We start from the raw sequence: 57,671 nt of genomic DNA, 5'->3' as shown, positions 1-57,671 counted from the left end.
AAATACCTAAAAAAACGAAGATTTAATGCTTTGCAAAAGTGGCTTGGCATAGACATTGAACATGGTTCAGGACAAATCGATTACTATAAAAATCTTGATATACTGTTAGATCGTTGCCAGCATTTAAGTCAAAAATTACGCTTAGAAATACAGAAGTCACAATCAAGATTTCAGCAGTTATTGGGCTTACGGTTAAGAATGGCAAATTATGTGGTTGCGGCACAAGAGTTTGTACATGAGTATCCTAAAATGCTACGTACGCAGCATCCCTTAGATCAATTTTCCGATCGCTTATCCAAGAAAATTTATAGTTTGCAAACTGTACAGGCCAGTAATGATATTGCCATGCAGCAAATACAGCTTTCTCAGCAACTGTCTTTAGGTTTACTTGATCGTTTTACCGAAGCGCAACAGGTGTTAATTCCAGCTTGGCAATATCATGTCAAACAAAGTCAACAGACAGACTCGACTTCCGAGCTATTAAAGCTAGATAATAGCCGTGAAAAACTGATTAAAACTTTAAGAAAATCATTAGAGAAACCTTCGGGCAACTCTTCATAAAATTAGGTGAATTATGACCAATTCTGAGCAAAATCATTTAACTGTTGCTATGACACCAGAAATGGCAGAACAACAGTTTCAGCAACTTAATTTAAAAGAGCTAGGTTTACAACCTTCAGATTTGGCTGAGGTGATGACGGCAACCAAGGAATTGGAAGATATGAGTCATCAGAGCGTTGCTGAATACGGTAAGCACATTGCAACGCAAACGTCGACGTATACAGATGAATTGCTGAATTTGGTGCAAAACAAAGATTTAGATGCTACGGGACAAAAGTTGAATCAAGTTGTACAAGTGGCACAGCAATTAAATAGCAGCAGTATTCTGAATCAGTCTAAAAATTCAGGCTTTTTGGGCAGTATTTTAAGTAAATTCAAAGGTGCGAAGCAAAGTTTTGATCAGCACTTTAATACCACCAAGGAGCAAATTGATGCTTTGGTTAAAGAAATTGAAGCGTCTCAATCTGGCTTAAAAGACCGAGTTAAAACACTCGAACACATGTTTGACTCGGTACAAGATGAATATAAGCAATTAGGCGTTTATGTGGCTGCGGGCAAGATTAAGCAGCATGAAGTTCAGCAGCAAATTGCTCAACTCACTACACAAGAACAAGATCAGACCATTACCCAGAAAATTTATGATTTGAACCATCTATCGAATAATCTGGAGAAACGAGTCAGTGATTTGCAGGTGTTACAGCAATCTGCAATGCAGACTTTGCCTATGATTCGAATTATCCAGTCGAATAATTTAATGTTGGTAGATAAGTTTTATGCCATCAAAAACATTACATTACCCGCATGGAAAAACCAGATTAGTTTGGCCATTTCCTTGCAAGAGCAAAAAAATAGTGTGCAGTTGGCAAACACGATTGATGATGCGACCAATGACTTGCTGCGCCGTAATGCCGATTTACTCCATCAAAATTCAGTCGATACTGCGCGTGCCAATCAGCGTTCTGTGATTGATATCGACACCCTTGAGCATGTCCAAAATACCTTAATCCAAACGGTGAATGACGTACTTCAAGTACAAAAAGAAGGGATGCAGAAGCGAGAAGAGGCAGCACAGCGGTTACGTAATTTACAAAGTAATTTGAGTCAGTTGGTATTAGAGTCAAATCAACGCTAAATTTTTTTAGTCTGTTGTAGGAGGTCACTTGTCCAAATTAGAAGATGAATATGCAGTCAATACCGCCAATATTCAACAAGGTGTGCAGATTTTAAAGCGTCGGCAAACACATCTGATGGCGTGGTGTATATTCACAACCAGTTTGGCACTTGTGGCTTTGATCAGTTATTTTCTACAGCAGGAGATACTTTACAGTTGGTTTGGCATTAGCCTTGAGGTTAAACAACTGCATATTCCTGTATCGGCAGATCGTACTTTGATGCAGTTTGGGCAAGCACCAAATTACTTTTTTAATTTATTGTCTTGGTTTGGTTGGTTGTTCTTAAAAATAACCAGTGCTTTTATTGGTGCTTTTTTTGTTATTCATTTTCTTAAGAAACTTCGCTTCTTTGCGATTCGTTTTCAATCTTTTGTCTTGAAATTTGTAGGCTGGATCATCGCATTTATATGTATTTGGTCAACTCTAACTTATGTTCAATATGACTGGAATGATGAAGCAGAGGATCCTTATGCAACTGCAATAGAGTATAAAAACAGTTTGCATGAAAGTGAATTGGCTCAATATTTAGATCACACCCAATTAGCACCGCCTGTCAAAGCTTACGTACTGGCGCAAATTGCCTTATTACATTCGCCTGCCGATGAAAATGCTGCGATTCCTTATGTGTTGACTTTGGTCGATGCCGAGAAAAACGACCCTAATTTTATTCAATATGGTTTTAGTGCTTCACAATTATGGTCGATGCAGCAACAGCTTTATGGTAAGGCTATAACGCCTTTAGCAAAATCTATTTCTCCAAAAATTGAACAGGCTCAAAAGTGGGAAAATATTTTGCAAGTTATTATTATTTCATCATTTATTGTAAGTTCTATTTTAAGTTTAATGCTTTACTTATTATCACGGTACTTTTCTGCAAGAACACGTAGAATTGAGCAAAATTTAAAAAATACTGGGTAAGTCATTCATGTTATGTAAGATTTTGAACTATTATCTAATAATTCGATTGTATTTATAAATACAAACTGTTTTACCAATTTCGTGTTTTTTACTATGATGTCTTCATCAACTTAATTATCTCTCCACTGGAGTCGTTAGCAATGTTAGATCAAAATACTTCTGCGCAATTAAAAACACTTTTAGAACGTCTTGAAAGCCCAATTGAAATTATCGCGTCTTTAGATGCTTCAGAAAAATCTGAAAAAATTAAAGAGTTGGTGACTGAAATTGCGCTGTTATCAGACCAAGTGACAGCACGCTTTGATGGTGAACATTCACGTCGTCCAAGTTTTGCAATTGCCAAAGCAGGAGAGCAACCTCGTGTACACTTCGCGGGCTTGCCAATGGGACACGAGTTTACCTCACTCATTCTTGCATTGTTACAAGTATCAGGTTACGCACCAAAAGTTTCTGAAGAGGTGCTAAATCAGGTTAAAGGTTTAAATATTAAATCTAACTTTGATGTGTTTGTATCTTTAAGCTGCCACAACTGTCCAGATGTCGTGCAAGCGTTGAACCTGATTGCCATCTATAATCCAGGTTCAACTGCAACCATGATTGATGGTGCATTCTTCCAAGACGAAGTTGAACAACGCAAAATTATGGCAGTACCAATGGTTTTCCAAGATGACCAGCATATCGGTCAAGGTCGTATGACATTGGAAGAAATCATTGCCAAACTAGATACCAATTCTGCTGAGAAAGAAGCAGCCAAGTTAAATGCTAAAGATGCTTTTGATGTGCTGGTAATCGGTGGTGGCCCTGCGGGTGGTACAGCGGCAATTTACGCGGCACGTAAAGGGATTAAAACAGGTATTGTGGCTGAACGCTTTGGTGGTCAGGTGATGGATACCATGGATATTGAAAACTTTACTACTGTACAGAAAACGGTTGGTCCGAAATTCGCACAGGATATGGAAGCACACGTTCGTGAATACGGTGTAGACATTATGAATTTGCAACGTGTGAATAAAATCACTGGTGCAGATCAAACAGCAAATGGATTGGTGGCTGTTGAACTTGAAAATGGCGCAAAACTTGAATCGAAAACAGTGATTCTTTCAACTGGTGCGCGTTGGAGAGAAATGAATGTGCCAGGTGAAGCGGAATACCGTACCCGTGGTGTTGCATATTGCCCACACTGTGATGGTCCATTATTCAAAGGTAAACGTGTAGCCGTGATTGGTGGCGGTAACTCTGGTGTAGAGGCGGCAATTGACTTGGCAGGTATTGTTGAGCACGTGACTTTGGTTGAGTTTGATACTAAACTGCGTGCAGACCAAGTGTTGCAAGACAAGTTAAATAGCTTGCCAAATGCCACTGTAATCATGAATGCATTATCTACTGAAGTTATTGGTGATGGTGTTCAAGTGACAGGCTTGAAATATAAAGACCGTGCAACCGATGTTGAGCATACTGTTGAGTTATCTGGGATTTTCGTACAAATTGGTTTATTGCCAAATACGGACTTCCTAAAAGAAAGCGCAGTTGAACTTACTCCACGTGGTGAAATTGTGATTAACGAACGCAATGAAACTAATGTGAAAGGCGTATTTGCTGCGGGTGATTGTACTACTGTTCCGTACAAGCAAATTATTATTGCGACGGGTGAGGGTGCAAAAGCGTCTCTATCTGCTTTTGATTACATGATCCGTTCCGGCCAATAATAAAAAAGAGCCAACATACACTGAGTTATGTTGGCTTGCTATTAAACTTTTTACTTTTTATAGGAACTGAGGACGCTAACACCGATGTTCCTTTTTTTATTGTTTATTGTTTTCCCCCAATATTTGGTTAAAACCGTTTTATTTTAAATAATCTTCAGCGCTTTAAATTTCTCCTCCAATGTAGCTTTGCTTTCAATGTATTCAGGATGAACTTCAATACAATCGATTGGGCAGACCGCCATACAGGTTTGATATTCATAAAAACCGACACATTCTGTGCAGCGTGCTACATCAATCTCATAAACTTTTTGTCCTTCAAAAATCGCCTCATTCGGACATTCTGGTAAGCACATATCACAATTGATACAAGTATCCGTAATTCTCAAAGCCATGACTTAACCTGCCACGTAAGCCAATGACGAAGCTGAAATATCGATTTCAGAGTTTGGGAGGTTGCGAATCAGCAGGGCATATCGCATATCGATATCGGCAGGCACAGGAATATCGACAATATGACCTGAGCCTTTGGCATCAGGAATAGAATTGCCTTTTTTATCCAAAATTTCGCTCAGTACAAACTGAATATTGCCTTGCGGGGTCATGAGTTCCAATGAGTCACCGACCACAAAGCGGTTCTTCACATCAATTTTAATATAGTCCCCGTGACGTTCTAATACTTCACCACAGAACTGTTGATGGTCAAAACGTGAAGAACCTGTTTCATAATTTTGGTATTCACTGTGGACATGGCGACGTAAAAAACCCTCGGTATAACCACGGTTTGCTAAGCCTTCCAGTTGTAGCATGAGTGATGGATCAAAGGGTTTACCTGCCAGTGCATCATCAATGGCTTTACGATAAATTTGTGCGGTGCGTGCGCAGTAGAAATAAGATTTGGTACGACCTTCAATTTTGAGGGAGTGAATACCCATTTGGGTCAAACGCTCAACATGTTGTACTGCTCGTAAGTCTTTAGAGTTCATGAAATATGTGCCGTGTTCGTCTTCTTCTGCGGCAAACATATCTTCTTCATTACGTTGTAGTAAAACAGGTTCAGTACATTGATTTTGTGCTACTGCATGTTGTTCATCTACATCACTATTGCAACACTGCTTTTCTTGTACTTGATGCACAGGAATTACATCACCTGTTTCGTCTTCTTGGGCTTGGTGAAGTTTGTAATCCCAACGACAAGCATTGGTACAAGCCCCTTGATTAGCGTCACGTTTATTCATATAGCCTGAAAGGAGGCAACGTCCAGAATAGGCCATGCACAAAGCACCATGCACAAATACTTCAATTTCCATGTCTGGCACATGGTTTTTGATTTCTTCAATTTCTTCTAGGGACAATTCACGTGACAAAATCACGCGAGTCAGCCCCATATTTTTCCAGAATTTCACAGTTGCCCAGTTCACAGCATTTGCTTGTACTGAAAGATGCACAGGCATGTCTGGAAATTGCTCGCGTACCATCATAATTAAGCCAGGGTCCGACATAATTAATGCATCAGGCTGCATGGCAATGACGGGCGCTAAATCACGAATGAAGTTTTTGAGTTTACTGTTGTGCGGTTGAATATTCACCACAACATAAAATTTTTTACCTAAATTATGTGCTTCTTGAATCCCGATGGCGAGGTTGTCATGATCAAACTCATTATTACGAACACGTAAGCTATAGCGAGGTTGTCCTGCATAGACCGCATCGGCTCCATAAGCAAATGCGTAGCGCATATTTTTTAAAGAACCAGCAGGAGAGAGAAGTTCAGTAACGTGGTGAATGCTCATGACAAAATAAAGGCATACAAATAATATGACTTTATTGTATGGATATCAAAAAAGGATTCAACCCAGTAAATTAGTCGGTTTTATTCTGATAAACCTAGATTTTTCAAAATTTGACAGTGATCAATGGTGGTATTGCTGGAACAGGATTGACGTAGTTCCTGTAACTGGCTTTGAAATGAGATCAATTCGGCAATGTTTTTTTCCACTTGTAAAATATGCTGTTCGATCATTTGATCAACAACTTGGCAGCCTTGTTGTGGTTGTTTAATGAGATCAATCAATTGTTGAATTTCGGCAAGAGACATATCCAAGCCACGACACTGTTTGATAAATTGCAGCCTTTTTAAGGTTGCTTCATCATAATATTTATAATTATTTTCGGCACGGTAGCTAGGAATAATCAGATGTTTTTTTTCATAAAAGCGTACTGTATCAACAGGTAATTGTGTTTTTTTTGCGAGTTGGTGGATTAAATAATGCTGCATAGCTTGACCTTAGAGCGAGTCCATAGTTTTAAATAAGCATAATATAGATCAAGGAGTATGGAAATGGCTTGTAGCTGTAGTCATGAACCCGCACCAATCAAACCCAATAGTAAATTTAGAACAGCTTTATGGATTGCACTGATTATTAACCTGACGATGTTTTTTGTTGAACTGATTGGTGGCGCTTATGCACACTCTTCAGCACTCTGGGCAGATTCACTCGATTTTTTTGGTGATGCAGTCAATTACGCTATTTCACTGGCGGTGTTGGGTGCAAGTTTATATTGGCGTGCCACTGTTGCGTTACTGAAAGGTTTGACGATGGCGAGTTTTGGTCTAATCGTCATCACAAAAACAGCTTATAGCTATGTTCAAGGTATTCCACCCGAAGCCATTACGATGGGGATGATTGGTATTTTGGCTTTAATTGCGAACATGATTTCAGCCGTGATTCTTTATGCCTTCCGTGATGGCGATGCCAATATGCAATCGGTTTGGTTGTGTAGCCGCAATGATGCAATTGGTAATGTTGCTGTAATTTTTGCTGCAATAGGGGTGTTCGGTACAGGCAGCTTAATTCCTGATTTAATTGTGGCTTTAATTATGTCAATTCTTGGTTTAACAGGTGGTTATCGTGTGATTAAACAAGCTTTGGCAGAGCGTAATAGCAGTAAAACTGTGAGTAGTTTGGAAGAGTGTTAATAAGTAACGTCGAATTGAATAGTCGATCTAGTAACTTGTGATGATTGTGGATTTCATCACAAGTTGAATTATGTTGTAAATTTTCTATTAAGATTCATTTATATTTCATTGATTTTTACCTATAATTTCTCAAATTTACTTTTTATAAAACCATAAATTTTTAAATGGTCAGGGATAGAATGTGTGTATTGTTGAGTGAAAAATAAAAAATGGAATTTCTTTTTTATTTAAAGAAGAAAAATTGGAGATATCAATAAAATTTTAAAAAAGAGGAAATATGCCAAAAGTTTTTAAAAGTAAAACTGGTTGTATTTATTTGCTATTTCAAATTATTTTCTGTTTTATTTTTTTGATAGTTTTAATACATATTTATTAATTTTTAATCTATGTATATTTTATTCAATTGCAGCTTTTTATTCGAGTAAAAAATTTGAATTCTATCTGATATTTCTTGTGATGGTGGGGGCATTTATCTATTCATGGATGTCTTTTTTTAATAAAAACCCCAATCTTTATGTTAACAATAACAACTATATAGAGGGGTATTATTTAGTAGATATTCCAAAAAATAAAACTCGTCCACTAGGGACACTTACAGGTCGAGATAGTTGGATTGAACCTGCATCATATAGAACTTTGAGGTTGAAAGATAAAAAGAATAATTCAAAAATTATTATTGAATGCTCTATTACAGAGTTAGGTTGTCCATTTTATAAAGATGTTGGGAGAGAGGTGTATGTGAAATATGTGGTAAGTGATTTTTATTCCAGAAAATATGCATTCTATCTTGATGGTGGTGATATTTATAACGAAGATTATTTTAAAAGAAAGTATGAAAAAGAGAACTATAAAAAATTATTCTTTATTATTTTCTATATGGGGAGTTGTTTTGCTTTCGTCTTGTTTTTTGTTCGCAGTAAATTTGTGAAATAAAAAATTAGTTCTCATTTTATTTCACCGAATGACTTGTGGTGGAAGATAGATTGTAAATTCATTAATCGGTTCTATCAGAGAACTATACGGATTCAGTTGATCTTCAAACGAAACTAAATTCAGTCGATCAAGCAAGTCAAATTTTGCATGAAGCAGTTGAGCTGGTTTTAACAGTAGACGATCATGCCAAACACGATAAGTCCCTAATTGACCATCACGACGATGATAAAAACCTGCGAGGGGATGGGTGAGATAAACTAAATGACTTTCTAAATCTGGGAAGCCTGCATAATTCCACAGATCATGTTCAGATTGGGTGAGTTGTAATTCAGCATTTGCCCATGCCGATTGGGTTTGCATCTTATAGTGGTTGTAATTTCCTTGTTCATCCTGACGACAATCAAAATTGAACTCAGCTGAATGCCAAGGGAGTTGCCATAAATAGCGTGGGATGATCAGCGTCCATGAATCTAAAGTTGTTCCTAAAAACCAAACACAGCGTTCCTGAGTGTGTTGATCAATCACATAGACACGGTAATCGGTTTGTTGCATTGTAAAATTGGGAAAAGAAAAAACTGCAGAAGTGAAATCCATATTGATAAATGGCACAACCGACATCAGAGCTTGCTCTTTACCTTGATATTCAATGGTATCGAGTTTGAACCGAGGTGGGATGATGGCATTTAAGCGTGCAGGATCGAGCGCATAAGTAATGATTGCAAAATGTTGTAACTTACATTGCACATCAATCCCTTTGGGTTTTGGGCGTGGATGTAAACATTCTTTAAATTTGAGATTTGGAAAACTCATTGAATTTATTATAAAGTTTATTTTAATTGTACTTATTCTAAGGAAAGTCATTTTTGCAGTAAAGCCATCGACTAAATATAGGTCGATGTGGAAATAACATTGCAATTAAGTGCTGAGTAAATTCATTTTGTTCCAGAATTTTGCCCAAAGATCTAAATATTCTTGTACAACAGTTTGATATTCAGGTTTTTGACTGCCTTGATAGCTTTGAGTGAGAAGTGACCAAATATCATCTTCGTGATTGTCATCATTGGCTAATCTATAGCTATCATCCACAATACCGTGACAATCATAATAGCCTTCCGTGAAAAGCGAATCATATTTCTCTAAATTGATGCGTAACGCTTCGCTATATTTAATCACTTGTAATTCGGCACAGGCTAAAATGAGCAGCAGGTGTTCATATGAGTTTAAATGTAACTGAATAAACTGATTGAGTTCATACGCTTCGTTACATATTTCTTGTTCATCAAATGGATCAATTTCTAAAGCGTGCAGTAGATCCATGAAATAAACCAAATGTGATTTACTTGGAGAACTCAGTTGTAATTGGTAGGTGTTAAAACCTAACTCATCAATCAGATTTAATGATAACAAGTAACGTGCATACGCTTTGGCGTGTACACGCTGTTGTATATGAATATTGGGGTGATGCTCTAATTGACATGCTTGATAGATAAGCATACTTAATGCATCGGTAAAGACTTTTACAATTGCAGCGAAATAATTGATATGAATCAACTTGAGTTGTTTTAGTGAAAGAGCTTGATTGTGTAAGCGTTCTAGAATTTTTTGTTTAAATAAGGGATGTTCAAGACTGTACTGTTTGAGTAAGTTCACTTGCTCGACATGTTGATGCCATAGAGAAGGCTCAACCGAATGTCGAATAAAATTTAAAGCTTCCAATCGGGCATTTTCTGATTGTGTAAAAGCAAGTGTACTCATGTTTGAGATATCAGATTTTGGATAATTTAATCATATTAAAAAAAAGTTAAATATGCTATAAACATTTATACGAGATACTTCACTTTTCCTGATTTATTATTATAGAATAGGTACATACGAAACTTTACGTATGATTTTATTCATCTGATGTAAATAATGATATAATATAATCCATACGTTTCTTTGTTTTAAAAGATGCTCTTTCTTAATTTCATTTTGACCCACTTCTGCTTAAAGATAAGTTTGGTAGGTAAATAGCATGTCCAAAAAAGACGACATTATTAGTACTGCGCTTCATCTTTTCAATTCTTATAGCTATAACTCGATTGGGATTGATCGAATTATTAGTGAATCGGGTGTCGCTAAAATGACATTCTATAAATATTTTCCTTCTAAAGCGAAACTGATTGAAGAGTGCTTACACCGTAGAAATATGAATTTACAAGAATCTTTAGATGCAGCAATTGCTCAGTGTCGAGCTGAAGAATATTTAGACCATATTAAAACCATTTTTTACTGGTATCACGCTTGGTTTCAAATGGATGACTTTAATGGATGTATGTTTCAAAAAGCAGTTGAGGAAGTTTCCAAGGTTTATCCTTCGACCATGCAACCCGCTATGGAATATAAAGAATGGTTAACTGAGCGTATCCGTTTTGCATTAGCAAAATTAGGGGTGAATCAGTCGTCTCAACTGGCTGGTCTATTGGCCAGTATTTTGGATGGTATGACCATACAAGCTCAAATGGATAAGAATTTAGTCAAGATTGATGAGTATTGGAAACGCGTTTATAAGCTGATTCAGCTTGAGCTCATGGAAGTCTAAATAGACTTCCATTTGGTGAGATGAGTTAAGTCACTTGAACGGGCATTCAAATAAAAAAGCGTGAATACCGTAATGGTATTCACGCCTCGCTGATAGTTCCCTGATATTAATATTTTAGCCGGCCCCGAGCAGAAGCTGTCTAAAATATTAATGTTTTAGAGGAGCTTGGAATCTCCTTTCTTATATAATTTATTATAATTATTATAAAGTACCCTCTGGATTGATTATAAATTACATCAGCTCAACAAAGTCACATCCTGAACTAGACAGACCTGTCTGTTCTTGAATCGAATTATAGGAGTTTTTATTGATTTCGACAACACTTTTTAGTCGTTTTATTGGATTTTATGACGAAATTTTGCGTTTTGGGTTAAAAATTATACATTTTTTGTAAAAATTAAATGACTGAAAAATAAAAAAAACCGAGGGATTTCCTCGGTTTTAACTTGAAAAGAAGATTACTTCTCAACAAATGCACGTTCAATGACATAATCGCCTAAAACACCCATGCGTGGTGATTCTTTAAGACCATGTTGATCTAAAAGTGCAGCGACATCATCAAGGAATGCTGGGCTACCGCAAAGCATTGCACGGTCAGTTTCTGGGTTGAAACGTGGTAAACCAATCTTTTCAAAAATTTCGCCAGTTTCAATGACTGTCGTAACGCGACCTTGGTTCGGATATTCTTCACGGGTAACAGTAGGGTAATACACTAACTTGTCTTTAATGCCAAGTTCTTCGAAAAACTCGTTGTTTGGTAATTCATTTAGAATAAGGTCTTGATAAGCCAATTCAGAAATGAAGCGTGTACCGTGTACCACAATGACTTTTTCAAAACGTTCATACGTTTCAGGGTCACGAATAGTTGATAAGAATGGTGCAAGACCTGTACCTGAAGAAAGAAGATATAAATTTTTGCCTGGATTTAAGTCATCAAGAACCAAAGTACCTGTTGGTTTTTTAGAAACTAAAATTTCATCGCCAACTTTTACTTGTTGTAAAATAGAAGTTAAAGGACCATCTGGTACTTTAATTGAGAAAAACTCAAGTTCTTCTTCATAATTTGCACTTGCAATAGAATAAGCGCGCATAAGTGGCTTACCATTGACTTCAAGACCAATCATCACAAATTGACCATTTTTAAAACGTAATGCGGTATCACGCGTTGTCTTAAAACTGAAGAGTGTGTCATTCCAGTGGTGTACGTGAGTAATCTTTTCGACGTTAAAAGCAGCCATGAAAGGTCTCAATAAATTATCAAATTAGAACAGCTTGCTATTCTAATCTAAAATCATTCTCTATAAACTGAATATATTTAATTGAACTTATCAGAAAAAGTGATTATGTCTGAGATTCAACTGCCAATTATTGGAATTATGCATTCACCGTATCAGGAGAAATTTGGAATTCCGCGACAGCCCAATTTGGTTCAAGTTCAGTCTTATATAGAGATGCAGGCACCTTATAATGATTTGGCTGCGTTTGAAGGGATTGAAGAGTTTAGTCATCTATGGTTAGTCTGGCAGTTTCATGATAATAAGAATCAGCATAAAAAAGACCAGTTCCGTGCGCAAGTTCGTCCACCACGTTTAGGAGGGAATAAGAAAATAGGGGTGTTTGCTACGCGCAGTATGTATCGACCTGCGCCAATTGGATTATCGGTTGTAGAGTTACAAGCGGTAAAGAAAGAGGGAAAGTCTGTCAGAGTTTACATTACAGGAAGTGATTTGTTAGATGGAACCCCTATTCTAGATATTAAACCCTATATTCATTATTCCGATGCTGTATTTGAGGCAAAAAGCGGTTATGCACAACAAGAACCAAGGCGAATGCATGTGCAGTGGTCAGAATTTGCTACATTAGAAAAGCAGCGCTTGCTGACACAGCAATTGATTACTCAGTCGCGATTTGACGAATTAGATCAGGTATTGTCATTAGACCCTCGACCAGCATATCAGCAAGATAGTGATCGAATTTATAAAATGAAATTTGCTCAACTCGATGTAAGTTTTGTTATTCAGAGTCAAAACTTAGAGGTCATTGCTTTAGATTTCATTTAACTAATCTAGTGGCGGTTGAGTTTATCTTGGTACATGTTTTTGTCGGCTTGTAAACATGTAGCGAGAATTCCATCACTTGGATCACGCAGAGCGAAGCCAATTGCAGCGCTAATTTGTTTTGAGTTTAGGTTCTGCATGATTCGTTCTAAGTGAGCCTGAGACGATTCGAAGTCATTTTCTACGGTTAATATGGCAAATTCATCGCCACCTATACGTGCAATAATATCGGTATTACGACAACTTTCTGTTAACACTGTAGCGGTTTGACGAATGAGTTCATCGCCCGCAGCATGTCCATGTGCATCATTCATGAATTTGAGATCGTTTAAATCTAGCATAAATACTGTGGCGTGATGTCCATAGAATTGGCAACGTTCTTCTTCAGCGAGGAGAAACTGATCCCAAGCCCGACGGTTATAGAGACCTGTAAGTGGATCACGTAGCGCTTCGGCCTGTAAACGTTCATTTTTACGGGTCTGTTCAATTTCTCTCAATTCGGTTTGTAAGATTTGACTGAGTAAATCTCCGAGTAACTCAATTAAACTTTGCTCTTCTTTAAGGCTTTCAGATTTTGGTTCTGGATCAATCGCGCATAAAGTTCCAAACAAGCTACCATCTTCTTTGGTCAGCGGTTGACCAATGTAGGCTTTAATTTTGAGCTGTTGTGCAATCGGCGCTTGGCGATACGCGGGAATATCATCGGATAGGGGGGCAATTTTAGGACCATTGCCCAAGACCATCTGAGAGCAAAATGAATCGGCCCAATTAAAGACTTGCCCAGCATGTATATCATAACCATGATCTTCTGTTTGTAAGATAATCCAGTCTTCACCTTCTACACGGGTAATCATCCAAAGACCGAAACCGAAACGTTGATATAAAAAATTGAGAACAGCTTGTCCTGCATCATGAAAGCTTTTAAAACCAATGTCGTTCATTGCACGAACCTTTTACAACGAATAAGGGGAATAAGTTCAGGTATTATTTTAAATGATTCATAATTAATAATTGGTTGTATCATACAATAATGTAAAAATGAATCGATTTAAAATGCGAGTTAAATCTCATTTAAAATAATTAATGTGTAGTATCTTCATTATTGCTGTTTTTATAAAATAAGGGATTTTACCAAATGTGAGTCTAAATCCTGCTTTTAATGGAATAGAGTAAATGGTGAATAATATACACAAAATAGTCTAAGGTATCATCCACCATAAGATCAAAATAAAAACCAGCATATGTAAAATTTGAGCAGGTGCAAAGGCTAGGGCATATTTACCTCCGCCTGTAAGGCCTGCATTGATAGATTTGGCGATTGCATGGGCCGCCATTCCTAAAATAAGGGCATAGACAAGCGTGTGATTGGCAGGATCACCTTGTACAACAATTGCAGCAATTGCGGCATGAATTTCAAATAAGGATGCTAAAAGTGTCCCTATAATTAAGCCCGCATCGCCTAAGAGTAAGCTTAAACCATAAACTACCGCCTGAATAATCGTGAGTGTTGCTGCAATAATGGCAGCTTCTTTCAGGCTAAACATGCGCCCATCAGGATGTTCTGTTGGTGTCGAGGGTTTGGTTTTACGCATAAGCCAAAGTGCCCACAAAATTAAAATACTTATGGCGGCAAGAGCTGGCAGAATAATGAGTTTTAACCAGTTTAAATTAATTCCAGCGACGATGAGTAGCAGTTGTAAGAGCGTGGCAACACAAGATAATAAGGCAGCACCTGCATTCGGTACTGCTTCAGCACGCCCTGCACGAATCTCCATACCGAGGCTGGCAATTGTGGCGGTACTTGATACAAAACCAGAGGCTAATGCAGATAAAATCAGTGCATTTTTTGCTGAGAGTAAGCGTTTCGAAATATGGGCAAGTGCTTGAACAGCAAGAATTAAAGCCAGCAATTTGAGAATAATGTGTGGGTTTAATACCGTACCCCAAAGTGGCGTGTTAGGCGTTAATGGCAATGCCACAAGAATCAGTGCAAGTAAGAATAGTCCATCTCGAAACTCATGTTCAGTTATCCATTGACTAGCAAAGCCATGAATTGGATGTTTGAGCATCAAAATAATGGTAAGTATGACCGATAATCCTGCTGCGAATGGCGCATGCCATATACAAAGCGCACCAATAAAATAGGTCATCACAAAGGCTAATTCAGTTGTGACCCCTGGGTCATCTATTTGGTTACGAAGGGAGAATACGGTTATTGCTCCAACAATTATGGCACCTACAATACCAATGACGGTACCTAAGGCAAAACATAATGCACCCATCAAGGCACATATGGCAAAAGAACGTACACCTGCAAAACTGTTTGGGTTTTCACGTTGTTTGCTTCTTTCTCTTTCTAATCCAATTACCAAGCCACAGCCCAAAGCTACGGCCATCATAGTTAACAGCTCTTGAAAGGATGCTTGTTCTAAGGTCTGGTTAAATAGGAGATCAGACATGAGCAAATTCGAACCTTATTATTGTGAGTCTATATTTATGTGAATAATGGATTTTTCTTATGCTTTTTCCCCAATAGAGGATATTTTATTCTTTATACCATAATTTAAACAAAACTTTGAAATATCTCCTTAGATTAAAAGTTTCAATATGAAGATATTAGTAGGTTAATCAGTAGTTTTAACCCTTTAAGTCGATGAACATTCAAGAAATAAAGTCTGTTATAGTGTCGCTAGAAATTGAGGCTTAGAATAATGAATTTTAATTTTGAAATTGATACAACTTGGTGTTTAGAGCAACTATTTAAAGATGGACGCATTGATGAGCGCGAAAAATTATTAGTACAAACTACGCACCGTCAACGTGAACAACTCAAATGGCATCCATTACAGTGGATTGCAAATTTTAATTTAAAAGACCAGCTTCATCCTCAAGCGACCTTATCTCTAAATCGTTTAATGCAATGGCTAGCAGATAAATCTAGCCTTCCTTTATATGTGATTGATCCACTCAAAGCAGATGTGGGTGCGCTGACCAATGTAATGTCGCAAGAGTTCGCTGTTCGTAACAGAATTCTTGCAGTAGAAGTAAAAGCGGACGAAATTTTAATTGCAACGGATCAACCCTATAAAACCGAATGGGTGGGAAATTTAGAGCGCAGTTTGTTACCGAAAAAGATTCAACGGGTGCTGCTCAGCCCAGATCAGTTACAACGTTATTTGGTTGAATATTATCAGGTAAGCCGGGCAGTATCGAACTCGCAGAAGTCTGGTACTTATGATCGTGAAAATAAAGGTGTGGAAGCCTTATTACAATTAGGCGACACGCAAAATCCTGATGCGAATGATCAGCATATTGTAAAATTGGTCGATTGGATTTTACAGTTTGCGTTTGAACAAGGTGCCAGTGATATTCACATGGAACCGCGCAAAGATACGGGTAAAGTTCGATTTCGTATTGATGGGGTATTACATACGATTTATAACATGCCAGCGAATACGCTGACAGCCGTGATCTCACGGATTAAGATTTTGGGTCGTATGAATGTTGCGGAAAAGCGTAAACCACAAGATGGACGTTTAAAAACCCGTACCCCCAAAGGACAAGAAACGGAATTACGTTTATCCACTTTGCCGACAGCATTTGGTGAAAAGTTGGTGATGCGTATTTTTGACCCAGAGGTTTTAGTACGTAGCTTTGAACAGTTGGGTTTTGAAGGTAGCTTGTTAAGTGATTGGCAAAGTTTAACCTCATATAGTCACGGCATTATTTTGGTTACAGGACCAACAGGTTCGGGCAAAACCACGACTTTATATTCTTCCATGAAGAAGTTAGCAACGGATCAAGTGAATGTATGTACGATTGAAGATCCGATTGAAATGCTGGAACCAAGTTTTAACCAAATGCAGGTGAACACTGCAATTGAGCTGGGTTTTGCGGATGGTGTACGTGCACTCATGCGTCAAGACCCCGATATTATTATGGTGGGGGAAATCCGTGACCACGATACAGCCAATATGGCAATTCAGGCGGCATTAACGGGTCATTTGGTGCTTTCAACGCTACATACTAATGATGCGCCATCGAGCTTGACCCGTTTACATGATTTAGGTGTGCAACCATTTTTGACTGCGGCAACAATTCTTGGTGTGTTGGCACAGCGCTTGGTACGTCAACTTTGTCCACATTGTAAAAAAGAAAGTCATATCAATGAAAATGAATGGGAACATTTAACGTTTGATTACATTATGGAAATGCCCGAAAAAGTTTATAGCGCCGTCGGTTGTGAAGCATGTCGTCATACAGGATATAAAGGGCGTGTCGGTATTTACGAATTTATGCCACTTAGCTTAACCACGAAGCAATTGATTGGTGCCAATGCCAATTTGACAGAGTTACGGCAACAAGCCAAAAAAGAAGGCATTGAACCTTTACGTATTGCAGGTGCACGTAAAGTGATTGCGGGTATGACCACTTTAGAGGAAGTGTTACGTGTGGTGCCGTTGAATTAGGGGATTTACACGCTTCATTTTATTGGCAGCATAGAAATTGATAGTTCACCTGAATCTTGTTTAAGCTGATGTTTTCATAATGAGTGTGAATGATCAGCTTGTTTTGCTGGCTGAGTTGATCAGTACATAAGGAAGTATATTTACTGAACGGCCTGCAACCTTTCGGGTTTTGGGCTGCGCTAAATGATAGGTTCCTTTGAATGTTTAATATTCTTATGTATAAGGGATATTGTTTAAAAAATCATTACGTCGCTTCAAACTTTAAGAGAAAAATATGAATTACATAAAATAAATTTCTATCATAGGGTATAAGGACTAGATTTTTGGGCTTGATGTAGTTGCTTTGCTGATGTCTCTAGTCCTTATATTTTTTAAATTAATTTCTTATTCATTCTTCGGATTAATTCAATGTTTAAGTGTATGGATAAATTAAAAATTAAATTCAGTTTAAAAAAATTAGCTTTATTTTTGGTTGTTATTTACTCAATTCTGGTTGTTTTTTGGGTGGCACGTGATGATGGTTTTTATGGAATAAGAATTTTATCTATATGGTCCATTGTGATGATGTGCATCATAATTTCTTATTTTATATATTTGGATTTTAAATTTAAATTGGAACCTGCTGAGAAAGAAAATTATGATAAAAATATAAAAATTAAATTGCTTTTAGGGGCTTTATTGGTGATGCCTATGGTGATGGGTTTGCCTGATAAATTAGCCATTCTTTTTTATAATATTGATAATGGGTATGAAAAAGCAGAGGTCTACAATGTAGAGATTAGTAGGTATTTAAAAACAGGGACTGGCAGACAGGGTGGAGATATATGGGCAACTGCAAAAAATCTTACGGGTAGACAAGAGAAATATGTATTAATTTGCAATTTGATTTCTCTGGTTGAGTGTGATTTAGGACATTTAAAAGGAGAGAATGCAGTTGTAAAGCTATCTATGGATAATGGTTACCCATTAAAAGATAGAAGTTTAGTATATAGTTTTAAAAGTAAAAGCTTAAATATTGATGAAAAAGAATGGATTAATTTGTATAAAGAAAACAAACGATATATTTTATTATTTTTCATCTTAATTTACATTCCATCGATTTTGTTTGCTTTTTTTGTACCTCGTCTTTTTAAATCAGATGCTGTATTGAGAGAATCTTAAGATTCCACTCATGTTGTTTTGTTTTAATGACTTTCATCAAATGAAGACATGAATATGTGAGGGTGAAGTAATGAAAGTAATTTCTAAAATCGCGGTCATTGCAGCTTTAGTGGGTACAGTCAGTAGCTTGGCATTTGCCAATACAGCAGCGGTAAATCAGCAAGCCATTGCGCCAACGCAAAGTACTGTAAAGCAGGTATTAACTTTAAAAGATGATACACCTGTAAAACTTAAAGGCTATGTTGTTAAAGCTTTGGGCGATGAAAAATATCAGTTCCAAGACCAGACAGGTAGTATTACGGTCGATATCGATGATGAATTATGGCGTGGTCAACCTGTATCGGCAAAAACACCAGTTACACTAACAGGTGAAGTGGATATTGATTATCTTCCAACCAAACGTGTTGAAATTGATGTTGATACTTTAACTTTTTAATCAGACATCCATTGAACTGAAGCCACATGCAAAACATGTGGCTTTTGCATTTTAAATCCAATCAAGGCATGCTGATGATAAGCATGTGATGTGAGTACACGATGCGTATATTATTAGCTGAAGACGATCACTCTCAAGCCGAGAGTATTAAAACTTGGTTAGAAATGGACGGTTATAATGTAGATTGGGTTGATCGTGGAGATTATGCAATTCATGCCATAGAACAACACCAATATGACTGCATTCTTTTAGACCGTGGTTTGCCACAAGCTACGGGAGATGACATTCTTAAAACCATAAGAACACGGCAGCAAGGTATTCCTGTTATTTTTATTACAGCAAGAGACAGTATTCATGACCGTGTTGAGGGGCTAGATTTAGGAGCCAATGATTATTTGGTCAAACCGTTTAGCTTAGAAGAATTATCAGCACGAGTTCGTGCTCAATTACGTTTGCAGCAATCATCGGTAGGTCAGTATTTATCTTTTGCCAATTTACAACTCGACCCGCAAGCTAAGGTTGTTCAGCAAAATGGACAGGTGATTCATCTCACTGCGAAAGAATTTCAGATTTTATATAAATTAATGCAGAAGCCTGAACATATTGTGACGCGTGAACAACTTGAAGAGTCACTGTATGCATGGGGTGAAGAAATTGAAAGTAATGCAATAGAAGTATTTATTTATCAATTACGGAAGAAAATAGGCGCTGATTTGATTAAAACGGTTCGAGGGCTAGGCTATCGAATGAATCAGGATACTTAAATGGCTGCCAAGCATATTTCATTGCAAAAGAGACTGGTTAAGACGTCTGTGCTGAGTTCAGTTGCAGCAGGCGCAGTGGCCTTTGTTTTATTGGTGGGCATTTCGATATATCAAAGTATGAGTATGCAAGACGAAATTATGGATGAAATTGCTGATGCTTTGCTTCTTGTTCACCCCAATCAAAATGAAGGAGCACATATAACGCAGTTAAGTGATGAGTTTGATCTACAATATCAGTTGATTCATCGACAAAAGGTTGTGCTTCAATCCGATTCATTTGAATTGGCATCTATGGTGAATTTTTTAGATATGCAGCATGAGCATTTTGATTACGTTTGGTTTCAACATGCGCTGTGGCGAAGTTATCAATCCTTTGATCAGGATACTCAGATGCAAGTGGTGATTTATCAACCTATGCAAGTTCGTTTTGAAAAAATCTTGAGTAGTTTTGCGATATATGCTGTTTTGTTAATGGTCTTGTGGTTATTACAGTGGTTATTTTCACATTTCGCGATTGCACGTCAGTTCAAAGTCATGCAAATGCTATCTAAAAAAATAGCGGATAAAAGTGCACAGGACTTAACGCCAATTACGCAGAATGAACCCACCATTGATGAGCTTCAGCCCATTATTTTGCAATTAAATCAATTATTACAACGCCTAGATCAATCATTGCAAGCAGAGCAGCGCTTTACCGCAGATGCATCGCATGAATTACGTTCACCACTGTCTGCAATTCAGTTGCGTTTGCAGGTACTCCAACGAAAATATCAAGATCAGCCTCAATTTACGCAAGAATTACAACTCATTCAGCAAGATGTTAGCCGTGGTACCCAAGTGCTGGAAAACCTCTTGCTTCTCGCGCGTTTAGATCCGACTGACACCGCAGATTTACCATTATCATCGCTTAATTTAAGCCAACAGGTGCTGGAAGTCTGGAATAATTTGGAAATATTTAAGCAGCAGAAACAAATCCAACTCGTGTCCAATTTGGAACCCTGTTGGGTTAAGGTAAACACTGAATTAATGACGGTTTGTTTACGTAATCTTCTAGATAATGCTATACGTTATAGCCAACCTCATGGACGTGTTTATATACAGGTAACAGCCGAGCAACAACAGGTGTATCTATGTATTGAAAATGACGGTGAAGGGGTAGACAGCGACACGATCTCACGTTTGGGTGAGCGTTTTTATCGGGCTTTAGGCAGTAAAACGACAGGTTCAGGGTTAGGGCTTTCAATCTGTAAAAAAATTGTGCAACTACATCACGCGAGCATAGATTTTTCAACATCTTCTTATGGTGGCTTAAAAGTAGAGTTGTACTTTAGAAAATTTGAAACACCTGAAATTTGAGATATTGTTCTATTTAGCCTATAAATAAAAAAGCAGTACGCGCTGACATACTGCTAGTTCCCACGTTTATTATTATCAGTTTATTTTGTTTTTATTTCGTGAGAATAAGACGATTATTGCGAGTTAAACGTAGACGATATTCTTCACCTGCATGCATGATGCGAATTTCACGTCCAAGGGCAAAAAGATTGTTGGAATGTAGCATTGGTAGTGCATGTGCAGCTTCAGTGTGACGTGTAAATAAGCTAAAAGGTACGTTCATTTTTGTTTGCTCCGTGGTGTATTCTTGCGTGGTTTAAATGATAATCATTATCGAATAGATCTGTCAACGGAAATTTTAGCAATTTATAAAAAAACAAAATTTACTTACACTGACACTAATTTAAAGTGATGGAACCAGTTATGTCCAAGCCGAATATTCATGTCGCTATTGCCTTATTACTGCATCAAAATAAAGTCTTGGTTGGGTGGCGCAATGCTGAACAACATCAAGGAAATAAGCATGAATTTCCTGGAGGGAAAGTTGAAGCGAATGAAACACCTTTAGAAGCTTGTCGCCGTGAAGTTTTTGAAGAAGTTGGGGTAGGGCTGAATGACTGGCACACATTCGATGTGATTTGTCATGAATATGATGATGTCGTGGTAAATTTACATTTATTTCATGCCATTGTGCCCGAAGCATTACTGAATGAAATTCAACAACCTTGGACATGGTATAGCCGTGCAGAATTGCTGAGTTTGAATTTCCCGAAAGCCAATTTTAGTATTTTGCAACGCTTATATTGGCCAAATCAAATTAAAATTTCTGAGCATTTGAATGATTTGGAACAACTTAAACCGCAGCAATTATTATATTGGCGTGTTGAACATACAGCAGCAGATTTGGAAGATTTAGAACAATTATCTGAACAACAAGCAGGTCATTTAATTGTCAATGTGCAAGCGTGGCAAAAATTGACGTTGCCAATGCAGAAGAAAGTAGCTGCAATTCATCTCAAACAACATCAGTTGATGACAGTTAAGCGTGGAGAATTACCTGCCGGCTTTCGTTTCATCGCAGCTTGTCATGATGCTGTGGCCATGAAACATGCACAAAATATTGGCTGTGATGCGATCATTTTAAGTCCTGTTTTGGCTACAGCGACACATCCTGATGTTGAGCCATTAGGATGGGCTCGTTTTCAAGAATACGCTCAACAAGTGGATATTCCTGTATTTGCATTAGGAGGAATGCATGTCGAGCTGTTACAACAAGCGCAATCACATCATGCTTACGGTATTGCAGGAATCAGATATCTTTAAAAAAAACGTAGTAAATTCTTCATAAAGTGTAGAACAATCAGGCATTAAAGTGACTTTAATGCCTGTTGAGCTTGTTGTACGGTTTTACTATTATTTTGCTTTTGCCCTGCTTTGGCTATGGCTCCCCAAAGTTGCTTTTTCATAGCTTGGGTTTGTGCATAGCTTAAGCCCCGACGGGCTAAAGCTTCCGCATTTGCAGGCTGATTTTTTTGATTGGCAACTAAAGCCAAAAATAAGAAAGTTTCCGCTGACTGCGGTGCTAGACGCTGTGCACGTAAAGCAGCCGCTTCAGCATCATTCCAGCGTCCTCGTTTATAGGCTTGCTGTGTTTGCTGCATTAACTGTTTAAAGGCTGGAAGTGAGCGTCCATCTTCAAATTTCTGCTGAGATTTTTGTTCAGGCACCACGACCTGCATTTTTTGCCGTTTAATCTCGGGCTGATCATACGGTGTAATCACCACACCAGAAGATTTTGGTTGAGCAGCTTTGGGCTTTTCGGTGGTAACAGCAGGTTTAGCACTTTCTGGCTTGGGTAGGCTTTGACAACCAACCAAAGCCATTACAGCAGCAGAAAGGAGAATCGGTCTCAGCATATACAATTACAATTCCTTAGTTGGCATACGTTCCGCTCGAAATGACACGACCTGAATTTTGATCCAAGTCATTTTGCATGTCACTTTCACTCTCGCGGATATAGTTGTCCATACTATCGGGTTGCGCTGGTTGGTTCTGGTTCATTTCCGTATCAGGTGTGTAAACTGGTTCCACTTGGTAATGAGGAAAGCCGCATGCTGTAGCACGACGTGGTACAGCACTCCTTAATAACGGTATATACAACGCACCTTCACAACCCTGAGCCGATAAGTTGCCTGAGCCACTATCGATCCATTGCCATTGCACATCGTCGGTTTGACGTAAATTGACTGGTTTTTGACGTAATTGACTCATGACATTGGTCCAAACAGGTAAAGCACCTGAAGAACCAGTCAGTCCAGTGACTTTATTGTCATCTAAACCAAGCCAAACCACACTGAGATAATTGCCTGAATATCCTGCAAACCATGAGTCACGGGTATCATTTGTGGTGCCAGATTTACCAGCAAGCTTTAATGAACTTGGCAATGTGCTGTAAGCAGAACGACCTGTACCAGAGTTCATTACCTGTTGTAGGCCATAGTTCACAATATAGGCCGCCGCAGGATCGATAGTTTGTTGCACGGTTAAACTGTAACGCTCTAAAACACGACCATTAGAATCGACCACCGAGCGAATCGATTTAATTGGGTATTTGAAACCGCCTGTAGCAAAGTTTCCATAAATACTCATGACCTCCATCGGAGACATATCAACCGCACCCAAAAAGATAGAAGGGTAGGTTGGAATGTTGGAAGTTACACCAAACTTTTTCAAATGATTACTAAAGCTAGCTACTCCAAATTCTTGTCCCAGACGAACCGCAGACAAGTTATAAGAATTAGACAAAGCTTGTACCATTGGAACCACGCCATGTTCACCACCACTATAGTTTTTTGGTGTCCAAGATTTGCCTTCACTTGGAATGCTAATGTAGCTGTCTTCGATTGGGCTGGCCCAGTTATAACGTCCAGACTCAATCGCACTCAGATAAATCACAGGTTTGAGTAATGAACCGACTTGGCGTTTTGCATCGAGTGCACGGTTAAAACCAGTAAAATCTTGGGTTGAACCTAGCGCAGCAACCAGTTCACCATTTTCTGGATGAGAAACTAAAACCGCACCTTGTAAGTCTTTTAATCGATTTGGATTATTCTTTGTTAAACGCTCAACAGAATCTTTAAATGCAGTTTGAATGTTGGTTTGTGCAATTGGATCAAGCGTAGTGAAGATTTTTAAACCTTGATTGGTTAAATCAGATTCTTGATATTCAGTCCGTAATTGACGACGCACAATATCTAGAAAATCAGGGAAGCGGGCAGGTCCTAACGTTGGTTTTGCCAAAACATTTAATGGGCGAGCAATTTCACGTTCATATTGTTCTTGTGATAAATATCCCATCACAAGCATATTATTCAACACGATATCGCGACGCTTTTTAGCACCTTCTGGGTTACGCCAAGGATTGAACAAAGAGGGTCCTTGTACTAAACCAACCAAATAGGCTTGTTGCGAGATATTGAGTTCACGTAACGGTAAACCGAAGTAGAATTGTGATGCCAAACCATAACCATTAATTGAATAGTTGCCGTTTTGCCCTAAGTTCACTTCATTTAAATAAGCTTCAAGAATTTCATCTTTGTTGTAATGTAGCTCAACCAAGAGTGCCATTAAGGCTTCGTTGACTTTACGTTTTAAAGTACGTTCTGGGCTTAAATAAAAGTTTTTAACCAACTGTTGGGTAAGTGTCGAACCACCTTGGCGTTTTCCTCCAGTCACATTACTGACCAAAGCTCGCGCAGTCCCTCGAACAGAAATACCATGATGCTTATAGAAGTTACGGTCTTCAGTTGCAATTAAGGCTTCAATTAAAGGTTTTGGCACATTGGACAATTTAATCAGAACCCGATCTTCATTGTGCTGCGGATAAATACCGCCAATCAATAAAGGTTCTAAACGCGCAATCCCTGTTGAAGATGGTTTGGTTGCACTGACTTCACTAATTTGATCATTCGCAAAACTAACTTTTAAAACTTGTTCAGGTTCAACACTATCACCGAAGTCAAAGCCGCGAGTGTGCACATATAAAGTATCACCAGAGCTAACATAGCTCCCTGATTTCGCATAACTATCCGCATTTTTATAACCTAAAAGTTTCAATTCTTGATTGAAGTCTTTCTGGCTAATGGCTGCATTGGTGTAAATTTCTAGCGGACGAGCAAAAACCTTCGCAGGAATATCCCAACGCTTACCTTCAAACTTTTCTCTCACAATATTATCTAGACGAATCAGGTAAAAACTAAATGCTAGAAAAATACCAATGACCAATATGGAGAAAATAAGTGCGAATAATCCTATGCCACGTTCAAACTTCATAAAAAGTGATAAGATCCTGATAAATTTTGCTAATCATGCGAAGCTTTTTTCCAATTTGCAATAATAAATCTGTCACAGATGCGAAAAGCTATATAAATGTTTGAGCTAATCAGGCTATTTATAAGGTTTTTTATTTCAATCGGGTTAATGGTATCATAAGCCAGAATCCTAACGGAGCGATCACATAGGTGCAACTTTCACACAAGTCTTTTCGGAATATTGGATTAATTGGTCGACCAGACAAATCTTCTGTTGTTGAAACTTTAAGCCTCATTCACGATCATCTTATGAGCTTGGGTTTACATCCTGTTTTTGATGCAGAAACCGCCGAGCTTGTCCCTTATAAAAATACACAGACAGTCAGCCGAGCATTATTGGGTGAGGTTGTAGATTTGGTTATTGTGGTTGGGGGTGATGGTTCCTTATTACATGCTGCTCGTTCTTTGGTGAAATATAATACGCCTGTGATTGGTGTAAACCGTGGACGTTTAGGGTTTCTTACAGATATTAAACCAACTGAAGTCATCTATAAGCTTGATCAAGTCTTACAAGGTGAGTTCCAGCAAGACCGCCGTTTTTTGTTGGAAATGGAAGTTCGCTCTAAGGGTGAAACGATTCATGATGCAATTGCCCTAAATGACGTTGTATTGCATTCGGGTAAGTCTGTACACATGATTGACTTTGAATTAAACATCGATGGGCAATATGTGTATCGTCAGCACAGTGATGGATTGATTGTTTCTACACCAACCGGTTCAACTGCTTATGCGTTATCGGGTGGTGGACCTATTGTGCATCCGAGTATGGATGCGATTTCCTTAGTCCCGATGCATCCGCATACACTCTCATCACGTCCAATTGTTGTGGGTGGTCATAGTGAAATTAAAATTCTGATTCGTGAAAATCGTGTATTGCCAATGGTCAGCGCCGACGGGCAACATAGTGTTTCACTCAATGTAGGAGATAGTTTGCATATCCGCAAACATCCATTTAAATTAAACCTCTTGCACCCACCTGGGTATGACTTTTATATGGCTTGTCGTACTAAACTAGGTTGGAATCGTGATTTTGATTCATTGCAACAACAGGATTAAAAATGAATATTGAACAAATGCTGGCTGTACTTGATCCAGATATTGTTGGTCGTTTAAAGACTGCGATTGAAATTGGTAAATGGCCAAATGGTGTTGCATTAACCAAAGAGCAACGTGAAATTTGTATGCAAGCTGTGTATGCGTGGGAAATGAAGCATTTACCAGAAACTGAGCGTAGCGGTTATATTGACCGTGGCACGAAAGAAGAAGGTGAAGAGTGCGATGATGATCATCACAAAAACGAACCTGAATTTAAGCCAATTCGTTTTGTTTAAGTCAAAAAGTTTTGCAAATAGCTAAGATAGAAAAAGGACTCCAGATAGAGTCCTTTTTGTTAATTGTTATATTGTTGTCATTACATTGGAATGGCATGCTTAGAAGCGATTTAACCAAAGCTCTTTCGCCTTCAGCATCGCATTAGGGTAACTTTCACAGACTCCCATGGTATACAAGGCAATGCCCATGGTTTCTATGACCGCAGTTTCACCATATTCATGGTGTTGTTGACCTTGCCAGACAGATTTAAATAGAGCTAAATCAAGTTCTTCCTCAACTGGACTTCGATTTTCTGTCAGTTTAGGAAGCTCGTATTCATACAATTCTCCATCTTTAATCCCACAAATTAGGGTTTTTGCATCAGGGTTACGCTCGAATTCACCACCTTCACCTTTAATAACGGCACTGTTTTGATAACCAAGTTTAAAAGCAGTTTGTTGATGAGAGCTACGATAGGCGGGGTGGAAAATGGCTTGTAAAGTGGCTTTCGCGTTAAACGGATTAATCAGTCGCGCTAGCGTATGAATTGGCGAGCGTAATCCCATGACATTGCGTAATGCGATTAGTTCACTCAGGATGGGCGAAATAACTTCTAAAGGTAAATAGGCAAAATTACGTTGTTGTAGTTGCTGCTCAACCTCATCTTGATTTTGACAGATGGGAAAACCTAAATATTCAAGTACTTGTTCGGTATACACGCGATTTAAGGTGTGCCCAGATGCACCATGCATGACAATTTTATAGCCATGATGTGCCAAAGTTAATGCGGCTAATAAGAACCAAGGATAATGCTTACGTTTACCTGCATACGAAGACCAATCCAGATCAACATCAAGAGCTTTAAAATTTAATGTGTCACGCGTTGCTTGTACAAAACCTGCCAATTCGTCTATAGACTCTTCTTTCACACGTAACAGCATCAAAAAAGCCCCCAATTGCACATCAAGGACTTCATCGTTCAAAATCATTTTGAATGCTTGATAGGCTTCATCATAAGTGAGTGATCTTGCACCATTCTTTCCTTTACCAACAATACGGACAAATTGGGCAAAAGGATGCTCAAAATCTTTGTATAAATTTCTTTTGGTTGTCATTTGCTTAGATCACTGTGTAATTTCGTGTTTCGAGGGAGAATGTTTAAATGGATAATAGAAAGATTTTGATATAAAAGGAAGGAAAATGATGGTTGGGATATGCGACTAATGTCTAATAAAAAATGAATATAATTTAATCAAATTTAAAAATATATGTAGATTTACTGTTCAAAAATTCGGTAGAATTCAACCGAATAAGGAAAACTGTTAAGTTTTTCTTATGAGTTGTTTTTTCTATCATATTGAAAATATTCATTTTCAATAGTCTAACTGCGATGGAATCGCGGATATTATTATTTAGTTTAATCAGAAGGTATTAAGACTGATTTAATACCTATAGCCTTTTGTAGTGATTATAAAAGGAATTTTAAGGGCTGTGTATTCTTAGGAATAGACTAATATTGGATGTTTCTAGTTCTAGAAATATGTTTAGAAGTAACGCTATGGCTAAAAAACCCATCTATAAATCACTGTATTTTCAAGTGATTGTTGCCATCATTGCAGGTATTCTGGTTGGTCATTTCTCTCCAAGTGGAACCCAGATTGTAAATGGTGCCGAACAATATGTCCCAGGTTTAGGCGAACAGCTAAAACCTTTAGGTGATGCATTTATTCGATTGATTAAAATGATCATCGCCCCAGTGATTTTCTGTACAGTTGTTAGCGGTATTGCTGGCATGGAAAGTATGAAATCGGTGGGTAAAACGGGTGGTATTGCTCTCCTTTATTTTGAAATCGTTTCTACTATTGCGCTACTGATTGGTTTATTGGTGATTAACATCGCTAAACCAGGTGTAGGTATGAACATTGACCCTGCCTCTTTAGATGTGTCAGGTATTTCTAAATATGTAGAATCAGGTCAGTCTCAGAGTACTGTCGATTTCTTAATGAATATCATTCCACATACTGTGGTGGGTGCTTTTGCTGAAGGTGAAATTCTTCAAGTATTGTTATTCGCTATTTTATTTGGGTTTGCACTACACAAATTAGGTGATTCTGGTAAGCCAGTTCTTAAACTGATAGACCAAATTTCGCATGTCTTCTTCAATATTGTAAATATGATTATGAAGCTTGCGCCTATCGGTGCATTTGGTGCAATGGCATTTACTATTGGTAAATATGGTATTGGCAGCTTAGCGCAATTGGCTCAGTTGATTATCTGCTTCTATATTACTTGTTTGTTGTTCATCTTTATTGTATTGGGTTCAATCAGCCGTATCTGTGGTTTCAGTATCTTAAAAATGATTCGTATGATTCGTGAAGAATTATTAATCGTTTTAGGGACGTCTTCTTCAGAATCAGTATTGCCACGTATGTTGAAGAAACTTGAAATTGCAGGTTGTGAAAAATCTGTGGTTGGTCTGGTGATTCCAACAGGTTATTCATTTAACTTAGATGGTACTTCAATTTACTTGACCATGGCTGCGGTATTTATCGCTCAAGCAACCAATACTCAATTAGATATTTCACACCAAATTACTTTGTTATTAGTGTTGTTGATTTCTTCTAAAGGCGCTGCAGGTGTAACGGGTTCAGGCTTTATTGTGATGGCTGCAACTTTGTCTGCGGTAGGTCATATCCCAGTTGCTGGTTTAGCACTGATTTTAGGTATTGACCGTTTCATGTCTGAAGCTCGTGCGTTAACCAACTTGGTGGGTAACTCGTTAGCAACTATTGTGGTTGCGAAATGGGTCGGTCAGCTCGACAAGGAAAAACTAGATTTTGCTTTAGCGAATCCTGAAGAGGTAGACAAGCAAATGATGGATGAAGGTAATCAAGCACACGCTTAATCTAATGTGATTGAAAAAAGGAAGCTTCGGCTTCCTTTTTTGTTTTTGTATTGACCTAAAGTAGCCATAAATAAGATAAAAGTTGCACATGACAGATGCTATAAAATTGCCTAGCATGTCTGATGAAGATTAAAAATAACTCAGGAAGAATAATGTTAGCCTACGATGCAGATTTAGAACTATTTAAAGATAATTTTAAACGCTTTATGCAAGAGCATATTGCCCCAGATTATGAGCAATGGGAACGAGCTGGCATTATGCCGCGTTCTGTATGGAATAAATTGGGTGAAAATGGTTTTTTATGTGTAGATGTACCTGAGCAATATGGTGGCTATGGTGTACCTACCTATTATTCTTTAATGTTGGTGGAAGAATCTGCGCGTGCAGGATATGGTGCACTTTCTACCGCGATTTCATGTCATTCTGAAATTGCTGCACCTTATGTTTTACATATTGGCACAGAACAACAGAAACAATATTGGTTACCTAAAATGGTCTCGGGTGAAGTCGTGGGGGCGATTGGGATGACTGAGCCAGGGGCTGGCTCAGATTTGCAGGCAATACGTACCACTGCTATTTTGCAAGACAATCATTATGTACTGAATGGTTCTAAAACCTTTATTTCAAATGGACAACATGCGGACCTCGTGGTCCTTGCAGTGAAAACCGATCCGCAAGCACGAGCTAAAGGGGTGTCTTTACTTTTATTAGATACCCATTTAGATGGATTTAAGAAAGGAACCAATTTAGACAAGATCGGTTTGCATTCTCAGGATACTTCAGAATTGTTTTTTGATAATGTGCAAGTGCCTAAGAATCAATTATTGGGACAAGCAGGGCATGGATTTAACTATCTTATGCAGGAGTTGCCACGTGAAAGAACAGCGATTGCCGCGACGGCTTTAGGGGCGATTCGTGGGGCACTCGATGTGACCACGCAATACGTACAAGAACGTCAGGCTTTTGGACAAAAGATTGGGCAATTTCAAAATACGCGTTTTGTCTTGGCACAGGCAAAAATTGATGAGCTGGCGACAGCAGCTTTTTATAATCAAAATGTAGAGCTCTATATGCAAGGTAAACTTGATGTGGAAACAGCCGCAGCATTAAAAAGTTTTTCAACCGACATGCAAATGAAAGTGGCAGATCAATTACTACAATTGTTTGGTGGCTATGGGTATATGACAGAATATCCAATTTCCCGTTTCTTTGTCGATGCTCGAATTCAGCGGATTTATGGTGGAACGAACGAAATTATGAAAGAAATCGTCGCTCGTGGAATGATAGGGCGCTAACAATATAAAAGAGCCGAGAGGCTCTTTTTTTGACTTAAAGCTTGAGCACAGTCAAACTTTCGCGAATAAAGGCGGGCAGATCTTCGGGTGAGCGCGAAGAAATATACAAATTATTGTCATTTACTACTGCTTCGTCATAAAACACTGCACCTGCATTAAGCAAATCGACAATAACAGATTTCATGGTGGTCATACGCCGACCTTTTACCACGCCTGCGTTAATCAGTAATTGTGGACCATGACAAATACTCATAATCGGTTTTTGTGCATTGGCAAAGCGCCGCACAAAATCGACATAGCGTTCATCTGCTCTTAAGTGATCTGGTGAATAGCCACCAGGAATAAGCAAAGCATCAAATTCGTGTACTGTAACATCATCAATGCCTTGATCTATAGTGACAGAATATCGGCGCTTTTTTCCGTATACAATATTGCCTGCTTTATTTTCAATATTGATTACACTATGACTCGCAGCACGAAAGGCTTCAACAGGTTCGACATATTCCATATCTTCGAAGTCATGTGTGACTAAAACTGCAATTCTTTTTGGCATTTTTATTCTCCGAATAGCATTTTTAAATTTAAAATAACAGACAAATTGTGAAATACGGCATATTAAATTGTGGTTAAATTGTGATCTAAAGTAATATGCCTTGATCATGTCATATTCTTAATGAAATTTTCTAGTGCTATGTTTTAAATAAAAAATAATAAAGATAACGTGATTCATCAATTTTCAATGTTGTGCGGTATTAAGAATGATGTTTTATGGAGGGTTAGCCCATATACTCAAACCATCTTATGCTCAAGCTCGCTAAGCCAGATGCTCTATCTATTCTACAACTCAAACTTTAGTTAGATTTTGGCAAATATTACGGGCTATAGCGTTGAAATCAGGATGAAACCAGATTTTATTGCCTACCATTTCATTGAACTCTTGATATACTGTCGGCATTCACGTTTTCGAAGGGCGAAATAACAATGATCAACGACGATCAAAACACTACGACTTCTCTGGACTTGACCAAGATTCGCGAAGATATTGATTCTGTCGATCAACAGATTCAACAATTGATTAATCGTCGCGCGCGCTTGGCTGAAGCAGTAGCAAAAGCAAAGTTTGCCTCTGAAGAGAATCCAATGTTTTACCGTCCTGAACGTGAAGCACAAGTTCTGCGTAATGTCATGGAGCGTAATGAAGGGCCTTTGTCGGATGTAACAATGGCACGTTTATTCCGTGAAATTATGTCAGCATGCTTAGCACTAGAAGCACCGCAAAGCATTGCTTTTTTGGGTCCTGTGGGAACATTTACACATTCGGCCGTGCTTAAGCATTTTGGTCAGGATGCGGTGGTTCGTCCTTTACCAACGATTGATGAAGTATTTCGTGAAGTTGAAGCGGGCAGTGCACACTACGGTTTAGTACCAGTCGAAAACTCATCTGAAGGGGTCGTGAACCATACTTTAGACTGTTTTAAATCATCGACATTAAATGTGATTGGTGAAGTGGAACTACGTATTCATCATCAATTCTTAATTTCCGAAAATACCCGTAAAGACAGTATTAAACAGATTTATGCACATCAACAAACCTTGGCACAATGCCGTAAATGGTTGGATGCACATTATCCAGGTGTTGAACGTGTTGCACTCAACTCAAATGCAGAAGCTGCGCGCCGTATTCGTAATGAATGGCATTCGGCTGCGATTGCATCGGACGTTGCTGCAAGTATTTATGAGTTAGAAATTCTACACAGTAACATTGAAGATAATCCAGAAAACACGACACGTTTCTTGGTCATTGGTCGTGAAAAAGTGCCACAAAGTGGTAATGACAAAACCTCTTTACTGATTTCGGCACATGATCGTGCAGGAGCTTTACTCGAAATTTTAGCTCCTTTTGCAAAACATCAAATTAGTTTGACCAGTATTGAAACGCGTCCTGCACTTCCAGAGAAATGGGCTTATGTGTTCTTTATTGATCTTGAAGGTCATATTGAACAAGAAAATGTGAAAGCGGCAATTGAAGAAATTCGTCCTTTAGTCAAAGAAGTACGTGTATTGGGTTCTTACCCAATCGCTGTGCTCTAACATTCGCCATAAAAGGTGGTGTTGCTGTCTCGTATATTCAATCCAATCTAAAATTTGGAATATGTATTGATATACTGAGACAGCTTACAAAAACTTTTAAGTTAAAAAAACTTAAGCATATAGATATCGTTGAAATGCACTTGCCAAAGTGTGGGGTTTAGAGGCGAAAGCATAAAAGATGACACAGCCATTATTTGAAAAAGTTGCATTTATTGGACTTGGCCTGATTGGTTCAAGTCTGGCTCGTGTAATAGTTGCTGAAAAACTGGCGAAACAAATTGTCGCATCAACACGTTCAAGTAAGACCTTGGACGATGCAAAAGCTTTAGGATTAATTGCTGAAGGTTTTACTAATCCAGTTGATGCTGTGCAAGGTGCCGATTTGGTGGTACTTGCCTTGCCTGTACGAGCGACAGAAAAAGTTTTAGCTACCATTAAGCCGTATTTGTCAGAAAATTGCATCATTACTGATGTAGGCAGTACCAAAGGGAATGTTGTTGATGCAGCCAAAGCCGTTTACGGTGAAAAGTTGCCTGCTGGTTTTGTACCAGGTCATCCAATTGCGGGCGCGGAACATACAGGTGTTCATGCAGGTAAAGTCGATTTATTTGCGCATCATAAAGTCATTCTGACACCACTTCCAAGCAGTGCACTTTGGGCGGTTGAAAAACTGATTACCCTTTGGCAAGCGGCAAAAGCTGAAGTCATTTGCATGGATGTGGAAAAACATGATGAAGTGTTGGCGCATACCAGTCATTTACCGCATTTGATGGCATTTAACTTAGTCGAACAATTGGCCAATCGCGCAGATAATTTGGATATTTTCCGTTATGCTGCGGGTGGTTTTCGTGATTTCTCACGTATTGCGGCCAGTGATCCGCAAATGTGGCATGACATCTTCTTTGCCAATAAAAAAGCCATTTTAAATGCTGTAGATGGATTTGAACAACAACTTGCTGTACTCAGAAAACTGATTGAAGATGAAGATTCGCCAGCCTTAATGGGTTTGCTTGGCAATGCTCAAGCTGCACGACAACATTTCAATCACATGTTAGCCAAGAAACCCCTGATGGAGAAAAATAAGGTGACACAACAATTTACCATTTTACCAGGCCCTAAAACGTTCCAAGGTAAGTTTACCGTGCCTGGAGACAAGTCTGTGTCTCACCGCTCTATCATGTTTGGTGCGATTGCAGAAGGCACAACACATGTCACAGGTTTCCTAGAGGGTGAAGATGCTTTAGCAACATTACAAGCCTTCCGTGATATGGGCGTAAGCATTGAAGGACCTAAAAATGGTGAAGTGACCATTCATGGCGTTGGCATGCATGGTCTAAAAGCACCTGCGGGCGCGTTGTATATGGGTAACTCGGGCACATCTATGCGTCTTTTGTCGGGAATGCTTTCTGCACAAAAATTTGATTCAGTCATGACGGGTGATGCCTCTTTGTCAAAACGTCCAATGGAGCGTATTGCGAAACCTTTACGTGAAATGGGTGCACAAATTCAGACCACAGGTGAGCGTGGTACACCGCCAGTATCGATTACAGGTAGCCAGCCATTAAAAGGCATTCACTATGATTTACCAATGGCTTCTGCTCAGGTGAAATCAGGTATTCTATTGGCGGGTTTGTGGGCAGCAGGTGAAACTTCTGTGACCGAACCAGAGCCAACACGTGATCATACTGAGCGTATGCTACGTGCTTTTGGTTATGAAGTAAAAACTGAAGGCAATCGTATTTCACTGCAAGGTGGTGGTAAGTTAGTTGGTACAGACATTCAGGTACCTTCAGATATTTCTTCTGCTGCATTCTTTATGGTCGGTGCTGCAATTACTGAAGGTTCAGACGTGACGCTTGAAGCTGTAGGCATTAACCCAACGCGTACAGGCGTGATTGAAATTTTGAAACAAATGGGTGCTGATCTCACTGTTGAAAATGAACGTATTGCAGGTGGCGAACCTATTGCAGATATTCGTATTCGTGGTAGTCGTACTTTAAAAGGTATTCATATGCCTGAAGACCAAGTACCACTAGCGATTGACGAGTTCCCAGCGTTGTTTATTGCGGCGGCTTGTGCCGAAGGGCAAACTGTACTAACAGGTGCAGCAGAATTGCGTGTGAAAGAATCTGACCGTATTCAAGTGATGGCAGATGGTCTGAAAACCATGGGCATTGACTGTACACCGACAGATGATGGCATCATTATTGAAGGTAAAGGTCAGTCTGGAGATTGGTCTGCAATCTTTGCAGGCGGTGAAATTGAATCACACCATGACCACCGTATTGCCATGAGCTTTAGTATGGCGGGTTTACGTAGTTCTGGTGAGATCAAAATTTTGGGTACAGAAACAGTAGCAACCAGTTTCCCAACCTTTACTGAACTTGCAAATCAAGCAGGTTTAGCCATTCAGGTGACTGAATAAGACTTGTGACTCAATAAGTCAGTTATTTATGATTGAACAGCCAAGCAAATGCTTGGCTGTTTTGTTTTTATTGCTTATGCTAAACCCATATAACAAAAATGCCTTTGGGTAGAGCTATGCGAAAATTACAATTCACTGCCAACTGCGAGCTACATCAACATATGGTGGAATCTGGGAACCAATGTCATATTACACAAGAATATGTAGCAGATTTATTGGTTGGCAAACTCAGTCAATACGGCTTCCATACCTTGCCACAAAGTGGTGATCATGTTGCTGTAAGCGTCGATAATCATGCTCTACCTTTATCGATTACCTGTCAAAGTTCAGATCAAGAAGGGCATTTGGTTTGTGAGATTACCTCATATCCAACGGAAGATCAGGACTGGTTAGATCGGATTGCTGAGCAAAGTTTATTGAATCAATTGGCACAAGCCGTTGAAAATACATTAAAAAAAGATCAAAATTTCAGTGAATTCAAGTGGAGTAATAGTTAATATTTAAGTCAATATTTCTACAAGAATAAAAAGATGTCTTCTAAAATAGCTATTTTTATTGCGATATTTTTATTTTTTCTATCGTGGTGCGTGCCTGCTGTTGATGGTATGGTTGGTTTTGGCGTCATGGTGACATCAATTTTATATCATTTTTTGATTGTCCCTATTCCCCAAATGTTTCCTGTATGGGCAAATTTAACTTTTTTATTAGCAGTGAGATGCTATTTTAAAGAAAGTGAGATGCTGGGAACATTTGAATCCAAAGCATGGATGTATGGTATTATTACATGTGTTCTTATGTGTATTGGATTTTCTACAGCAATTATTAAAGTTAATGTGGGTGCTGTGATATGGTTATATTCAGGATTCTTTTTAATCTTGGCGCTAGCATTAACGAAAATACCTCCTTTCTGGGATAAAATAGGCTTAGTTCTAGGAATTGGACTTATTGTATTTTTAAGTTTTAAAATTTATCAAAATGAATCCTATGTGTCTAAATATCAAACAGGCTTTAAAGAAGAAGGTCTAAAACATTATTTATTTCGCCCTAAGAATAGTGAATATGTAATACCAACTTTAACTCAGGTACAGCAAAACAATTCATATAGATGGTTAAATGGGCAGAAAGTAGCTAATGATACTGTGGATTTATCAAGTTTAATCAATGAGACGATTGAATTAGATTTTAACAAAACGATTGATGTTCCAAAATCTAATAATAAAAAGGCTGAATGTAAGTTAAAACAGAATAACCAACATGCTTTGTATTTTCCTCCACATTATATTGATAATGGATATTCTTGGACACGATATTTTAATTCAGGAAATATCGCTGTAGGATATCCGACTCAAAAGGAAGGAACGGTAATCTATCGCTCTAAGAATATTGATTCGATGCATACAGTTATTCAACTTATTAGTAAGGCAGATCAGCATATTTTATATCAGCAAACTCTTTTGGCAAATGGTGGCTATGATGGATGTACATATGAACCTAAGCAGTATGAGCAAGAACTGAATTCAGTATTTGAATTGGATTCATCTTCTTTAAATAGAAAATTTGGTAGTTTTGTATCTTTGGAAAAATTTGAAGCACCCGAAAAATTAATTGAGAAATGTGAATGGGTAAATGAATCTTTTAATATTTTTATATTTGAAAATAAAAAAATTAATTTTCTGAATAAAAAAGTATTTAGCCCTCAAATTTTATGTTCTGAACATTATATTGCAGTTGCATCATTAACTGAATACAGTGTTGGTGATATTGAAAATACATTACAAGTTGAAATGTTTAAGCGAGATGATTTACAGCCAATTAATTGTGGGTTGCTTCGTTATGGTTTGACTAAGCCACAGACAGATGCATTTTATAAAAGAGAATTAGAAGTAGTAGATGTAACAATATTATCAGATAAGTTAGAACATTCTAAATGCCCTTATGTTGAATTACGGCTCAGTGATGGGTATGTGAATAAAGATTATAATTAGGTCGAAAATTTTTAGGGATGTGTTGTATTTAAATGAGTAAAAATGCTGAATCATGGGTCATTCAGCATTTTCTTAAATTATTTGCGTTATCTCAATTTTAAAGATGTGATACTCAATAAAAATAGAAAAAGTAATTGTTTACTCCACACGTACCCAAGTTTGACTACGACCTACAGCAGAAACACCGAAATAGCCACGTAAAAAGAGTTTTTTACTATTCGCACTAACCTTACCCTTTAAGCTATAAATCTTTCCAGAAACAGGGTCAATAATTTTACCATTACTATAATTTATATGATCATTCGTCTTTAGGCCTGTAATGACTTGCATGCCGATAATGGGTTTGTTGGTATAAGGTGCAGGGCACTGAGTACAAAATTCTTTTGGTGTATAACCAGGACGTGGTGTTAGTTTGAGAACAGTACCTGCGTAAGTATTATTTGATTGTTTTTCAATTTTTACTAAGGCTTTAGGCTCACCTGTTTTGTCATCAATAAAGTGCCAAGTACCAGTAATGTCCTGTGCAAAGCTTGATGTGGTAGCTAAAGCAAGTAAAATTGCCCCAAAAAATGTTTTCATAGAAATCTGACCGTAGTTTTGAAATTTAAAAGTAGAAAGCTATAGCGAGCTAAAGTATTGATTGTACAATTAATTATTTAAATAATAATGTGCATAAAATGCCAAAAAATATAAGAAAATAAACTTGTAAAGCAGCATTTTTCATTGCATGAATATTGATAATTGAGGTGTGTTTAATCATGCATTAATCAAGAAATTCAGGCAGAAAAATAGGTATTTAGCCGAATAAAAGTACTGCAATAAAGCTAGAAAGTAATTAGGAAATAGAAAAAAAGAATCTGTTTGATTGATTCACGATTTTAATCCAATAGATCAAATACAATGAGTAATATTCAACGAGAGCATAGGTTCGAGAAAGAAATCACCTTGAATGATCATGATGTCTTTCCCGAACGTATTACAGCTTAAATTAATAAGAAACGTGAAATTGCAATACGTAACTGCTTTAAATAGCCTGTAAAGAAGTGATTCGCACCTGGTAAAACAGTAACTAAATGACGCTGTGGTTTTGCCCAAGCAATCATGTCTGAGAGTAAAGTTACATCATCGGCTTCACCGTGAATAAACAGAATATCTCCTTTAAGTTCAGGTGTTTGATAGTGGCGTACACCTGCAACAGTCGCCGTTGGCAAACCGCACAAAATAGTTTGAATTGATTTGAGTTCGCTTGGTAAAGCGTCGTAGCATTTTGCCATGACATGCGCACCAAAGCTAAAACCGCCTGCATAAAATGGTAAGCCAGCATGTTGTAAACGTGCGTGATGAATGACTTTTAATACATCGTCAGTTTCGCCGTGTCCTTCATCATGGACACCTTCACTTTGACCTGAACCACGGAAGCTTGGACGATAAACTACACAACCATTTTCAACTAAAATTTGAGCCAAAAGCGCTGGAACTTTATGTTGCGGCGTACCGCCTTGCAATGGATGGGGGTGGCAAATTACCGCGAATCCTTTCACTTCGCCTTGTGGGTAATCAACGAAAACTTCAATTTGACCCACTGAACCGGGAATGAAAATTTGCTCGGACATAAGATAAATGGATTAATAGCAGGAGAATCCGCTATTTTACCGATTATGATCAGTAAAAACACAGATTGGAAAAAAAATTAGTCTACTGTTATAGTCTGTTTAATTATTTTTTAATCAAATTGTATATGCTCGCCTTAATTTCTCCTGCTAAGACTTTAGATTATGAATCTGCACTTCCAACTGATCAACACACTTTACCAAGACTATTAGAGCATTCACAACAACTTATAGACGTAAGTCGTAAGCTGTCTGCTTCAGAAATCGCCAGTTTAATGAGTGTGAGTGAAAAAATTGCACAATTGAATGTAGCACGGTTCCGTGAGTGGCAACCTGAGTTTAATTTTTCGAATGCTCGTCAGGCCATTTTTGCTTTTAAAGGCGATGTTTATACAGGGTTAGATGCTTACGATTTAACTTTGCAAGATTTGGAATTTGCACAAACACATTTACGTATGTTGTCTGGTCTTTATGGTTTATTGCGTCCTTTGGACTTAATGATGCCGTATCGTTTAGAAATGGGTACTAAATTAGCCAATGCACGTGGTCATAATTTATATGAGTTTTGGGGTGACAAGATTACGCAATTGGTGAATGCTGATTTAGAAGAGACAAATTCAGATTTGTTGGTGAATTTGGCTTCAGATGAATACTATAAATCTGTGAAAGAAAGTAAAGTGAAGGCTGAAATTATCAAGCCTGTATTCTTAGATCAGAAAAATGGCAAATACAAAGTCATTAGTTTTTACGCGAAAAAAGCACGTGGTTTAATGGCACGTTATATCATTCAGAATCAATTAAACCGTGTAGAAGATTTAAAATCTTTCAACATCGATGGTTATTATTTTGATGCAGTGAGCTCAATTCAAGGTGAGCTGGTCTTTAAGCGTGATGAACAAGCCGTGTAAAAATATGAAGATCATGACTTGAGTGGTTCTTTATGAATGTTGTATCAAGTATTGTTCAAAAACAAGCCCCTTAAACAAAGGGGCTTTTTAATTTAACCAACCCATCCACTTGGCGTATCTTGAATAAGCTGTTGTGTAGATGGTGGAGGAGGTGTTACAGCCCCTTGGCAGCCAACCAAGTAATATGATGTGAGTAAAACCACTAGAAATGTACGCATAAGCACCTCATATGAAGAAAAAAGTTCTTTCAACTACCATATTCATTGCTTCGATTTTTAGATGTTTTATCTTAAGTTGTGCCGAAGTGATCGGTTTGATCTTTAGATATCGTATCTCTATTGATGCTATATATTAAGTCATAGCATATATGATTAATTTTACACCCAAATTGAGTGGACAAGCGCAAAATCAATCGAGCTAGTTACATAACTTAGCAATCAATGTATCTAGTATCTTTCACTTGCAAAATCTGACTTTTGATCTTGGTTTTGGGAGAGAACCAAGCCTAAGTAACTTCAAGATCATTATCTAAAGCTAGATTTGATCTATACAGCTTTACAGATCTTATCGGAACTGAATTTCAGTCTTGAGAGCGATAAAATTGTCTAATCGAGAGATTAGTCGTACGACCATTGGCAGGAGAATGCTTGTGTCGGAAAGAATACAGCAAGGGTAGATGAATAGGTGAATTTTAACATGAAAAGTATAGTTTTTGGTCGGTTGTTCGCATCGAATTGGATATTTTTTAATATTTATTTGCAAGACTCTGAAAGTGTTGCAAATAAATATTAAGAAAAATTATTTGGAGCAATTAAATTCCCCTAAAGGCATCAATTGCCCGCTGACGGCTTGATTTCAAGTCAACGATAGGGTGAGGGTAATCCAGTTTTAAGTTTGTATTTTTGGCAAATGGTTCATGAATACTCTTGGCATCGAGATGAGCCAATTCAGGAACCCATTTGCGAATATAGTCGCCATTGGCATCAAATTTTTGTGATTGGCTGATCGGGTTAAAGATACGGAAATAGGGCACTGCATCTGTACCTGTAGATGCGCACCATTGCCAACCGCCATTATTTGCAGCTAAGTCACCATCGATTAAATGTTGCATAAACCATTGTTCCCCCAGACGCCAATCAATCAGTAAGTTTTTACACAGGAACATTGCTGTGATCATACGGACACGGTTGTGCATCCAGCCCGTAGCAAGCAGTTGTCGCATACCAGCATCGACAATCGGGATACCTGTACGTCCTTGTTGCCATGCAATTAAGTCCTCAGGTGTATCGCGCCATGGAATATATTGTGTACTTGCTTTGAAAGGTTGGTGCTTAGAGACTTGTGGAAAGTCATACAGGATATGCTGATAAAATTCACGCCAAAGCAGTTCATCTAACCATGTTTGCTGCCCTAGATTTTCAGGGAGGAAATGCCCGTGTTGCTTTCGAAATAGTGCCTGAATACATTGGCGAATGGAAAGTAAACCAATATTAAGATAAGGAGAGAGCTGACTGGTACCTCGTAAATTTGGAAAGTCTCTTTCATTTTGATAGTGACTAACTTGATGATCAATAAAATGATCCAATCGTTGTAAGGCACAGTCTTCGCCTACAGGCCATTGCATTGCAAAATGAGATTCAAGGGGCTGGGCACCTAATTCAGCAAGCGTAGGAATCTTGCTCTCTACCATGAGGTTGACAGGAGACTGTGCCGTAGGTGTTGGGTAACATTGCGGAAGACTTAGACTAAATTGTTCATAACAATATTTTTTAAATGCACCAAAGACTTGATAGGGGTGTTGGGATTTATTTCGAATTGAGCCAATCGGGAAAAGCGTACGATCTTGATAAAGCTCTAATGATTTTTTATGTTGTTGAAGTAAATTCTGAACTTCACTATCACGCTTTAACTCATTCACACCAAACTCAATATTGGCATGAATTGTTTCTACTGCATATGTTGTACTCAAATCTAGTAGAGCTTGAGGAATATCTTTCCACAAAGGCACTTGGTGAATGATGAGAGGAATATTGAGTTGATGGAGTTGTTCTTTTAAGGAATGCAATTGACGTAGGTAAAAATCTATTTTAACAGGTGCATCATGGTGAATCGCCCATTGTTCAGGAGATAAGATGACCACAGCCAAACAGGTATCGGCTTGCGTGGCATACCAAAGAGCAGCGTGGTCTTGTATACGTAAGTCTTGTCGGAACCAAATCAATTGCATGAGCTTAGTGCTTGAATAAACTACTTAACTTGATTTTAAAACGATTTACTAAAATTCAGTAAGATGAGATGTATAAAAATAAAACACTAGGCGTAAAAAAGGGCAAAGTTAAATTTGCCCTTTTTTTGATCTGTCGATCTTAGTGGTGATGACCACCAGCACCGTGTACGTGACCGTGATCTAATTCTTCTTGAGAAGCTTCACGGATTTCTACGATTTCAACTTCAAAAGTTAAGTCTTGACCAGCAAGTGGGAAGTTTGCATCAACGATTACGTTGTCGCCTTCAACTGCTTTAACTGTAACGATTTGAACGCCGTCATCAGTTTGAGCCTGGAATTGCATGCCCGCTTGAATGTTATCAACGCCTTGGAACATTTGCGCTGGAACTTCTTGTACTAGGTCTGGGTTGTATTCGCCATAGCCTTCAGCCGCAGGAACATTAACAGTAAATTTTTCGCCTACTGTTTTACCTTCAAGTGCTTTTTCTAAACCTGGGATGATGTTGCCCGCACCGTGCAAATATGCAAGTGGTTCACCTTGAGATTGGTCGAGAGTTTCACCCTCTGCGTTAGTCAATGTGTAGTGGAAAGAAACCACGTGGTTATTTGCAATAGCAGTCATGTTATTGATCCATTCAATTTTTAAAGGTACATCATAAAGTGAAAAGCAGATTTTGTTGACTGTATTTCATCAAAATTCTGCAATTTGTACTTTTTTACGACATTTTTTAGTTAATAAGGGCAATTTAAAAAATTTCAATGCAATTTAATATTAGGTGCCAGTTTTTTGTTCATTGCATCTTTTGCCATAAAATAAGCGGTGCGGGTATATCCATGTAAAGTTGCCTGATGCATACGATACAAAGAGACATAAAGTGATTTCGCCACCCATCCCTGCACGTTTACTTGCCCAAGCAATTCTCCTACAGCTTTATGATGACTTAATGACACCAATGAGCCTTTATCTATAAATTTAAACATCGGCTGTGTCTTGTTTTTAATTCGTGCAGACATGGCACTGACCAAGAAATGGGCTTGTTGACTCGCGACTTGTGCACGTGGTCCAAGTACAGGTTCATCGGCAATGGGCTGGCAATGTGCACAATCGCCAAAAGCAAAAATATTCGGGTCGGTTTTGGTTTGTAAGGTCGCGTAGACTTTTAAACGATTTAAATGATCTTTTTCGAATTCCGTCAGATGTTGAAATACTTGCGGCGCTTGAATCCCTGCACACCAAACTTTTAGATCTGCGGGAATACTGGCGCCATCAGCAAAATATATTTGTGTTTCATCAATTTTACTGACTCGTTTATGGGTTAAAACTTGAATGTTGGCATGATGCAGTTCACGTAAAGTATGCTGTGATATTTTCTCTGACAGTGCAGGTAAAATGCGGTCGGCAGCCTCAATGAGGGAGATTTTTACTCGTTTAGGATCGATTTTATTGAGGCCGTATTGATGAAAACTTTGTGTACTCTGTACCAGTTCTGCTGCCAATTCTACCCCAGTTGCACCCGCGCCAATAATGGCAATATTCAAATCTGTGAGCGAAGATTGGGTTTGCGCGGCCACATATAAGTGCAAAAGTTGTTGCTGAAATTGTTCGGCTTGTACGCGACGGTCTAGAAAATGGCAATGCTCACGTACACCTTCTGTGTTGAAGTCGTTCGATGTAGAGCCAATAGCAAAAATAAGGGTGTCATAGTTAACAGAAAAGAGCTGCTGATCTTTACTTACACTAGAGAAAGGAGGTTCTAATAAAATACTTTTATTGCTTCGATCTAATTCAGTAAAGCAACCTAAGACAAACTCATAATTGTGTTGTGCTGCATGCGCATAATAATTCAATTCCTCGCTGTGGGCATTCAGTGTACCGACTGCAATTTCATGTAATAACGGTTTCCAAATATGCGTCAGATTTTGGTCAATTAAAATAATTTTGGCTTTAGCCTGTTTACCAAAATGTTCTCCTAATAAAGTAGCTAGCTCTAACCCTCCAGCACCACCACCGACAATCACAATTTTATGTAGTTCGTTCATTTTGACCGACCTATTTTATTATTTAAAAAAAGAAGATGGCTTAACATGCCATCTTCTTTTTTTTGATGTGTTGAAATTGTTTTACAATTTACAACAACTTACATAAACCAAACTAAAGCATTCAACTTTAATGGAGTGGATAAATTTTTACTTTAAAATCATCTGAACCCAAAAAAGGCAGGATATGTTTTAACCAGATGAAGAAGCGCTCAAATACATTGGCTTCTTCAATTTGAACATCATCTTCAATTGCAATAGTTCGGATGAGTTGGTTATTTTGATAAACATGTACAGTTGCCAACTGCATGACTTTCGCCAACGGAGCAGTTAAAGCATGCTCATTCATTTCAATATTTAAATGTGTTTTTGTTTCTGCCAAAGGGTTAACAGGGTGTAAGCTGCCATCACCTGTATTCAGCATAATACGCTGATTAATCTTGTCGTAAGTGCTTAAGTCAATCGCATAAGGTTGGTCGTACAAAGACGTTGTAATTAGTTCAGGTGCTTGGGTTTGAACTTTAAACATTTTCAATGTGGATTTCACCACCGGTAGCTCAGCAATGAGTTGCTTATCCTTAATTGCAACTTCGTTGCGTGTGTAGGTATAAGCCAAATTCATAAGGTCATAGGCAACTTCCGCACGTTTTGCAGCACTCTTGGTTCCCATGACTACAACGACTAGACGACGATTTGGTGCATCAGGGTTCATGGTAGGACGGTTTGCCGTTAGAGCAAGGTTATAACCTGCTGCTTTGGTATAGCCTGTTTTTAAACCATCAACGGTAGGATCCATTTTCAGGACTAAATTAGTTGCGTGGTGGAAGCGTTGGTTATAGCTAAAACTTTGTTGCTTCGAATAATAAAAATAGTCTGGCGTTTGCTTACTAATCGCTTGTCCTAATTGCGCTAAATCATTTGCAGATGAATAGTGCTCTGGCATGGTAATGCCTGCTGGGTTTTGAAAGTGCGTGTCTTTCATACCGAGCGCTTTTGCTTCCTGATTCATGCGTTCTACAAACTTTGGAATACTGCCTGAAATACGCTCGGCAAGCGTAACGGCCGCATCATTTGCTGACATCACAATTAAGCCTGCCAGAAGTTGATCTACCGAAATTTTTTCGCCTTCCTTTAGGTACATTTGTGATTCGTCCCACATGACAGTTTTTACAACAGGTGTGGCGGTGAGTACTTCATCTTTACGCAAATGTCCTGCTTGAATTTCTTTTAAAGCAATATAACCAACCATCATTTTTGTTAATGAAGCAGGTGCGCGTTGCGCATGGCTATTATGTTCAGCAATGACTTGTCCAGATTGGGTGTCTAAAATCGTCCATGATTCTGCTTGAACACTTTCGGGAACTAAGTTAAGGAGTGTAGCGTTTGCAAAAGAAGTACAGAGCAAAGCAAATAAAGCGAGGAGGTAAGTGAAACGTTTCAAAGGTATTCCTATCAAGCTAATCCATCAGCAAGAAACTGACAAAACTAGGGGAATGCTATGCCTTTTTTAACTTGATGGCTAGTCCGAGTTGCAGACAAATAACACAGTTCTGCATCTGTTTAGAAAAAAATGCTAAGCTAGTTGCTAAGATTAATTATTTTATTTTGAACTGCCTATTATGTTGCATTATCAAATCGAATTTGACGATTATCGTCAGCATCTTGTACATGTCACACTGCGTTTTTTGGCAAACCCAACTCAAGTCCTTTCTCTCCCAACATGGATTCCTGGTAGTTACTTGATTCGTGAGTTTTCTAAACACATCGAATCTGTGCGCGCGTATGATGAATCGGGGCGCGTTCTAAAAATTCAGAAATTTGAAAAGAATAAATGGCGCTTGTTCAACACGGATCACGAATTTATTACGGTTGAATATGATGTCTATGCCTATGATTTGTCTGTGCGTGGCGCCTATGTTGATCAGAACCGTTTATATGTCAATCCTGCATGTGCTTGTTTAGGTTTGGATGGTCAGGAAGAAAAAGAAATTGAAGTTGAACTGTTCTTGCCTGATGAATTAAAACATTTCCAATTAGCAACAGGCTTGGCATCTAAAAGTTTGGTCAAAGGTCGTTATACCTTAAAAGCCAAAAACTATGCAGAACTGATTGATGCACCGTTTGAATTAGCAGAGCAAACTCGCTTTAGCTTTAATGCTGAAGGCATCACACATGAGTTTGTGGTTTCAGGGCAACATGCCATGAATGCTGAACGTATGCAGCAGGACATCGAAAAAATCTGTGCGACTGAAATTAAAATGTTTGGTTCGGCACCGTTTGCCAACTATACCTTTATGACCATGGCAACGGGCAATAGTTATGGTGGATTAGAACATCCAAACAGCACCAGTTTAATTACTCCACGCAGTGATTTACCGAAAGTTGATGAGCCTACTGAACCTTCGGAAGATTATCAGCGCTTTTTAGGCTTGTGTAGCCATGAATATTTCCATTCGTGGTTGGTCAAGTTTATTCGTCCTGAAAATTTGGTTAATTATGACCTAAACAAAGAAAGTTACACCACTTTACTTTGGGTGTTTGAAGGCTTTACTTCATATTATGATGATTTGATTTTGCTTCGCAGTGGTGTGGTCTCACAAGAATCTTATTTAAAACTACTTAAAACCCAGATTGATCGTTACTTGCAGAACCCAGGTCGTCATGTACAAACAGTGGCAGAATCTAGTTTTGATGCGTGGGTAAAATTCTATCGTCAGGATGAAAACTCGAACAATGCTGGCACTAGTTACTACAACAAAGGTTGTTTAGTCGCATTGTGTCTGGATTTAGGTTTGCGTTTACGTGGTTCAAGCTTAGATGCCTTAATGCGCAAACTATATGAAAATGCGCAAAAGGGTGTACAGGTACACGAACGCACGATTGTTGAATTGTGTAATGAGTTGACGGGTGATAATTGGATTGAACAAATTAATCATTTAATCAATACCGTCGATGAATTGCCGCTCGATCAATTATTCCCTGAATTTGGCTTAAGCTATAGCTTAAAAAATGATAAATCATTGCCATTTGGCATGAAAGTCGTAGACAAGCCAGAAGGCGTGCTGATTCAGCAAATTCGCCGTGATGGCGCTGCTGCGCAAGCAGGACTTTCTGCCAATGATGTGATTCTTGCGATTGATGGCTTAAAAGCCAGTGAAAAGCTCTTGGCGCAATATGCGAAACGTAAAGAGACCTTTACTATCTTTGCATTCCGTCGTGATGAATTGATGCAATTTGAAGTTCAAGCTGGTGAAACGGGCTTAACCGCGGTGGAATTAAAAGTAGAAGATCAGATGAAGGCAGATGCTTGGTTAAAAGCTTAAGCTGTCAGATTTAAATAGAGTTAAAAAACGATGCCTTATGGCATCGTTTTTTATATTGAATTTAGTAAAGCTGTTTCGAAACATTAGTTGCCACGATAGGTTGAATAGCCATAAGGGCTAATTAACAGCGGAATATGGTAATGATCAAGTGAGCCATCAATTACAAATACCACAGGAACTTCTGGAAAGAATGAACGTTGATTCTTTTGACGGAACCAGTCACCTGTTTTGAAGGTAACTTTATAGATGCCTTTCTGTAAAGCTGTGTCCTTGGGATAAAGCTCAGTAATTCGACCTTGTTCGTTGGTCGTACCTGAATTGATCTCGATCCATTGATTATTTTGTTGTGTTTCTAGCACGACTTTTACATTTGCAGACGGTAAACCATTGTCCAAATTGAGTACATGAACACTTAAAGGATTTTGTGCAAAGCAGAAAGAAGAGAGACTAAGTCCAACAAGTGGCAAGAAATATTTAACCATTTGACTTTTCCTAAAGCTAAAAAAGATTGAGTTTAAACAACCAATCAGAAATCAACATTTCATTATGTAACAGACACCAGAATTGATAGAACATTAATGAACAATGGATACACAGAGCCAACTTAGTGTTATGGCTGTTCTTTTTTCATCGGAACCAACATCCGTGATACACCTCTAAACTCCGCAATTGTTTCTTGCTTTTGGTTCACCACCTGAATGTCGTAAAATTCGGAACGGCCTGCTTGGGAGCGTAACTCCGCAGTTGCAGTGAGTACATCACCAATCCGTCCAGGTTTAATGTAGCTGATATTACAATGCTGGCCCACGGCAGGGTAGTCACCTGTATTGCAAGCAACCGCAAAAGCACCATCGGCTAAAGTGAAGATAATTCCACCATGACAAGTACCATGTCCTTGGGTATGTCGCTTTTCGACCAAAAGTTCCACTTTGGCATAGCAGTCTTTGTAGTCGATTAAGCGGGCACCTATATTTTGCATGACTTGATCATTATTAAATAATGTATGTCCTTTTACAGTGTCCATGTCTCATCCTTTTTGATACGTTATTGTATATTTATAATTAAATATGAATCATCATTAGCACTATCATAGCGCCTGATCAAGGTATTTGAATAAAAAATAGAAATTTGAAAGTTCAATAAATATTCAAGACTCAACATGAAATAGATCATAATTTGAGATGAGGTGATGATGGTCTTGCTCTATATTAAATTGAATATGAACATCAACGATTTTAAAGAATAACGATAAAAATAAGCGATGCAGAAGATATTTTGTTCCGTATGTAAATAATTGACTTTGAAAAATGTTTAAAAAAACCACATAAACTGTGTGGTATTTTCTGACGAAATGTCGTTATCACAAGATATATCGTTGACTGATAAGCGTTGAAGGCCGATACTCTCAGGGTTTAATCAAGCAATCGGTTCGTAGGACTGGGCCAAAAGTCTAGTTCTCAATACTCAATTTAACACAAGGGGCTATATATGGCTGGTGGAAAGTCAAACATCATTTACACACTGACTGATGAGGCGCCATTGTTGGCGACTTATTCGCTACTGCCGATCATTGAGACCTTTACTAAATCTGCTGGTGTAGAGATCGTTAAAACGGATATCTCTGTTGCCGCACGTGTTCTTGCAGAATTCTCTGAATGCCTAAAAGAAGAGCAAAAAGTGCCAGACAATCTTGCAGAACTAGGTCGTCTTACACAAGATCCTGATACAAACATCATCAAACTTCCAAACATCAGTGCATCTGTTGCGCAGTTAATAGCATGTATCAAAGAGCTTCAATCAAAAGGCTATGCGATTCCTGACTATCCTGAGAACCCAACAACAGAAGAAGAGAAAGCGATTAAAGCACGTTATGGTAAGTGCTTAGGTTCGGCTGTAAACCCTGTTTTACGTGAAGGTAACTCTGACCGCCGTGCGCCTGCTGCAGTAAAGAACTATGCTAAAAAACACCCGCACTCTATGAGCGAGTGGAAGCAATGGTCACAAACTCACGTTTCACACATGGAAGAAGGTGACTTCTATCATGGTGAAAAATCGATGACGCTTGATCGCGCGCGTAACGTAAAAATGGAATTGATCACCAAATCTGGTGAAACCATTGTACTTAAGCCAAAAGTTGCGCTTCAAGATGGCGAAATCATCGACTCTATGTTCATGAGCAAGAAAGCGCTTTGCGATTTCTATGAAAAAGAACTTGATGATTGTAAAGAAGCAGGCATTTTGTTCTCTTTACACGTAAAAGCAACCATGATGAAAGTTTCGCACCCGATCGTTTTCGGTCACTGTGTGAAAATTTACTACAAAGAAGCTTTTGAAAAACACGGTAAATTGTTCGATGAGCTTGGCATTAACGTAAATAACGGTATGGCAGGTCTTTACGAGAAGATCGCAACTTTACCGACTTCTTTACGTGAAGAAATCATCGAAGATTTACACGCTTGCCAAGAACACCGTCCTGCGTTAGCAATGGTTGATTCTGCTAAAGGTATCACTAACTTCCACTCACCAAACGATGTGATTGTAGATGCTTCTATGCCTGCAATGATTCGTGGTGGCGGTAAGATGTGGGGTGCTGACGGCAAACCTTACGATTGTAAAGCAGTAATGCCTGAGTCAACTTTCGCACGTATCTACCAAGAAATGATTAATTTCTGTAAGTGGAATGGTAACTTTGACCCACGTACTATGGGTACTGTACCAAACGTAGGTTTGATGGCGCAAAAAGCTGAAGAATACGGTTCACACGACAAAACTTTCGAAATTTCTGAAGCAGGTGTTGCAAACATCACTGACTTAGAAACTGGCGAAGTGTTGATGTCACAGAACGTAGAAGAAGGTGATATCTGGCGTATGTGTCAGGTGAAAGATGCACCGATTCGTGACTGGGTGAAACTTGCAGTAACACGTGCACGTAATTCTGGTATGCCTGCAATCTTCTGGCTTGACCCGTACCGTCCACATGAAAATGAACTTATCAAGAAAGTACAAAAGTACTTGAAAGACCATGATACAACGGGTCTTGATATTCAAATCATGTCACAAGTACGTGCAATGCGTTATACACTTGAACGTGTAGCGCGTGGTCTAGATACGATTTCTGTAACAGGCAACATCTTACGTGACTACCTCACTGACTTGTTCCCAATTATGGAATTAGGCACTTCTGCGAAAATGTTGTCTATCGTGCCGTTAATGGCGGGCGGTGGTATGTACGAAACAGGTGCTGGTGGTTCAGCGCCTAAACACGTACAACAGCTTGTAGAAGAAAACCACTTACGTTGGGATTCTTTAGGCGAGTTCCTTGCATTAGCGGTTTCTTTAGAAGAGTTAGGTATTAAAGAAAACAATGCTCAAGCAAAACTTCTTGCGAAAACTCTAGACCAAGCAACGGGTCAATTACTTGACAACGATAAGTCTCCATCACGTCGTACTGGTGAGTTGGATAACCGTGGTAGCCATTTCTACTTAGCGAAGTTCTGGGCTGAAGCTTTGGCTGCTCAGGATGAAGACGCTGAGTTGAAAGCGAAATTTGCTCCACTTGCAAAAGCACTTGCAGAAAACGAAGACAAAATCGTTGCAGAGCTTGCGGCTGTTCAAGGTAAAGCTGCGGACATCGGTGGTTACTACGCTGTAGATCCAGCGAAAGTAAATGCTGTAATGCGTCCAAGTGAAACTTTAAACGCAGCGCTTGCAGCAGTTTAAGTTGAGAAAAATCGGCTGTTAGTCGATGATGTGAAAAAGCCGATGCGAATGCATCGGCTTTTTTAATAAATATATAATTAATACAAAATGCGCTGAGCATAGATTTAAAGAAGAAAAAGTAGATGAAAGTTTATAAATATAGATATGGCTCAAAACGTGATTTAGAGTCGTTAGAACAAGATTATTTTTATGCTCCGCATCCATCTAAACTTAACGATCCGTGTGAAAATTTATTTGATGTAGCAGGTATTGAACAAACTTTAGCACAGTTAGCTAGCATGAGTTCTGTTTATACAAAAATGCTTTCTGAAAGTTTTTTTACTTTATTTACACAAATACAAAAAAATGTAGGTATTTATTCTCTAAGTAAGACAGTTTTAGATGAGCTCCTTTGGGCATATTATGCAGACTCTCATACAGGTTTCTGTATTGAATATGATCTAGATAAATTAAGTGAATTGACCAAAATTGCTGGCTCTTTTGATGTTTTATATGAGCATAATATTCCTCAAATTACTTTTGGTGACTTGATTGGGGGGCAAAGTGATGTAATTAAAATTTTACAACTTACATCTGGATCAAAATCAAAAAGATGGCAGCATGAAGATGAAATAAGAGTAATCATGGATTATTTTGGTAAAGTTGAATATGACTTTCGGGCAGTAAAAGCAATTTATTTTGGTTTAAGAATGCCAAAAAAATGGCAAGATTTGCATGAAGATAATGAAAAATTACCTGATCATTTATCTCAAGTGTGTCAAGAACAAGTCATGCAGGTTTTAAAAGGCAGAGGTGTTAAATATTATCAAATGGTATTAAAGCCAAATTCTTATGAGTTTGACTATGTTCAAGTTGAAGATTTATATAAGGATGCTGAGAAATATAAAGCAGCCGTAAAATTTTTAGACAAGTCATGTATTGACTATAATGGTTATGACAGGAATATAGATCCAAGTTATTTTGATAAGGTTGCTGAAATTACTTGTAGAGAGCCTTATTTCTATAAACTAAACTCAATTCATATTTCTAAAGAAAAATCTATTGAAAGAAATGAGCCAATTATCTTTTCTGGATTTTATACAGCTGAGAATGATTGGATGCAGATTAAAAGATATTTTTCACTTGATGAGATAGATAAAATTTATAAAGATCTAGATATATAAAAAGCCCACTGACGTGAGCTTTAATAAAATCAAATTTTAACGACCACTACGTCCGCGACCACGTGGTGCTTTGGTATTTGGACGTGTTGTACCATTGGTCTTACGACGTGGTTTCTCACTTTCATCCATTTGCCAAATACGCTTCGTACCTGACTTTTTCACAGAACCATCTTTATTCTTACGAACCATAGGTTTGCCACCTGTACCACCTGGTTTTTTCACATAAGAACGTGAACGGTAAGGTTCTTCAGCAGGAATATTTTGAAAGTCAGGGTATAAAAGAGGCTCAATTTCTTTAGTTTCACCAGGTTGTAAACCCATTTGAACCAGATCAATTGCACCAATTTTAGTACGAATTAAACGTAAAGTTGGGAAACCAACCGCAGCAGTCATACGACGGACTTGACGGTTACGGCCTTCGCAAATTGAGATTTCGACCCAAGATGTCGGAACGGATGCGCGGAAACGTACAGGAGGATCACGATCCCATAACCATTCAGGTTGTTCAACCTTCGTTGCTTGGGCTGGTAGGGTCATCCCATCTTTTAATTCAACACCTTTGCGAAGTTGCTCTAATGCTTCTTCGGTTATATCACCATCAAGTTGTACTAAATAAGTTTTGTACTTTTTGTTTGCAGGGTTGGTAATGTATTGATTTAAACCACCGTGGTCAGTTAAAAAAACTAAGCCTTCAGAGTCCATATCAAGACGACCAGCCAAACGCAAAGTCGGATCATCTACAAAGTCAGAGATCGTCATATGGGCTTCGTCTTTACGAAACTGAGAGAGAACGTCATAAGGCTTGTTAAGAATGACTATTTTCACTTTAACCTACTAGAAAATTTAAAAAATTTGTTTGGACTTGCTTGTGTTACCCGTTTGATTACCCATTTTAGTGGGAGTAGGTAGGGAAGGGTAAAGAAAGGTCCACTAACTATATGGGGGCTACTATATCAGATTTCGGCTTGAGCTCCTCAATTTTATTCTTTACATCTGATGTGTAATCCTCTTTGTTTCAAACCTTGGACATATTGGGTAAATGTTCGATTTCAGCTGGCCTACAACGGATGCTTAAGTTGAGACATCATTGATCCATTTTTTGTTAATGTTTTTAATGCAATATATTGTTGATAAAGTTGCATAACGATAAGAACTTATTGTTTATACATAAAATTATTAATTGATCAGTGAGTTTAAGCAGATTCCCTTAATTTATTTTCATTATGATTAGGGTTCCAATCTCTCAGTCGAATTCATTTCATGTCGGACGCGACTAATCTGCTCATAGATGATTTTGCGCATTCGGTTTATGCCTCCAAGTGGCTTATGTTCAACCAAAGCATGCCAAGGTGTAAAAGAAAGGTTTTCACAAAATTTATTTTGCTCAGGGGTATCAAACACTTGCTTAGGAATATGAATCGTTGCCACCTTGTAGAAAGGAGCTTGGGCTTCTTTCCATTCAGTCATAGAATCTTCGACCGACATGGAAGTGGATGTTCGAGGTTGGACTAAAAACTCCATGCACGCATCGCTTTCTTGCAAACTCGTGCGGAGTGCCTCCCTTAAGAAGTCCCTGTTAGGTCTAGCAGGAATAGGGCTGACAATGGTCGAACAAGCTCGAGCAGAGTATTTTACCGCCTGACGATGATCACCTAATCCCAATTGATAGGGCACCATAGACCAGTATCTGGTTTGTAATGGATTTGAAATTTTATTTCTACTGTTTAGGGCAATCCAAGTTCCTTTTGCTCCTAATGCAAAAGGAATATGTAGTTTTTTTAGAAATTTGTCACTATTGATATCTTGCATGAATGACAGATAGCGAGCGGGGTCGTTAGCAAAAAAGACTGGATGGTTGATCATGATGAAATCTTGGGTGGAAGAATTTTCATCTGAGAGATTTTTACCAGAGACCTCTAAAAGCTTGATTGCCATGCCGCGTGCATCTTTCTTAATATCTGCCTGTTTAGCATTACTTGATCCATTAGAAAAACGAATCCATGCTTGATAAGTTTTCCCAGGAATGAAAACACCTTGAGCTAGGAGGGGAGGTAATGTTTCATTGATCTTAAATTCTGCACGTACGCAACCATGAGCTTTGGGATGTGCATCACGTAGCGCGATGTCTGTGACATATTCTTTGCGAATGGACATTTCAATAGTGTCTGCAATTTGCTTGGCCGTGGCAGCCTCATTTGGATAAAGACTTTCACTTAAACTGGGATCTATATTGGGGTAAATAAGCGCTTTAGGGGTATTCAGCACTACAGGTGGGGTGTTTGCAGACGCAATAGTGGTAACACTTATGAACAATACAGTGGGAAAAAGTAGGCCTAAGAGCTCAGGTCTTTTGAAAATAGGCATAGATTGCCTCCTTGCTTAAAGTTGTTATTTTTAATTCTTAGCCTGATTACAGAAAATGATCTAGATTTATTCAATATATAGGGTAATCAGAATATCTGTGGTTTTTTATTGATCGCTTCTTTTTTTAGAAAACTTAATGTTGGTTTAAAAAAAATGATGAAGATTTGAACGTATTCGGTGATGTCATTACGTACCTGAGTATGTAGCAATAATAAAAGCGTGAGCTAATGAGAAAAAGTAAATTACTGAGTCAATTGTCATTTTTTTATTAAAAATCTGAGTTTTATGTACTTTAAGATCAGATAATATTCATTCGATTCACAGTGAAGATAATTTTATTCAGCTAAGGTTCTGGCTTTAGAAACATGGGGCATTATTTGATTTATTTTGTACAACGAACATTTTATACGCTGTAGTTTTAGAGATTGATCATGTAGCTCTTCTTTGAGAAGGGGCGAAATCCTCTTGTGTAATCGCTTTAAATACAGGATGAGCGACTTATTTTTTTAGTTTTTTGTCTGCAACAAAGTCTTAATATTTAGCAAATTGAGCTATGGTTGCACCTGTGGTTATTTAATTCTTTTCAATTAACGATGAATAACAGTAAAAACACAATTTGAAAAAATAGTAATGCATTGTGCTTAAAAATAAAACAGTTTGTGAACAGACCATGTTTTGTGAAATGTTCATAGTAGGTGCATATCCATAAAATGAATTTTGAGGATTAACCCCAATGACAAATACAACAATTTTTGAAGCATTAAGACTAAGTCACGATAAGCAAAGAATGTTATCTGAACAATTAATTCAGACTTCGGGAGACACTGAAGAAAGACATGAGTTATTCAATGAATTAAAAAATGAATTGTTTGCACATTCAGTCGCAGAAGATAGATATCTTTATATTCCACTGATGATGACCGATTCAGGTCTTAACATCACCCGTCATGCATTAGCAGAACATCATGAGATGGATGAGTTGTTAGAGCAATTGAGCGAAACTGAGTTTAGCCATCCGAGTTGGTTGGTAATTGCAAAAAAATTATCTGAAAAAGTCCACCATCATTTAAATGAAGAGGAACATGGCTTTTTTCAACAAGCAGGGAAAATTTTAGCTGAACAGCAAAAAACACAATTGGCTGAGCAATATTTGAAAGAATATAATAAATATTTGAACAAGGAAAAAGATAGTCTAACCAGTTGATATGGGAGTGGATTTGTATAAATTGGCTCTATACGACAATTGATTTAAAAAAAAGGGATCTTTTAACAAATATTTTAAATATATCTTTAACCAAAGTATTGTAAATAGTTCTCAGTTTTGGCAGTATTAGCACAAGATTTAAAGCTGATAGTTCCCTGACTTGTTTTAAATTTTTAAAAGCCTACATGACTCATTTGTAGGCTTTTTTTTTGCTCGAAAATTATGTTTTATAAATTTAGCGTGCAGTTTGGTCTCATCATAAAGTGACTTTAGCTATTATTTAAGATTCTAGGTAATTTACAAGATAACCAAAATACCATTGGGAATTGTAGGACGCACCGTTAGAATTGAGTTAATTTAAAAAATTCAAATTATTAGAATGAAGTCTCAACATCGAAGCATTAAAAATTTAGCGATATTGCTGCCTCTTAGTTGGATGTTATTGGCATGTAAACCACCTGTTTCAGGTGAGTCGACGGGTTGGAAATATCCTATTTTGCAGTTTCAATTGGCTCGTCAAAATCTCTCGACGCAATTACCTATGCCTGTTAAAGGCATTACCTCAGCACAAATAAATGATACATGGGGTGCTGCAAGAGGTCAGAATCGTAAACATGAAGGTATCGATATTTTTGCGAAACGAGGAACTGAAGTACTGAGTACAACGCAAGGAATCGTTGCTAAAGTTGGTTTAGACAGCTTAGGTGGTAAAGTTGTGTGGGTGGTAGGGCCAGATTTAAGTCGACATTATTATGCGCATTTGGAGGCTTATGCACCACATTTAGATGTCGGTGATTGGGTAGAGCAAGGGGCAGTACTGGGTTATGTGGGAAATACGGGTAATGCCAAAAATACACCGCCACATTTACATTATGGAATTTATTTTACTGGACAAGGGGCGGTGAATCCCTATCCATACTTAAGCCATAAAAAGGGTTTATAAAGGGATAAGTTGCCCAGCCTAGTTGGCAAATTAAAGAAATGTTCAAATTGATTCAGCGAAAGGCCACAAAATTTTTAAATGCTTACAGCATAAAAGAGTTTAAATCTATTTTGCAGATTTCTATATTTCTTCAAAATCATTGAGAAAGTTTATGTTTTGCTTATTGAGCAAAAAGCCTTACTCAAATTTAGCGCTACAAACACGGTGCTGGTGCGTTAAATTAAGAGGTTTTTTAATCATGAAAACAATGTATTCGAACTTGTATCGTCACTAAGGTTTTATAACATTTTGGCTGTAGTTCCTAAGCTTAGTCGTGGATAAAGATTAGGATTGACTCAAAAGGAGTTATAAAATGTTATCTCCAAGATTGGTTCAGTCCGAGGAGTTGGAATTCAATATTTACCCGCCTAATCTGCTATTTGTTTACAGTTATGATTATTTTTTGCATGTGGGCGAGTAAACCAGAACAATTGCAAGGTGCCGAGCAATAGTACTGCGGAGGCTATGCTAAATTGTTGATGATAAGACACACCAAAATGCTGCAAAGTGCTAAAACTAATACCGCCGAGCAACTGAATAGTGGCAAAGCTGAGCGTTGCCATACTCCATAATTTTTTATATGCCAGACCGTACAATTGCAAAATGGTATAGGAGGTTAGGAAAACCACGGCAGGGTTAAGTAAACCTGTGAGGAAAGAAGATATAAAGGTAAAAATAGGC

At 38.2% G+C, this 57,671-nt stretch carries 53 protein-coding genes (2 of these 53 only partly in view); 28 read left to right on the top strand and 25 right to left on the bottom strand.

Features of this window, described 5'->3' with window-relative positions; genetic code table 11:
* From MP622_RS08520 to ahpF, 4 genes are all read left to right on the top strand, one after another.
* On the top strand, positions 1 to 561 hold the 3' portion of the coding sequence (locus MP622_RS08520) for a tellurium resistance protein (RefSeq protein WP_243790487.1). Its footprint begins 234 nt before the window's first position; the window shows 561 of its 795 coding nt (coding positions 235–795); its start codon lies off the left edge, out of view; it ends in the stop codon at positions 559 to 561.
* A gap of 13 nt (positions 562 to 574) precedes the next feature.
* Positions 575 to 1,693, top strand: coding sequence for a toxic anion resistance protein (locus MP622_RS08515; RefSeq protein WP_243790485.1), 1,119 nt, complete (start codon positions 575 to 577; stop codon positions 1,691 to 1,693).
* A 28-nt stretch (positions 1,694 to 1,721) separates the two neighbouring features.
* Positions 1,722 to 2,651, top strand: a complete 930-nt coding sequence (locus MP622_RS08510; RefSeq protein WP_044739415.1) for a hypothetical protein — start codon at positions 1,722 to 1,724, stop codon at positions 2,649 to 2,651.
* A gap of 140 nt (positions 2,652 to 2,791) precedes the next feature.
* Positions 2,792 to 4,357 carry an alkyl hydroperoxide reductase subunit F gene (gene ahpF / locus MP622_RS08505; protein ID WP_243790483.1) on the top strand — a complete coding sequence of 522 codons (1,566 nt, stop codon included), beginning with the start codon at positions 2,792 to 2,794 and terminating at the stop codon, positions 4,355 to 4,357.
* Between the two features lie 143 nt (positions 4,358 to 4,500).
* Here the strand turns inward: ahpF and MP622_RS08500 are convergent, their stop codons facing one another.
* The 3 genes from MP622_RS08500 to MP622_RS08490 all read right to left on the bottom strand — a co-directional run bounded on the left by MP622_RS08500 (position 4,501) and on the right by MP622_RS08490 (position 6,632).
* The gene (locus MP622_RS08500; RefSeq protein ID WP_243790482.1) at positions 4,501 to 4,749 is read right to left on the bottom strand and encodes a YfhL family 4Fe-4S dicluster ferredoxin; all 249 of its coding nucleotides are present in this window, start codon (positions 4,747 to 4,749) and stop codon (positions 4,501 to 4,503) included.
* A gap of 3 nt (positions 4,750 to 4,752) precedes the next feature.
* Entirely contained in the window at positions 4,753 to 6,147 is a 1,395-nt protein-coding gene (gene yegQ, locus MP622_RS08495; RefSeq protein WP_243790480.1) for a tRNA 5-hydroxyuridine modification protein YegQ, read from the bottom strand.
* 80 nt (positions 6,148 to 6,227) lie between these two features.
* The gene (locus MP622_RS08490) at positions 6,228 to 6,632 is read right to left on the bottom strand and encodes a Cd(II)/Pb(II)-responsive transcriptional regulator (RefSeq protein ID WP_044739419.1); all 405 of its coding nucleotides are present in this window, start codon (positions 6,630 to 6,632) and stop codon (positions 6,228 to 6,230) included.
* A gap of 63 nt (positions 6,633 to 6,695) precedes the next feature.
* Between MP622_RS08490 and MP622_RS08485 the strand changes: the two genes are divergently transcribed.
* Both MP622_RS08485 and MP622_RS08480 read left to right on the top strand, forming a co-directional pair.
* On the top strand, positions 6,696 to 7,334 hold the full coding sequence (locus MP622_RS08485; protein WP_243790478.1) for a cation transporter: 639 nt from the start codon (positions 6,696 to 6,698) through the stop codon (positions 7,332 to 7,334).
* Between the two features lie 453 nt (positions 7,335 to 7,787).
* Positions 7,788 to 8,267 (top strand): hypothetical protein, encoded by a 480-nt coding sequence (locus tag MP622_RS08480; protein WP_243790477.1) that lies wholly within the window; start codon positions 7,788 to 7,790, stop codon positions 8,265 to 8,267.
* Between the two features lie 21 nt (positions 8,268 to 8,288).
* Here the strand turns inward: MP622_RS08480 and MP622_RS08475 are convergent, their stop codons facing one another.
* Positions 8,289 to 9,077 carry a DUF2071 domain-containing protein gene (locus MP622_RS08475; protein ID WP_243790475.1) on the bottom strand — a complete coding sequence of 263 codons (789 nt, stop codon included), beginning with the start codon at positions 9,075 to 9,077 and terminating at the stop codon, positions 8,289 to 8,291.
* Between the two features lie 105 nt (positions 9,078 to 9,182).
* Complete coding sequence (locus MP622_RS08470; protein WP_044739423.1) at positions 9,183 to 10,022, bottom strand: hypothetical protein; 840 nt, start codon at positions 10,020 to 10,022, stop codon at positions 9,183 to 9,185.
* Positions 10,023 to 10,281: 259 nt separating this feature from the next.
* Here MP622_RS08470 and MP622_RS08465 point away from each other — a divergent pair, with 259 nt between their 5' ends.
* A complete protein-coding gene (locus MP622_RS08465; RefSeq protein WP_104440858.1) occupies positions 10,282 to 10,848 on the top strand; it encodes a TetR/AcrR family transcriptional regulator in 567 nt (188 codons plus the stop codon).
* Positions 10,849 to 11,306: 458 nt separating this feature from the next.
* Here the strand turns inward: MP622_RS08465 and MP622_RS08460 are convergent, their stop codons facing one another.
* Positions 11,307 to 12,086, bottom strand: coding sequence for a ferredoxin--NADP reductase (locus MP622_RS08460; RefSeq protein ID WP_016167459.1), 780 nt, complete (start codon positions 12,084 to 12,086; stop codon positions 11,307 to 11,309).
* Between the two features lie 105 nt (positions 12,087 to 12,191).
* Between MP622_RS08460 and tsaA the strand changes: the two genes are divergently transcribed.
* Entirely contained in the window at positions 12,192 to 12,908 is a 717-nt protein-coding gene (tsaA, locus tag MP622_RS08455; RefSeq protein ID WP_243790473.1) for a tRNA (N6-threonylcarbamoyladenosine(37)-N6)-methyltransferase TrmO, read from the top strand.
* Between the two features lie 5 nt (positions 12,909 to 12,913).
* Here tsaA and MP622_RS08450 read toward each other — a convergent pair whose 3' ends face one another.
* Both MP622_RS08450 and MP622_RS08445 read right to left on the bottom strand, forming a co-directional pair.
* On the bottom strand, positions 12,914 to 13,846 hold the full coding sequence (locus MP622_RS08450; RefSeq protein ID WP_243790471.1) for a sensor domain-containing diguanylate cyclase: 933 nt from the start codon (positions 13,844 to 13,846) through the stop codon (positions 12,914 to 12,916).
* Positions 13,847 to 14,104: 258 nt separating this feature from the next.
* Entirely contained in the window at positions 14,105 to 15,364 is a 1,260-nt protein-coding gene (locus tag MP622_RS08445; RefSeq protein WP_104440855.1) for a DUF4010 domain-containing protein, read from the bottom strand.
* A gap of 252 nt (positions 15,365 to 15,616) precedes the next feature.
* Here MP622_RS08445 and MP622_RS08440 point away from each other — a divergent pair, with 252 nt between their 5' ends.
* The 5 genes from MP622_RS08440 to MP622_RS08420 all read left to right on the top strand — a co-directional run bounded on the left by MP622_RS08440 (position 15,617) and on the right by MP622_RS08420 (position 21,091).
* Positions 15,617 to 17,374 (top strand): GspE/PulE family protein, encoded by a 1,758-nt coding sequence (locus MP622_RS08440; RefSeq protein WP_243790469.1) that lies wholly within the window; start codon positions 15,617 to 15,619, stop codon positions 17,372 to 17,374.
* Positions 17,375 to 17,794: 420 nt separating this feature from the next.
* Positions 17,795 to 18,535 (top strand): hypothetical protein, encoded by a 741-nt coding sequence (locus tag MP622_RS08435; RefSeq protein ID WP_243790467.1) that lies wholly within the window; start codon positions 17,795 to 17,797, stop codon positions 18,533 to 18,535.
* Positions 18,536 to 18,605: 70 nt separating this feature from the next.
* Positions 18,606 to 18,971, top strand: coding sequence for a NirD/YgiW/YdeI family stress tolerance protein (locus MP622_RS08430; protein ID WP_243790466.1), 366 nt, complete (start codon positions 18,606 to 18,608; stop codon positions 18,969 to 18,971).
* A 101-nt stretch (positions 18,972 to 19,072) separates the two neighbouring features.
* On the top strand, positions 19,073 to 19,735 hold the full coding sequence (locus MP622_RS08425; protein ID WP_243790464.1) for a response regulator transcription factor: 663 nt from the start codon (positions 19,073 to 19,075) through the stop codon (positions 19,733 to 19,735).
* Complete coding sequence (locus MP622_RS08420) at positions 19,736 to 21,091, top strand: ATP-binding protein (protein ID WP_243790462.1); 1,356 nt, start codon at positions 19,736 to 19,738, stop codon at positions 21,089 to 21,091.
* 91 nt (positions 21,092 to 21,182) lie between these two features.
* On the opposite strand, the gene MP622_RS08415 is transcribed toward MP622_RS08420, so the two are convergent.
* Complete coding sequence (locus MP622_RS08415; RefSeq protein WP_243790460.1) at positions 21,183 to 21,353, bottom strand: hemin uptake protein HemP; 171 nt, start codon at positions 21,351 to 21,353, stop codon at positions 21,183 to 21,185.
* A 140-nt stretch (positions 21,354 to 21,493) separates the two neighbouring features.
* Here MP622_RS08415 and MP622_RS08410 point away from each other — a divergent pair, with 140 nt between their 5' ends.
* Entirely contained in the window at positions 21,494 to 22,393 is a 900-nt protein-coding gene (locus MP622_RS08410; protein ID WP_243790458.1) for a thiamine phosphate synthase, read from the top strand.
* 44 nt (positions 22,394 to 22,437) lie between these two features.
* Here the strand turns inward: MP622_RS08410 and MP622_RS08405 are convergent, their stop codons facing one another.
* Positions 22,438 to 22,986: a tetratricopeptide repeat protein gene (locus MP622_RS08405; protein ID WP_151504317.1), complete on the bottom strand. Its 549-nt coding sequence runs from the start codon at positions 22,984 to 22,986 to the stop codon at positions 22,438 to 22,440.
* Positions 22,987 to 23,002: 16 nt separating this feature from the next.
* Positions 23,003 to 25,402 (bottom strand): penicillin-binding protein 1B, encoded by a 2,400-nt coding sequence (gene mrcB / locus MP622_RS08400; RefSeq protein ID WP_151504098.1) that lies wholly within the window; start codon positions 25,400 to 25,402, stop codon positions 23,003 to 23,005.
* 188 nt (positions 25,403 to 25,590) lie between these two features.
* On the opposite strand from mrcB, the gene MP622_RS08395 reads away from it, so the two are divergent.
* Positions 25,591 to 26,496 carry an NAD(+) kinase gene (locus MP622_RS08395; RefSeq protein WP_016167471.1) on the top strand — a complete coding sequence of 302 codons (906 nt, stop codon included), beginning with the start codon at positions 25,591 to 25,593 and terminating at the stop codon, positions 26,494 to 26,496.
* Between the two features lie 2 nt (positions 26,497 to 26,498).
* Positions 26,499 to 26,771, top strand: coding sequence for a YeaC family protein (locus MP622_RS08390; protein WP_016167472.1), 273 nt, complete (start codon positions 26,499 to 26,501; stop codon positions 26,769 to 26,771).
* A gap of 99 nt (positions 26,772 to 26,870) precedes the next feature.
* Here the strand turns inward: MP622_RS08390 and MP622_RS08385 are convergent, their stop codons facing one another.
* The gene (locus MP622_RS08385) at positions 26,871 to 27,866 is read right to left on the bottom strand and encodes a glycosyl transferase family protein (protein WP_243793420.1); all 996 of its coding nucleotides are present in this window, start codon (positions 27,864 to 27,866) and stop codon (positions 26,871 to 26,873) included.
* Between the two features lie 443 nt (positions 27,867 to 28,309).
* On the opposite strand from MP622_RS08385, the gene MP622_RS08380 reads away from it, so the two are divergent.
* Together MP622_RS08380 and MP622_RS08375 are read left to right on the top strand one after the other, a co-directional pair.
* On the top strand, positions 28,310 to 29,656 hold the full coding sequence (locus MP622_RS08380; RefSeq protein WP_016167474.1) for a dicarboxylate/amino acid:cation symporter: 1,347 nt from the start codon (positions 28,310 to 28,312) through the stop codon (positions 29,654 to 29,656).
* A gap of 152 nt (positions 29,657 to 29,808) precedes the next feature.
* Positions 29,809 to 30,951, top strand: a complete 1,143-nt coding sequence (locus tag MP622_RS08375; protein ID WP_243793419.1) for an acyl-CoA dehydrogenase family protein — start codon at positions 29,809 to 29,811, stop codon at positions 30,949 to 30,951.
* Positions 30,952 to 30,985: 34 nt separating this feature from the next.
* Here the strand turns inward: MP622_RS08375 and MP622_RS08370 are convergent, their stop codons facing one another.
* Positions 30,986 to 31,504 (bottom strand): type 1 glutamine amidotransferase domain-containing protein, encoded by a 519-nt coding sequence (locus MP622_RS08370; protein WP_243793416.1) that lies wholly within the window; start codon positions 31,502 to 31,504, stop codon positions 30,986 to 30,988.
* Positions 31,505 to 31,932: 428 nt separating this feature from the next.
* Here MP622_RS08370 and pheA point away from each other — a divergent pair, with 428 nt between their 5' ends.
* The 4 genes from pheA to MP622_RS08350 all read left to right on the top strand — a co-directional run bounded on the left by pheA (position 31,933) and on the right by MP622_RS08350 (position 37,452).
* Positions 31,933 to 33,042: a prephenate dehydratase gene (pheA, locus tag MP622_RS08365; protein ID WP_016167477.1), complete on the top strand. Its 1,110-nt coding sequence runs from the start codon at positions 31,933 to 31,935 to the stop codon at positions 33,040 to 33,042.
* Positions 33,043 to 33,220: 178 nt separating this feature from the next.
* Positions 33,221 to 35,467, top strand: a complete 2,247-nt coding sequence (locus MP622_RS08360; protein WP_243793415.1) for a bifunctional prephenate dehydrogenase/3-phosphoshikimate 1-carboxyvinyltransferase — start codon at positions 33,221 to 33,223, stop codon at positions 35,465 to 35,467.
* 116 nt (positions 35,468 to 35,583) lie between these two features.
* Positions 35,584 to 35,964: a hypothetical protein gene (locus MP622_RS08355; protein ID WP_243793414.1), complete on the top strand. Its 381-nt coding sequence runs from the start codon at positions 35,584 to 35,586 to the stop codon at positions 35,962 to 35,964.
* 33 nt (positions 35,965 to 35,997) lie between these two features.
* A complete protein-coding gene (locus tag MP622_RS08350) occupies positions 35,998 to 37,452 on the top strand; it encodes a hypothetical protein (RefSeq protein WP_243793413.1) in 1,455 nt (484 codons plus the stop codon).
* Between the two features lie 138 nt (positions 37,453 to 37,590).
* Here the strand turns inward: MP622_RS08350 and MP622_RS08345 are convergent, their stop codons facing one another.
* Both MP622_RS08345 and MP622_RS08340 read right to left on the bottom strand, forming a co-directional pair.
* Positions 37,591 to 38,031: a DUF2147 domain-containing protein gene (locus MP622_RS08345; RefSeq protein ID WP_016167481.1), complete on the bottom strand. Its 441-nt coding sequence runs from the start codon at positions 38,029 to 38,031 to the stop codon at positions 37,591 to 37,593.
* A 404-nt stretch (positions 38,032 to 38,435) separates the two neighbouring features.
* Complete coding sequence (locus MP622_RS08340; protein ID WP_016167482.1) at positions 38,436 to 39,065, bottom strand: alpha/beta hydrolase; 630 nt, start codon at positions 39,063 to 39,065, stop codon at positions 38,436 to 38,438.
* A 125-nt stretch (positions 39,066 to 39,190) separates the two neighbouring features.
* On the opposite strand from MP622_RS08340, the gene yaaA reads away from it, so the two are divergent.
* Positions 39,191 to 39,970 carry a peroxide stress protein YaaA gene (yaaA, locus tag MP622_RS08335; protein ID WP_151504091.1) on the top strand — a complete coding sequence of 260 codons (780 nt, stop codon included), beginning with the start codon at positions 39,191 to 39,193 and terminating at the stop codon, positions 39,968 to 39,970.
* 92 nt (positions 39,971 to 40,062) lie between these two features.
* Here yaaA and MP622_RS17395 read toward each other — a convergent pair whose 3' ends face one another.
* From MP622_RS17395 to MP622_RS08315, 5 genes are all read right to left on the bottom strand, one after another.
* Positions 40,063 to 40,188, bottom strand: a complete 126-nt coding sequence (locus tag MP622_RS17395) for a hypothetical protein (RefSeq protein ID WP_016167484.1) — start codon at positions 40,186 to 40,188, stop codon at positions 40,063 to 40,065.
* A 593-nt stretch (positions 40,189 to 40,781) separates the two neighbouring features.
* The gene (phrB, locus tag MP622_RS08330) at positions 40,782 to 42,197 is read right to left on the bottom strand and encodes a deoxyribodipyrimidine photo-lyase (protein ID WP_243793411.1); all 1,416 of its coding nucleotides are present in this window, start codon (positions 42,195 to 42,197) and stop codon (positions 40,782 to 40,784) included.
* A 139-nt stretch (positions 42,198 to 42,336) separates the two neighbouring features.
* Complete coding sequence (gene slyD, locus MP622_RS08325) at positions 42,337 to 42,819, bottom strand: peptidylprolyl isomerase (protein WP_243793409.1); 483 nt, start codon at positions 42,817 to 42,819, stop codon at positions 42,337 to 42,339.
* 134 nt (positions 42,820 to 42,953) lie between these two features.
* The gene (locus tag MP622_RS08320; protein WP_243793408.1) at positions 42,954 to 44,237 is read right to left on the bottom strand and encodes an NAD(P)/FAD-dependent oxidoreductase; all 1,284 of its coding nucleotides are present in this window, start codon (positions 44,235 to 44,237) and stop codon (positions 42,954 to 42,956) included.
* Between the two features lie 127 nt (positions 44,238 to 44,364).
* Positions 44,365 to 45,675, bottom strand: a complete 1,311-nt coding sequence (locus tag MP622_RS08315; RefSeq protein WP_243793406.1) for a D-alanyl-D-alanine carboxypeptidase PBP6B — start codon at positions 45,673 to 45,675, stop codon at positions 44,365 to 44,367.
* A gap of 178 nt (positions 45,676 to 45,853) precedes the next feature.
* On the opposite strand from MP622_RS08315, the gene MP622_RS08310 reads away from it, so the two are divergent.
* On the top strand, positions 45,854 to 47,557 hold the full coding sequence (locus MP622_RS08310) for a PDZ domain-containing protein (RefSeq protein ID WP_243793402.1): 1,704 nt from the start codon (positions 45,854 to 45,856) through the stop codon (positions 47,555 to 47,557).
* An 83-nt stretch (positions 47,558 to 47,640) separates the two neighbouring features.
* Here MP622_RS08310 and uraH read toward each other — a convergent pair whose 3' ends face one another.
* Both uraH and paaI read right to left on the bottom strand, forming a co-directional pair.
* On the bottom strand, positions 47,641 to 48,039 hold the full coding sequence (uraH, locus tag MP622_RS08305; protein ID WP_243793401.1) for a hydroxyisourate hydrolase: 399 nt from the start codon (positions 48,037 to 48,039) through the stop codon (positions 47,641 to 47,643).
* A gap of 128 nt (positions 48,040 to 48,167) precedes the next feature.
* Positions 48,168 to 48,581: a hydroxyphenylacetyl-CoA thioesterase PaaI gene (gene paaI / locus MP622_RS08300; RefSeq protein ID WP_016167491.1), complete on the bottom strand. Its 414-nt coding sequence runs from the start codon at positions 48,579 to 48,581 to the stop codon at positions 48,168 to 48,170.
* Positions 48,582 to 49,045: 464 nt separating this feature from the next.
* Here paaI and MP622_RS08295 point away from each other — a divergent pair, with 464 nt between their 5' ends.
* Both MP622_RS08295 and MP622_RS08290 read left to right on the top strand, forming a co-directional pair.
* Complete coding sequence (locus MP622_RS08295; RefSeq protein ID WP_016167492.1) at positions 49,046 to 51,277, top strand: NADP-dependent isocitrate dehydrogenase; 2,232 nt, start codon at positions 49,046 to 49,048, stop codon at positions 51,275 to 51,277.
* Between the two features lie 122 nt (positions 51,278 to 51,399).
* Positions 51,400 to 52,440 carry a DUF2971 domain-containing protein gene (locus MP622_RS08290; protein ID WP_243793400.1) on the top strand — a complete coding sequence of 347 codons (1,041 nt, stop codon included), beginning with the start codon at positions 51,400 to 51,402 and terminating at the stop codon, positions 52,438 to 52,440.
* Positions 52,441 to 52,476: 36 nt separating this feature from the next.
* Here the strand turns inward: MP622_RS08290 and MP622_RS08285 are convergent, their stop codons facing one another.
* Together MP622_RS08285 and MP622_RS08280 are read right to left on the bottom strand one after the other, a co-directional pair.
* Positions 52,477 to 53,265 (bottom strand): rRNA large subunit pseudouridine synthase E, encoded by a 789-nt coding sequence (locus tag MP622_RS08285; protein WP_016167494.1) that lies wholly within the window; start codon positions 53,263 to 53,265, stop codon positions 52,477 to 52,479.
* Positions 53,266 to 53,667: 402 nt separating this feature from the next.
* The gene (locus MP622_RS08280; RefSeq protein ID WP_243793399.1) at positions 53,668 to 54,804 is read right to left on the bottom strand and encodes a catalase family protein; all 1,137 of its coding nucleotides are present in this window, start codon (positions 54,802 to 54,804) and stop codon (positions 53,668 to 53,670) included.
* Positions 54,805 to 55,537: 733 nt separating this feature from the next.
* Between MP622_RS08280 and MP622_RS08275 the strand changes: the two genes are divergently transcribed.
* Together MP622_RS08275 and MP622_RS08270 are read left to right on the top strand one after the other, a co-directional pair.
* On the top strand, positions 55,538 to 56,008 hold the full coding sequence (locus MP622_RS08275) for a hemerythrin domain-containing protein (protein WP_016167496.1): 471 nt from the start codon (positions 55,538 to 55,540) through the stop codon (positions 56,006 to 56,008).
* A 379-nt stretch (positions 56,009 to 56,387) separates the two neighbouring features.
* Positions 56,388 to 56,951 carry a M23 family metallopeptidase gene (locus MP622_RS08270; RefSeq protein ID WP_243793398.1) on the top strand — a complete coding sequence of 188 codons (564 nt, stop codon included), beginning with the start codon at positions 56,388 to 56,390 and terminating at the stop codon, positions 56,949 to 56,951.
* 407 nt (positions 56,952 to 57,358) lie between these two features.
* Here MP622_RS08270 and MP622_RS08265 read toward each other — a convergent pair whose 3' ends face one another.
* A protein-coding gene (locus tag MP622_RS08265; RefSeq protein WP_243793396.1) for a YbfB/YjiJ family MFS transporter crosses the window boundary here: on the bottom strand, positions 57,359 to 57,671 show its final stretch. Its footprint extends 887 nt past the window's final position; 313 of the gene's 1,200 nt are visible here — the last part of the coding sequence; its start codon lies off the right edge, out of view; it ends in the stop codon at positions 57,359 to 57,361.

It is taken from the genome of Acinetobacter sp. PK01 (genome assembly GCF_022819285.1).
Taxonomy (GTDB): domain Bacteria; phylum Pseudomonadota; class Gammaproteobacteria; order Pseudomonadales; family Moraxellaceae; genus Acinetobacter; species Acinetobacter tandoii.
Note: the sequence above shows the minus strand (reverse complement) of the source record. Positions and strands in the feature narration are given on the sequence as shown.

Excerpts from the sequence above, each read along its gene's own strand:
- MP622_RS08425 (WP_243790464.1), top strand. The coding sequence starts at position 19,073 with ATGCGTATATTATTAGCTGAAGACGATCACTCTCAAGCCGAGAGTATT.
- MP622_RS08270 (WP_243793398.1), top strand. The coding sequence starts at position 56,388 with ATGAAGTCTCAACATCGAAGCATTAAAAATTTAGCGATATTGCTGCCT.
- MP622_RS08445 (WP_104440855.1), bottom strand. The coding sequence starts at position 15,364 with ATGTCTGATCTCCTATTTAACCAGACCTTAGAACAAGCATCCTTTCAA.
- MP622_RS08370 (WP_243793416.1), bottom strand. The coding sequence starts at position 31,504 with ATGCCAAAAAGAATTGCAGTTTTAGTCACACATGACTTCGAAGATATG.
- paaI (WP_016167491.1), bottom strand. The coding sequence starts at position 48,581 with ATGGACACTGTAAAAGGACATACATTATTTAATAATGATCAAGTCATG.
- MP622_RS08470 (WP_044739423.1), bottom strand. The coding sequence starts at position 10,022 with ATGAGTACACTTGCTTTTACACAATCAGAAAATGCCCGATTGGAAGCT.
- MP622_RS08390 (WP_016167472.1), top strand. The coding sequence starts at position 26,499 with ATGAATATTGAACAAATGCTGGCTGTACTTGATCCAGATATTGTTGGT.
- MP622_RS08405 (WP_151504317.1), bottom strand. The coding sequence starts at position 22,986 with ATGCTGAGACCGATTCTCCTTTCTGCTGCTGTAATGGCTTTGGTTGGT.
- MP622_RS08485 (WP_243790478.1), top strand. The coding sequence starts at position 6,696 with ATGGCTTGTAGCTGTAGTCATGAACCCGCACCAATCAAACCCAATAGT.
- MP622_RS08420 (WP_243790462.1), top strand. The coding sequence starts at position 19,736 with ATGGCTGCCAAGCATATTTCATTGCAAAAGAGACTGGTTAAGACGTCT.
- pheA (WP_016167477.1), top strand. The coding sequence starts at position 31,933 with ATGATCAACGACGATCAAAACACTACGACTTCTCTGGACTTGACCAAG.
- MP622_RS08360 (WP_243793415.1), top strand. The coding sequence starts at position 33,221 with ATGACACAGCCATTATTTGAAAAAGTTGCATTTATTGGACTTGGCCTG.
- MP622_RS08280 (WP_243793399.1), bottom strand. The coding sequence starts at position 54,804 with ATGCCTATTTTCAAAAGACCTGAGCTCTTAGGCCTACTTTTTCCCACT.
- MP622_RS08385 (WP_243793420.1), bottom strand. The coding sequence starts at position 27,866 with ATGACAACCAAAAGAAATTTATACAAAGATTTTGAGCATCCTTTTGCC.
- MP622_RS08415 (WP_243790460.1), bottom strand. The coding sequence starts at position 21,353 with ATGAACGTACCTTTTAGCTTATTTACACGTCACACTGAAGCTGCACAT.
- MP622_RS08440 (WP_243790469.1), top strand. The coding sequence starts at position 15,617 with ATGAATTTTAATTTTGAAATTGATACAACTTGGTGTTTAGAGCAACTA.
- MP622_RS08345 (WP_016167481.1), bottom strand. The coding sequence starts at position 38,031 with ATGAAAACATTTTTTGGGGCAATTTTACTTGCTTTAGCTACCACATCA.
- MP622_RS08375 (WP_243793419.1), top strand. The coding sequence starts at position 29,809 with ATGTTAGCCTACGATGCAGATTTAGAACTATTTAAAGATAATTTTAAA.
- MP622_RS08295 (WP_016167492.1), top strand. The coding sequence starts at position 49,046 with ATGGCTGGTGGAAAGTCAAACATCATTTACACACTGACTGATGAGGCG.
- MP622_RS08380 (WP_016167474.1), top strand. The coding sequence starts at position 28,310 with ATGGCTAAAAAACCCATCTATAAATCACTGTATTTTCAAGTGATTGTT.
- yaaA (WP_151504091.1), top strand. The coding sequence starts at position 39,191 with ATGCTCGCCTTAATTTCTCCTGCTAAGACTTTAGATTATGAATCTGCA.
- yegQ (WP_243790480.1), bottom strand. The coding sequence starts at position 6,147 with ATGAGCATTCACCACGTTACTGAACTTCTCTCTCCTGCTGGTTCTTTA.
- MP622_RS08310 (WP_243793402.1), top strand. The coding sequence starts at position 45,854 with ATGTTGCATTATCAAATCGAATTTGACGATTATCGTCAGCATCTTGTA.
- MP622_RS17395 (WP_016167484.1), bottom strand. The coding sequence starts at position 40,188 with ATGCGTACATTTCTAGTGGTTTTACTCACATCATATTACTTGGTTGGC.
- MP622_RS08355 (WP_243793414.1), top strand. The coding sequence starts at position 35,584 with ATGCGAAAATTACAATTCACTGCCAACTGCGAGCTACATCAACATATG.
- MP622_RS08465 (WP_104440858.1), top strand. The coding sequence starts at position 10,282 with ATGTCCAAAAAAGACGACATTATTAGTACTGCGCTTCATCTTTTCAAT.
- MP622_RS08350 (WP_243793413.1), top strand. The coding sequence starts at position 35,998 with ATGTCTTCTAAAATAGCTATTTTTATTGCGATATTTTTATTTTTTCTA.
- MP622_RS08475 (WP_243790475.1), bottom strand. The coding sequence starts at position 9,077 with ATGAGTTTTCCAAATCTCAAATTTAAAGAATGTTTACATCCACGCCCA.
- MP622_RS08430 (WP_243790466.1), top strand. The coding sequence starts at position 18,606 with ATGAAAGTAATTTCTAAAATCGCGGTCATTGCAGCTTTAGTGGGTACA.
- uraH (WP_243793401.1), bottom strand. The coding sequence starts at position 48,039 with ATGGTTAAATATTTCTTGCCACTTGTTGGACTTAGTCTCTCTTCTTTC.
- MP622_RS08500 (WP_243790482.1), bottom strand. The coding sequence starts at position 4,749 with ATGGCTTTGAGAATTACGGATACTTGTATCAATTGTGATATGTGCTTA.
- tsaA (WP_243790473.1), top strand. The coding sequence starts at position 12,192 with ATGTCTGAGATTCAACTGCCAATTATTGGAATTATGCATTCACCGTAT.
- MP622_RS08460 (WP_016167459.1), bottom strand. The coding sequence starts at position 12,086 with ATGGCTGCTTTTAACGTCGAAAAGATTACTCACGTACACCACTGGAAT.
- MP622_RS08435 (WP_243790467.1), top strand. The coding sequence starts at position 17,795 with ATGGATAAATTAAAAATTAAATTCAGTTTAAAAAAATTAGCTTTATTT.
- MP622_RS08340 (WP_016167482.1), bottom strand. The coding sequence starts at position 39,065 with ATGTCCGAGCAAATTTTCATTCCCGGTTCAGTGGGTCAAATTGAAGTT.
- mrcB (WP_151504098.1), bottom strand. The coding sequence starts at position 25,402 with ATGAAGTTTGAACGTGGCATAGGATTATTCGCACTTATTTTCTCCATA.
- MP622_RS08320 (WP_243793408.1), bottom strand. The coding sequence starts at position 44,237 with ATGAACGAACTACATAAAATTGTGATTGTCGGTGGTGGTGCTGGAGGG.
- ahpF (WP_243790483.1), top strand. The coding sequence starts at position 2,792 with ATGTTAGATCAAAATACTTCTGCGCAATTAAAAACACTTTTAGAACGT.
- MP622_RS08450 (WP_243790471.1), bottom strand. The coding sequence starts at position 13,846 with ATGAACGACATTGGTTTTAAAAGCTTTCATGATGCAGGACAAGCTGTT.
- MP622_RS08410 (WP_243790458.1), top strand. The coding sequence starts at position 21,494 with ATGTCCAAGCCGAATATTCATGTCGCTATTGCCTTATTACTGCATCAA.
- MP622_RS08275 (WP_016167496.1), top strand. The coding sequence starts at position 55,538 with ATGACAAATACAACAATTTTTGAAGCATTAAGACTAAGTCACGATAAG.
- MP622_RS08490 (WP_044739419.1), bottom strand. The coding sequence starts at position 6,632 with ATGCAGCATTATTTAATCCACCAACTCGCAAAAAAAACACAATTACCT.
- MP622_RS08515 (WP_243790485.1), top strand. The coding sequence starts at position 575 with ATGACCAATTCTGAGCAAAATCATTTAACTGTTGCTATGACACCAGAA.
- phrB (WP_243793411.1), bottom strand. The coding sequence starts at position 42,197 with ATGCAATTGATTTGGTTCCGACAAGACTTACGTATACAAGACCACGCT.
- MP622_RS08290 (WP_243793400.1), top strand. The coding sequence starts at position 51,400 with ATGAAAGTTTATAAATATAGATATGGCTCAAAACGTGATTTAGAGTCG.
- slyD (WP_243793409.1), bottom strand. The coding sequence starts at position 42,819 with ATGACTGCTATTGCAAATAACCACGTGGTTTCTTTCCACTACACATTG.